The following is a 57,671-nucleotide window of genomic DNA, read 5'->3' on the forward strand; positions in this document are numbered from 1 at the left end:
ATGCATGCGGGCAGGAGCAAGAAGATGAGGCCGACGATGTCGATCCAGATCCTCGCCTTCTCCGAAACCGCGCCATAGATCAGGTCGACACGCACATGTTCGTTGTTGCGCAGCGCATGCGAAGCGCCGAGCATGACGACGAAGGCGAAGAGATACCACTGAATCTCCAGCCAGCCGTTCGAACTGTAGTTGAAGGTGTAGCGGACGATGGCGTTTCCGGCGCTGATCAGACAGCAGAAGAGTACCATGTACTCGGAAAATTTGCCCACGATGCGACTGAGCCAGTCGATCAACCGGCTGACTGCCAGAAGTGCCGACATTCGTTCCCCTTGTCTTTTGTCCTGCCGGTTTCCGGCAGCTTTCCTTCTTTGCAATCGATGTAGACCACGGCCTTAGAAATTGGAAGGATAAATGCCTCGCCTTGGAGTATAGTCTTAGCCGCGATGGCCGGTTTGCGCGACTTCTGGAGATTTGGACAACCCTGACGTGGATAAATTATTTCAATAATCTCGCCGAGAGGATGCATTATCACCTGTAAGATGTGACGTTCATCCTCTGGTTTTAGAAAATTTGACCAAATGTTTGATTCGATTGAAATCAATTTTTAAAGGGTTGGCCTTAGACTCCCCGCGCACAGGGAAAGTGTGGATGAAGCCAGATAACCCGAACAGGGTCCCTTTAGATGTGTATCTGTCGTTTGTGAGTTCCCTTTCCGGGAACCGCATGACGCTTCTTGCTGGCGTGATCGTCCACATCGCGACTTGCCTCGCCGTCGCCGCCAAGACGCAATATTCCATCTACATCGTGTTGTCGCTCGCCTTCCTTCTGGTCTTCAGCGCCCGCATGGCTATCTTCCGGCAGTTCGATCGCGTCGACAAGGAAAGCCTGTCGCGGGCCGACATCGAGCGCTGGGAGCGGATCTTGGTGGCCGGTGCCGCCTGCACCACTGCCCTTCTCGGCTTCGCCAGCGGCTATGCCATCTTCGTCGTGCACGATTCCTTCGCGGAGCTCGCCTGCATTTCGGTCACCATGGCGACCATGGTTTCCGTCGTCGGCCGCAATTACGGTTCGCGCCTTGCTGTCGATCTCCAGACGTTTTCCTGCTGTTTGCCGATGATCGTCTGCAGCCTGCTGGCGATGGATTTCTATCGCGGCGTGCTGTCGATCTTCCTCATTCCTTTCTGGCTGACGACGCGAGCCATGGCGAACGGGGTGCGCGAGTTCCTCTACGAGAATGTCATCGCGCGCCGGGAAATCACCATGATCGCCGACCGTTTCGATACGGCGCTCAACAACATGCCGCACGGCCTCGTCATGGTCGATGCCGAAAACCGCATTCAGGTCGTCAACCGCAAGGCCTGCGAGCTTCTGAAGATCGGCGCGCCTGAGCGGCTGAAAGACCGCGACCTCGGCGCGGTGCTGCGCTATGGCGCGCGCCACAGCTTCATGGATGCCTCGCAGCCGGAGCTTATCCTGCGCCAGCTCACCCAGGTGGCCGAAGGCAACCTGTCGCGCACGCTCATCCATTTCCCCGAAGGCCTGTCGCTCGAATTCTCGGCCAGCCGAAGGGCCGATGGCGGCGCCGTGCTGATCTTCGAGGACGTGTCGAGCCGGGTCAAGGCAGAGCAGAAGATCATGCACATGGTCCGCTTCGACGCGCTGACCGGCCTGCCGAACAGGGAATATTTCGGCCAGCTCGTGCAGGAATATCTCGCCAAACATCCGAGGAAATCAGGCCCGCTCGGCTTCATGGTGCTGGACATCGACGAGTTCAAGCATGTCAACGACATGCGCGGCCATGTCACCGGCGACCATCTGCTTTGCGCCATCGCCGCCCGCATCAAGCAGGCTTCGGGCAACGCCATCCTCGGACGGCTGATGGGGGACCAGTTCATCCTGTTCTTCCCGCATGCGAAGGAGCCGGCTTCGCTCGATCTCGAGATCCGCCGTGTGCATGCCGCGATCCAGGGTCATTACGAGGTTGACGAGATTACTTTCCTGGTTTCGCTCAGCGCCGGCTATGCGATCCTCGAAAGCACTGCCTTTGCGCTCGACGAATGGAGCGTCAAGGCGGATCTTGCGCTCTTCGAAAGCAAGTCGCGCCTCAAGGGCGGCATATCCGGCTTCGAGCGGGAAATGGACGGCCGCTATATCGAGCAGCAGAAGCTGAAGGCGGATCTGCGCGAGGCGGTTTCGGCGCAAGCGCTGCATCTCGTCTTCCAGCCGATGTTCCGGGCCGACGGCACACGGATCGAATGCGCCGAGGCCCTGGCGCGCTGGGTGCATCCGGAGAAGGGATCGATTCCGCCCGATGTCTTCATCCGGCTCGCCGAGGATATGGGCATCATTTCCGACATCACCCGCTTCGTGCTGTTCAAGGCCTGCAGCGAATGCATGAACTGGCCGGACCATATTGCCGTCTCGGTCAATCTTTCGGCGCGGGATCTGCGCGATGCGGACATTCTCGCGGTGGTCGCCGATGCGCTTGCCCATTCCGGCCTGGATGCGGCGCGGCTGCATCTCGAAGTCACCGAAAGCTGCCTGATCGACGAACCGCAGGCCGTGCGCGCCATCCTGGCGGAACTCAGGGCGCGCGGCATCACCATCGCCATCGACGACTTCGGCACCGGCTTCTCCAGCCTCAGCTATCTCGACACGCTGCCGCTCGATATCGTCAAAATCGATCGCTCCTTCGTCCGCAATATCGTCGAGGATACCCGCCGCCTCAAACTCCTGCGCGGCACGGTCCATCTCGCCCGCGAACTGGGGCTGAAGATTGTCATCGAGGGCGTCGAGACCGAAGAGCAGCTCGCCCTGCTCAACAAGCATCGCAGCACCGACCTCGTGCAAGGCTATGTTTTCTCGCAGCCCGTGCCTTCCCAGAATATCCCGCTGTTGCAGCAGGGCATCGGCCGCCGCCCCGTTCAGCGTCGGCGCAGCAAGGTCGCCTGAGCGCTCCGCATCGGCCGCTTTTGCGCTGACAATTCTCCGCACCGTTAACCTTAACACTTTATAAACGGTCCGAATTATCGGATTTTCTTGCCTAAATCTCGCCGGCGTATGATTAATGATCCGTTAACGAGCGGATCGGGAAAATGTCAGAGACACTGTTCAAGCGTAGCGATTTCAGCGCGAAAATTTTGGAAGTTTTGGATCATGTCGAATATCGCCGCGTCGAAAGCAGCGAGGACATGGAGCAGGTGGAACGCCTGCGCTACAAGGCCTACAAGGCCCACGACGTACTCGCGCTCGCTCCGAAGGGGCTGCTTGACGACAGCGATTTCGACAGCCACGCCTATATCTTCGGCCTGTATTATTATGGGGAACTGGTCAGCACCATCCGGGTTCATTATGTGACACCGGAGCATCGCCTCAGCCAGTCCGGCGGCGCCTTTCCCGAGGCGATGGATGAGCTTCTGGATGCGGGGCTGACGCTGATCGATCCGGCGCGTTTTGCGGCCGACCCCGAACTCACCGCCGATCTGCCCTGGGTTCCCTATCTGACACTGCGGCCGACCATCGTCGCGGCGGCGTATTTCCGTGCGGACCGGGTTCTGCAGTTCGTCCGGCCTCCGCATGCCGCTTTCTATAAGCGGGTCTTCTATGCCGATACGGTCGTGCCGGGCCGGCTGGCGAAGAATTACGGGATCGACATGACGCTGATGGCGACGAATGTGGTCGAGGTCGGGCGCAAGCTGCTGACGCGCTATCCGTTCTTCATCTCCAGCGCCAGCGAGCAGCGCATGATGTTTTCGCGCAACCCCAACGACACGCTGCCGCCGCTCACCATCATTCCGACGGCGCGTTTCGTGCCGCCAGGCGAGCTCGGCACCGACCTGCCGCTCTGATTTCTGCTGCTCTCCTGATGGAAAAGGGCAGGCGGCAATGACAAGATCCGCAGCCGGTGGTCAGGCGCGCTTTTTCCCTTGCTGGAGAAGGTGGTTTGGAACCGCGGCTGCGGCATTCTCATGCATTGCGCTTTCGCCTGTCATTGTGTAATTCCTGCAGGCAGGGACTTCCCTCGGCGCAGCCAAGGGAATCAGGCAGCGCAAAGGCATTTCAGGGAGACGATATTTATGGCCGAACATCATACCGGACCGGTCGAGACCGGCGCGCCGATGGATTACAAGGAACATGAGCAGACCTACAACATGTTCATTGCCGGCACGAAATACGGCTCGATGCTTCTCGTCGTTCTCCTGCTCGCGATGACCGCCGGTTTCTTCGGCGGCGCCGGCCTTCTCGGCGGTCTCTTCGTCTTCATCATCCTTCTCGCCATCGGCATCTTCATGGTCCGCTGATCGCGGCCGGCGCATCGGTCCCGAAACCGGGATCGATGTGGAGAGCGCGCGATTCAGCAGATTGGAAGAGCTGGAGCGTTTGTGCGTCGGAGGGACGCTTGACGCTCTAGGGAAGGGGAGGCTTCTCCGAAGCTTTGTGAACTCGGTGCTTGGCCTGCGCAGGCGCGCCTGCGGCGGTCTGGCTGACCCGGAGGAGGGGGCAGTTGGGCAATATTATTTTCGTTGCAAGGGAAGTCACGGACGGGGAGACGCGTGTCGCGGCTTCTGCCGAAACCGTGAAGAAAATGAAGAGTTTCGGTTTCGACGTCGTTGTCGAAACCGATGCCGGTGCGGCGTCGCGCATTCCGGACGGAGAGTTCGAGGCCGCGGGCGCCAGGATCGGCAGTTTTGCGGATGCCGCCACCGCCGACGTGGTGCTGAAGGTGCGCCGCCCGAGCCCATCGGAAATCGCAGGCTATAAGAGCGGCGCGGTCGTCATCGCCATCATGGACCCCTATGGCAACGACGAAGCGATCGCGGCTCTCGCAGGCGCCGGGCTTTCTGCTTTCGCCATGGAGCTGATGCCGCGCATCACCCGCGCCCAGTCCATGGACGTGCTCTCATCCCAGGCCAATCTCGCCGGCTACCAGGCCGTCATCGAGGCGGCTGCGGTCTATGACCGCGCCATGCCGATGATGATGACGGCGGCAGGCACCGTGCCGGCCGCCAAGGTCTTCGTGATGGGCGCCGGTGTCGCCGGGCTTCAGGCGATCGCCACCGCGCGCCGCCTGGGTGCTGCGGTCTCGGCCACCGACGTGCGCCCGGCCGCCAAGGAGCAGGTCGCTTCCCTCGGCGCCAAGTTCATTGCCGTCGAGGACGAGGAGTTCAAGGCGGCGGAAACGGCCGGCGGCTATGCCAAAGAGATGTCGGCCGACTATCAGGCCAAGCAGGCAGCGCTCGTCGCCGAACATATCGCCAAGCAGGATATCGTCATCACCACCGCTCTCATTCCCGGCCGTCCAGCGCCGCGGCTCGTTTCGCGCGCCATGCTCGCCTCGATGAAGCCGGGTGCAGTCGCCGTCGACCTCGCGGTCGAGCGCGGCGGCAATATCGAGGGTGCCGTTGCCGGCGAGGTCGCCGACGTCGAAGGTGTCCAGGTGATCGGCTTCGCCAACATGCCTGGCCGGGTCGCTGCCAGCGCGTCGGCACTCTACGCCAAGAATCTCGTCACTTTCCTCGAGACGATGGTCAACAAGGAAAGCGGGAGCGTGGTCGTCAATCTGGACGACGAACTCGTCAAGGCGACGATGCTGACCTATGCCGGCGATGTCGTTCATCCCGCCTTCGGCGGCGCGAAGAAGGGAGACATGTGATGCCCAGTGAAGCAATGGACAGAGCGCTTCAGCAGCTCGACCAGGCGGTGACCGCCGTCGTCACGGCCGCCGCCCAGGCGCCGGAGGCGGCAAGTGCTGCGACCGGCGGGGCGATCGACCCCTTCGTCTTCCAACTCGCGATCTTCGTATTGTCGATCTTCGTCGGTTATTACGTCGTCTGGTCGGTGACGCCGGCGCTGCATACGCCGCTGATGGCCGTCACCAACGCGATCTCCTCGGTCATCGTCGTCGGCGCGCTTCTGGCGGTCGGCATCTCCACGAGCGGGCTTGCGACCGGCTTCGGTTTCGTCGCCCTCGTGCTCGTCTCGGTGAATATCTTCGGCGGCTTCCTCGTCACGCAGCGAATGCTTGCGATGTACCGCAAGAAGGACAGGTGAGGACCGATGACCAATATCGCAGCTTTCCTCTACCTCGTCTCCGGCGTTCTCTTCATCCTGGCGCTACGCGGCCTGTCGCATCCTGCCACCAGCCGCAAGGGCAATCTCTACGGCATGGTCGGCATGGGGATCGCCATCCTGACGACGCTCGTGCTGGCGACGCCTAATTTCAGCGGTTTCGTACTGATCGTCCTCGGCCTGGCCATCGGCGGCAGCGTCGGCGCCTATGTTGCCCGCACCATCCCCATGACCTCGATGCCGCAGCTCGTCGCCGGCTTCCACTCGCTGGTCGGCCTTGCCGCCGTGCTGGTGGCGGCTTCCGCGCTCTATACGCCCGCTTCCTTCGGCATCGGCGAGATCGGCCACATCCATACCGAAGCGCGCGTCGAGATGGCGCTCGGCGTGGCGATCGGGGCACTGACCTTCACCGGTTCCATCATCGCCTTCCTGAAGCTCGACGGGCGCATGTCCGGCAAGCCGATCCTGCTGCCCTACCGGCATGTGATCAATGCGGCCCTGCTGATGCTGATCGTGCTCTTCATCATCGGGCTTGCCGCCACCGAAAGCCATTTCGACTTCTGGGCCGTGGTGGCGCTGTCGCTGGCGCTCGGGGTTCTACTGATCGTGCCGATCGGCGGCGCCGATATGCCCGTCGTCGTTTCGATGCTGAATTCCTATTCCGGATGGGCCGCGGCCGGCATCGGCTTCACGCTTGGCAACCTGGCGCTGATCATCACCGGCGCGCTTGTCGGCTCCTCCGGTGCCATTCTCTCCTACATCATGTGCAAGGGCATGAACCGCTCCTTCATCTCGGTCATTCTCGGCGGTTTCGGCGGCGAGACGACGTCGGGCGGAGCCGATACGTCGGACAGGACCGTCAAGCTCGGCTCGGCCGAGGATGCGGCCTATCTGATGGCGAATGCGTCGAAGGTCATCATCGTGCCGGGATACGGCATGGCGGTCGCCCAGGCCCAGCATGCGCTGCGCGAACTCGCTGACAATCTGAAGAAGAACGGCGTCGAGGTGAAATATGCGATCCACCCGGTCGCAGGCCGCATGCCCGGCCATATGAACGTGCTGCTTGCCGAAGCCAATGTTCCCTATGACGAGGTCTTCGAGCTCGAGGACATCAATTCGGAATTCGCCCAGGCCGACGTCGCCTATGTCATCGGCGCCAATGACGTCACCAATCCGGCGGCGCGCGACGACAAGACCTCGCCGATCTACGGCATGCCGATCCTCGACGTCGACCGGGCCAAAACCTGCCTCTTCGTCAAGCGCTCGCTCGGTTCGGGCTATGCCGGCATCGACAATACGCTGTTCTACAAGGACGGCACGATGATGCTGCTCGGCGACGCCAAGAAGATGACCGAGGACATCAACAAGGCGATCGCGCATTGACCGACGCAGAAACAGCCGCCTTCGGGCGGCTGTTTAATTCAAGCCGCATGACATGCGCCATGTCGGCTGCGGTCAGCGCCTTCCTCATACCTCGCCCGGCACCAGCGTCATCTTCTCGACGCCGATCGCGAGGTTCAGCCCTTCCTGGGCCTGGACGTTCAGCGGCTGCAGCATGAAGGCTTTGTTGGTGCCGCCGGCGATCACCTTGGCTCCGGCGCCCGCACCGATGCTGGCATCGGCGCCGACGCCGTAATACTCACCGGCAAGCGCGAATTGCGGCATATCCGTGCCGGTCTTCGCCAGCACCTGCCAGATCATCACGCTCTTGCCGGTCTGGCCGATATCGAGGCCGAATTTCTCGATCTTGCCGGCATAGACCGCCTTGGGGCCGCCCGTTGCCGGCGTATAGGTGCAGATGAGGTTCTTCTGTGAGGTGATGATCAGGCCCTGGCCGCCATCCGATCCGCAGACCAGCCGGCCAAGCGTAACATAGTTTTCCGCGCTGGCCGGGCCTGCCCAGACAGCGGCCGCCAATGCAGCGGTTGCGATCATCGTTTGCTTGAACATGGTCTTTCTCCTTTGGAACGACCTGTCCGAAACGGGTGGAGGTGGCGATTGTTCCTGCGCTATTCCCGCTCCAGCGTGCCACGCTGGGCGGTCAAAACCCACAGCAGGCCTTCGGGCCGGAAATCGACCTCGACGGTGCCGCGAAAGGCAGCGGCGGCATGGGCCTTGATGACAGTCGTGCCGAAACCCGAGCGTGAGGGCTGCGTTACCGGCGGGCCTCCGCGCTCGTCCCAGGTGAAGCGGAGCAGGGCCTCCGGCTTGTCTACCTCCGTCACATCCCGCCATTCGAAGCGAACGCGGCCCTGCGGTACGGAAAGCGCACCGTATTTCACCGAATTGGTGGCGAGTTCATGCAGGGCAAGGCCGAGATTCTGCACCGCATCCGGCTTCAGGACGAAATCTTTACCGCTGATTTCGATCTGTTCGCGCGCCTGCGGGAAGGCCTGCAGGTGGATGTCGACGACGCGCCTCAGCGAAACGCCTCCCCACTGCTCGCTCGTCAGCAGTTCGATCGAGCGCACCAGCCCTTCCAGGCGATCTGCGACGGCGGCCTGGAAGGTCTCGACGCTGTCGGCCTGTTTGGCGAGCTGGCGCATCATCGCCTGGGCAAGCGTCAGAAGATTTTTGGTGCGGTGGACGAGCTCATGCATGACGAAGCGCAGCCGGTCTTCGGTCTGGCTGCGATCGAAAGAGGCGTTGGAAAGGGCGATCGCCACCTGGTTCGCCTCGATGACGCTGGTCTCGACCGGTGAGACGATATGGCCTTCGCCCATGCGGTTCGCCATGTCGGCGATTTCGCGGATGGTGGTGCGGACCTGCCTTGCGACGGCATAGGCGGCCAGCACGGCGACGAGCACCAGCGCGACTCCGCCGATGATAAGGAAGCGCCAGGTGCTGAGGATCGACGCCTGGGCGACCGGCCCCCAGATCACCGTCTTCCAGGACCAGCCGGGAATCTGGGCATAGCCGAGAAGCATGTGCGGCAAGACCGCCTCGTCTTCGAAGACGCCCCGGAAAGTGCCGAGCGCCGGCAGAACGCGCGGATCGAAGGGCGTGCCCGGTTCGAGATTGGCCGGCCCGGTGGCGGCGACGACATGGCCGCTCTGGTCGATGATGGCGGCCGACCAGCCGGGGGCGAGGCCTTCCGTGGTTACCAGCCTGCCCAGATCCTTGGCGTCCTGTGTGATGATGAGAGCTGCGACGGGATCGTTCCGCCGTGGCAGGGTGACATTGTAGACCCAGTCGCCGCTGGTCCGGCCGCGGAAGACATCGGAAGCCTCGATGCGGCCGGAGGTCATGGCCGATTCGAGAGACGGCATGTTCGCCACCTTGTCGAGCGGGGTGCCGAACGCCCGGCGCGTGTTCAGGAGTTGCTGGCCGGTGCGGTCGACGGCGATGACGAACAGCGTATTGTTCCGCAACGCTGTTTCCGTGCGTTCGTGGAAGGCGGCGAGATTGCCGTTTTCCAGCTCCGGGGAGCTCGACAGCAACCGCAGCGTCGTGGCCATGTCCTGCAGTTGGCGGTCGATGATGCGCGAAAGGGCGACGGCGTCCTGAGCCGTCTCGCGTTTCAGCGCCGAGCGCTGGTTATCCTCCAGCTGCAGGAGAAGCAGTGCCACGAAGGCAAAGATCGGCAGTGCGATCGCCACCGCCATGGCGACGAGATAGGTGCCGATCGAGGCCTTGGGAAAGAACAGTGCGAGGATCTTCATCTATTGCGCCACATAACCTGCGCGGTGGATGAAGCCATGCAGCGCTTCAAAGCGCTGCAGCGTCCTCTACGCCTCTGAAAAGAGGCGCGGCGCTGCGATGCGCGCAGCCCGCAACAGTTTTCGTTCGCGGTCAGGAAAGCAAAGATCCTCATCTCTCGCAAACCGCCCTCAACGCGTTTCGTATCGCCGATAGCAGGCTATCGAAGCAGGCGCATGTTAGGGGGAGGAGCAGCAGGTTGCAACACAGTATGACATGCCATCGAAGAGGGCGGACGTTTTTTCGGCCTGCTTTTTTGACGCGGGCGGAACTGCCTGTGTGGGCTGGATGGCGCTTATGAACGGCGCCCAATCAAAAATGCGCTCGAAAAGCCGCCGGAGGATTCGCTTGGGTTGCCAGGATCTCCGCCGGTGTTCCGATCGGCGGCAAGAGGCCGTTGCGGGCGGCCGGTGCTCCGGGCCGCCCAATGCGTGTCTTTAGCCGGCTGGGGCGACACCGACGCGGGCCAGGCCGTCGCGGGCCGGCTGGTATTTGGGATCGAGGCCGATTGCGTGGCGATAGGAGCGGGCGGCCTTCGCCTTGTCGCCGCGGCGTTCGTAGACGAGCGCCTGGTTGGCCCAGGATTCGGCGATGTTGCCGTTGAGTTCGATCGCATGATTGAAATCGGCAAAGGCGTTATCGTCGTCGTTCAGCGCGAAGTAGGAGATGCCGCGGCCATTATAAGGCTCGGGAGAATTCGGCGCGAGCGAGATGGCCTTCGAGAAATCGTCGATCGCCTTGTCCTGCTGGTTGCGCTTCTGAAAGATCAGGCCGCGATTGTGATAGGCGCGGCCATCGGTGGTGCCGAGCTGGATCGCCTTGTTGAAGTCGTTGAAGGCCGCATCGTCCTGGCCGGCCATGCGATAGACATTGCCGCGGCCGATATAGGCGACGTCGTAGCTCGGATTGATCTGCAGGGCGGCGTTATAGTCGGCAATCGCCTGCTGCTGCTGGCCCATGTTGCGATAGACAAGGGCGCGGTTGGCATACGCCTGGAAGAAGCGCGGATTGATCTGCAATGCCGTGTTGAAATCGTTCAGCGCCTGGCGGAACTGGCCGCCGCGGCCATAGGCGGAACCGCGGACATTGTAGCCTTCGGGATCCCTCGGATTGGCGTTGATAACCGCCGTCAGCGACGCGATGTTCTCTTCCGAGCCCTGCGCCTTGTCGATGCGGATCACGGCGTCCGTGGTGTTGGTCGTTTCGCAGCCGGCGAGGCCGAGCATGGCGGCCAGCGTCAAGGCGGGCAGGAATGCGGTTTTCTGCAAGCGCCAGGCGCGGGACGGATTGAAGGTGATATCAGCCATTCGGGCTCGCTTTCCCCATGCGGCATATCCGGTACGCGGATATGCGATCTTCAGCGGCAAACTAAAAAGGCGGCGGCGAACCCATCGCCCCCGCCACAATGCATCTGAAAACGTCGAAAAAACGACGGCAACGCTTAGCGTGCGACCAGACCTTCGCGCTGGGCGCGCTTGCGGGCCAGCTTGCGAACGCGGCGAACAGCCTCGGCCTTTTCGCGAGCACGCTTCTGCGACGGCTTCTCGTAGTAGTCGCGCATCTTCATTTCGCGGAAAATGCCTTCGCGCTGCATCTTCTTCTTGAGAGCGCGGAGAGCCTGATCGACATTGTTATCGCGGACAAGTACCTGCACGAGAATCACGTTCCTTTGGTTTGGTTGATGCCTGAGGCGGCGCAGCGCCAGGGGCAAAAATATAACGTTCGCGCGGCCGCAGCCTTGCGATTGGTGATGCGGGATAGCAGATCGGGTAGGGGAAGTCCAGATGGATATGGAGGGCGGGCGGAAAAATCACGCCTCGTCCGACACCCGGCTGCGATCGGCCGCCTCGGGCAAAGTTTCATCCAGCGCGGCAATCGCCTCCTTGAGGGCTGTCCTGACCCGCAGGCGATCGGCCGGCTCCAACCGGCTCATATCCAGATGCAGGTCGAGGCCCGAGAGGTGTTCGCTGAGAACGCGGCTCTTGTGATCGGCGCCGAGCTTCAGCCCGTCAACCGCATAGGGCACGATCTCGCGCTGTATGCCCTTCATCGTGATCGGCGGCAAGGGATGGGCATCGACGATTTCGTTTACCAGCGCATAGGTTTCGTAGCTGATGACGATTTCTCCGCCCTGGGCGATCGATTGCAGACGGGCCGCGAGATTGGCCTCGGCGCCGATGATCGTATAGTCCATGCGGTCATTGCTGCCGAAATTGCCGACGTTGCAGTAACCGCTGTTGATTCCCATGCGGACCACGAACGGCTCCTCGGTCCCGTTCCTCCGCCACCTGTCCTTGAGTTCTCCGAGGCGGCGCTGCATGTCGACCGCCATGCGCAGGCAGGCTTTCGCATCCTCTTCGGAGCCTTTCGTTTCCGGATCGCCGAAAAAGACCAGCATCGCGTCGCCGATGAACTTGTCCACCGTGCCGCCATGCTCGAGCGCAATCTTCGACATTTCGGTCAGATATTCGTTGAGCATCTCCGTCAGGGCTTCCGGCTGCAGGCGCTCGGTGGTCGCGGTAAAATCCTTGATGTCCGAGAAGAAGATGGTCAGGCGCTTGCGCTCAGTATGGACGACGACATCCTTCTGCCCGCTGAAGATGCTCTTGTAGATCTGCGGCGAGAGATAGCGCGAGATCTTCAGGGAAACGCTGGCGAGGAACTCGTTCGCCGCTTCCAGATCCTGGTTGGCGCCGTGGATCGCCCGCGTCTGCTGCCGCTGGAGCAGGATGAAGCTGATGCCGATGACGGCGACGAACAGGAAGTAGCAGAGCAGATATTTGAAGGCGAAGACGTTGCTGACATAAGGCTGTCTGATGATGACTTCCTGAATGCCGCGCACATCACCCACTTTCCAATCGGTCTTGGGGCTTTCGGGATGGCTGTTGTGGCAGGCGACGCAGGCCTGGCCCATGACGACAGGGGTGATGAACCTCAACGTATCGGTCAATCCGACACGGGTAAGGTCGTTCAGCGTCTGCTGCGGATTGGCGCGCAGGGCGGCGAGCGCCTGCTTCTCGAAGTCGTCGAGCTCGTGGGATGCGCGGCTCTTGAAGGGGAGGTCGGAAACGAAACGGTAGGTGATATTGGCCTGCTGTTCCTTGATGACGTCGCCGAGTTCCAGGGAAAGGGTTGCCGGCAGCGGTATGGCGCCCGGGATATTGGCGTAGTTATGGGAGACGACCGTGCCTGCCGTGCCTCCGCTCGCATGCGCGGCCAGAACACGCCCAACGACATTCGTGGAATAATAAGAGCGGATGCTCGATATCAGCGAGCTCATGTCGCGCGCCTGCCGCCGCAGGGTATTTCCCGAGAGATCGCTGATATCGAGCCAGACGGCAAGCGGCAGCCCCGCGAGCATGGCCAGCACCACGACAATCAGCCAGTAGCCGCTCCGGCGCGCGGCGGATTCGGAAATCACGGGCGACCCTCATTCTTTTTGGAAAGCATCCGATTTTCGATCGCTACAAGAACATTTCGCCGCCTGCCCGGCAAGATCGAAGCCCTTGTCATGCCGGCAAAAGGGCGGCCAAAATTGGAGATGTCGCGCGGCAGGCCAAAAAGGGAGGAGCCGGGCTCGATGTGCGAATGGCGTTTGGGCCGAAAGCGGCGTAGCCTGTCTTCCGGCAGCTGCGGGCCTGCTCCGCCGGCCGTGGGAGGGACAGCCGGTGAGATCATGACGCGCGTCCAGCAAATCGGTGTCGTTATCGGTCTGGCGATCGTGGCTCTGCTGACGATGCTGCGCGCAGGCGATCCCGGAATTTTCAAGCTGATCCGCGGCGTGACGTTCGACGAGTATCAGCGGCTCGTTCCGAGAACCTTCGCGCCGATGCCGGTCCGGGTCATCGACATCGACGAAGCTTCGCTGCGCGAATTCGGCCAATGGCCGTGGCCGCGAGACCGGCTGGCTCTGCTGGTGGACCGGCTTTCGGAAATGGGCGCTGCGGCCATCGCCTTCGATGTTCTGTTCTCCGAGCCGGACCGGCTGTCGCCCCGCAATGTCGTGCGCGAGGTTGCCGGGATCGATCCCTCGCTTGCCGAAAAGCTGCCCGACAATGACGAGATCTTCGCCCGTTCGATCGCCGAGAAGCCCGTCGTGCTCGGTTTCGGCCTCTCCAACGAGGGCAATTACCGGCCGCCCGTGAAGGCGGGCTTCGCCTTTACGGGCGAAAGCCCCGTCTCGGCGCCGCCCCATCTCGGCGCCTCGACGCCGCTCAGGCCGCAACTGGAAGCAAACGCGGCCGGGCTCGGCCATATCAGCCTCAATCCCGGCAATCCCTCGCCGGTGGTGCGGGCGGTTCCGCTGTTCCTGACCGATGGCACGCAGCTTTATCCGAATCTCGCGGTCGAAGCGCTACGCGTGGCGCAGGGGGCCTCGACCTATGTGCTGGCAGGCGCGCCCGATCGCGCCGGCATCATGACCACGGCGAAGATCGGGGATTTCATCGTGCCGCTGACGGCGGCGGGCGAACTCTGGCTCTATGTCACTCCCGACCGGGCCGAGCGTTACATATCCGTTCGGCAGGTGCTTGCGCCGGAAGGGGCGTCTCCCGAGACCGCAGCCGCCATCGCCGGCAGCATCGTCTTCGTCGGCACATCGGCGGCCGGCCTGCAGGATATCCGCGTCACTGCGCTCGGCGAGAACGTTCCCGGCGTTTCGCTGCATGCGCAGGCCGTGGAGCAGATCCTCTCCGGCCAGTTCCTGTCCCGGCCCGACTGGGCGGACGGGCTTGAAATCCTCGTCATCGCGGTGCTTGGGTGCCTGCTCGTCGTGGTGACGACCTTCGTCAGCCCCGCCGTTGCACTGGTCTGCGGCCTGCTGATCACGGCAATGGCGCTTGTCGCGTCGTGGCTCTCCTTTCTCTATGCCGGGCTTCTCTTCGATCCGCTGGCGCCGATCATCAGCGGATCGATCACCCATTTTGCCGCGACCTCGTTCAAGATCCTGGTGATCGACCGAGAGCGGCGCGAGGTGCGGCGCGCCTTCGGGCATTATCTCTCTCCGTCTCTGCTCCACCGCATCGAGCATAACCGCGATGCATTGCGTCTCGGCGGAGACGACCGCGAGCTGACGATGATGTTCGTCGATGTCAGGAATTTTACCGAGATGAGCGAGCGGCTGGCGCCGACGGAGGTCGTCGCCTTCCTGAATACGCTGCTCGATGCGCTGAGCCGCCATGTCGTGGCGAATGAGGGCACGCTCGACAAGTTCATCGGCGATTCGATCATGGCGTTCTGGAATGCGCCGGTCGATGTGGCGGATCACGAGACCAAGGCAGTTCGCACCGCGCTTGCCATGCGCGAGACACTTGCCGAATTGAACGCCGGCGACGCTTTCGGTTTCGGGCCCGATCAGCAGGTCAATATCGGCATCGGCATCCATACCGGCCTTGCCTGCGTCGGGAATATGGGCGCCAAGACCCGCTTCAATTATTCGGCCGTCGGAGATGCCGTCAACGTCGCGGCCCGCATCGAGTCATGCTGCAAGGAGGTCGGCTTTGATATCCTCATCTCCGACAGCACCGCGCGGTCCGTGCAGGGAATGGCGCTGATCGAGGCCGGCGCGCTGCCACTCAAGGGAAAGAGCAGCCGGACGCAGATCCTGGCCGTCGTCGGCGATGAACGGGTCGCGGCATCACAGGAATTCGCCGCGCTCGAGGTCGTTCACAGGCAGTTGATGGAGGCCCTGCAATCGCATTCGCGGAACAGCCGAAAGCTGATCAGCGCCGCCAAGCTGAGGGCGGTGCAGGTAACCGGCGCTCTGGCGGAATTCTACCAGCGCATATCCGGCAGGACCGATCATTTTCGCGAGGCGCCGGAGGGGAGCGAAAAGAGCGCCGCCGACTGAGGGACTTTACCGGCCGCGATTGAAATTCCTGCCCCGATCTTTGTCATGATCACGATCGCGGTCTCCACCGTGATCACGATCGCGGTCTCCGCCATGATCACGGTCGTGGTCTCGATGATCCTCGCCGTGATTTCCCGGCTTGCCGTCGGTGTCATGCCGGCCATGGCCATCATGCTTGCTAGGCTTATCCGGCTTGTCGTGATGCGGCCTGTCGTGATGCGGTTTGTCATGATGCGGTTTGTCGGGCTTGTTCGGCCGCTCTTTTTGCGGCTCGGCCTGTTTCTGCGGCGGATCCTGCTTTTGCGGCGCAGGCGCTGCTGCCGGCGGAGGCCGTATCCGATCTTTTCTTTCCGGCGCGACCGAGGCCATGTTGCAGCCGCCGAGCATGCCGATGCCGCCCGCAAGCCGCTGATTGCCGGAGAGGAAGGGCAGGGCGCGTGAATTTCCGAGCGTATCGAGAACGCTGGGATCGACCCGGCGGGCCGGCGACATATCGCCGTTCGGCTTGGCGACGACGCAATCGCAGCGCTGCTGCAACTGGCGGCAACCGCCCGGACCGCAGAAGCTGGCTGCGCCATTCAACAGCACGACGGCAGTGGTGCCGTCGGGGCCGACGTAAAAGTCGAATGCGGTGCCGCGCACGCCGATGGTGCCGGCGGGCGTCAGGATCTGGTAGGCCGAGGATTTCGAATTGCCGCTGACCCAGCGGAAGGTTCCTTTCGCGGCCTTGATGGTGAGTTTCCTGACCGATTGCGAGTCGTCGAAGACATATTTGTCGATGACGACGGACGAGCCCCAGCCGACTGCGAGCTTCGTGCCGTCGCGGAACAGGAATTGGCCGAGCCCGGATTGAGACGTCCGGATGCGCTCGTCGCGGTGAACGCTGGTGTTGACTTCGATCGGCCCGGCCTGTCCCGTCACTTCTGTCCTGATGACAACGGCTTGGCCGACGGGCTCTGCGGCGATCGCTGGCCGCATCGTGGAGAGCGCAATGCAAAGCGCCGCGAGTAATGAACGCCGACCCCACATGATACAGACCCCGGCAAGACGGGGAGAATTAACATTTTAGTAACTGCTTGTCTTCTCGCCCACTTGGGCTAGGGCAGGCCTGGCGGGCGCCGTGCGGGCTTTGCGTCATCTTCCAGAGGGTGTCGCCTTGGGTCCGGGCACGCCTCAAAATTGCACCGTTTCGGAATCATGTCGCACAGTGTCAAAACCAAAGCTCTCGCCTGTCGCAAAAGAGCCGTTGTGCCGCATTTGGATTTGCGATTTGTATGGGCGCGGAGAACAGCTCTTGCCCGAAGGAGAAGAAGGCGGATGCGGAAATATTCGGTTTTTGCCGTGGCGCGAGAGGCCCTGCGTGGCCACAGAGGCTGGGAGAAGCAGTGGACTTCACCGGAGCCTCGCGCCGAATACGATGTCGTCATCATCGGCGCCGGCGGTCATGGCCTGGGAGCTGCCTATTACCTTGCCAAGGAGCACGGCATCACCAATGTCGCGGTGATCGAGAAGGGCTGGCTTGGCGGCGGCAATACCGGCCGCAACACCACCATCATCCGCTCGAACTATCTCTATGAAGAGAGCATGCACATCTATGAGCATTCGATGAAGCTCTGGGAGGGGCTTTCTCAGGAGCTCAACTACAATGTGATGTATTCGCCGCGCGGCGTGATGATGCTCTCGCACAATATTCACGACCAGCAGTCCTTCAAGCGGCACATCCATGCGAACCGGCTCTACGGCATCGACAATGAATGGCTGACGCCGGAACAGGCGAAGGCCTATTGCCCGCCGCTCGATATTTCGGCGAGTGCACGCTACCCGATCAACGGTGCGGCGCTCCAGCGGCGCGGCGGCACGGCGCGCCACGATGCGGTCGCCTGGGGCTATGCGCGCGCAGCATCGGATCGCGGTGTCCACATCATCCAGAATTGCGAAGTGACCGGCATCCGCCGCGCGCCCGACGGACGCGTGACCGGCGTCGAGACCTCGCGCGGTTTCATCGGCGCCAAAAAAGTCGGCGTGTCGGCGGCCGGCCATACCTCGACGATCATGAAGATGGCAGATGTGCGCGTGCCGCTGCAATCGAGCCCGCTGCAGGCGCTGGTTTCCGAGCCGCTGAAACCGATCTTCCCGTGCGTCGTCATGTCGAACACGGTGCATGCCTATATCTCCCAGTCGGACAAGGGAGAGCTCGTCATCGGCGCCGGCACGGACCAGTACAACTCCTATTCCCAGACCGGCGGGCTGCAGATCATCACGCATACACTCGACGCCATCTGCGAACTCTTCCCGATGTTTCGGCGCGTCAAGATGATGCGGCAATGGGGCGGCATCGTCGACAATACGCCGGACCGTTCGGCGATCCAGTCGAAGACGCCGGTTCCCGGGCTCTACGTCAATTGCGGCTGGGGCACCGGCGGCTTCAAGGCGACGCCCGGTTCGGCCAATCTCTTTGCCCACCTGATCGCCCGCGACGAGCCGCACAAGTTCAACGCCGGCCTGACGCTGGAACGCTTCCGCAGCGGCCGGCTGATCGACGAGGCTGCGGCTGCGGCGGTGGCGCACTGATGATGGATGTTTTTGCCCGGATGCTCGCCGCTTTCGTCGCTCACCCCCTCATCCGCTTTGCAAGCACCTTCTCCTCGATGGGGAGAAGGGGAGGAGAAGGAAATCTCACATGCTGCTGATCCATTGCCCTTATTGTCAGGAAGAGCGTTCCGAGCTCGAATTCCGCGGCGCGGGTGACGCCCACATCGTGCGGCCTGCCGATATCGCTTCGATTTCGGACGAGGAATTCGAGACTTATTTCTTTCTGCGCGAGAACCCGAAGGGGCTGATCTTCGAACGCTGGCGCCATATTCATGGCTGCGGACGCTTTTTCAACGCGGCGCGCGATACGGTCAGCGACCAGTTCGTCACGACCTACAAGGCGGGCGAGCCGAAGCCGCGGATCGGTGCCGAAGCCGAGCAGCATGCGCCAGTCGAGACATATGAAGCCGTGGAAGGAGAGGCGCAATGAGCGGTGCACATCGTATCGCCGGGAAGGGGCGCCTGACGCCGGCCAAGACCGCGCGTTTCAGCTTCGACGGCAAGAGCTATATGGCGCTCGAGGGCGATACCGTCGCCTCGGCGCTGATCGCCAACGGCATCCACCTCGTCGGCCGTTCGTTCAAGTATCACCGGGCCCGCGGCATTCTGTCGGCAGGCGCCGAGGAGCCGAACGCGCTGATCGACGTCGCTCGCGACAAGGCGCGCAAGCAGCCGAACGTGCGCGCCACGGTGCAGGAAATCTTCGACGGCATGATCGTCCAGTCGCAGAACCGCTGGCCCTCGCTTGCCTACGATGTCGGTGCGGTCAACAATCTGATGTCGCCGTTCTTCGCCGCCGGCTTCTACTACAAGACCTTCATGTGGCCGCGCGCCGCCTGGAAACACGTCTATGAGCCGTTCATCCGCCGTGCCGCCGGCCTCGGCGTCGCGCCGACGGAGGAGGATCCGGACCATTACGCCAGCCGCTACGCCCATTGCGACGTGCTGGTGGTCGGCGCCGGTGTCGCCGGACTTTCGGCGGCATTGGCCGCGGCCGAGACGGGTGCAAAGGTGATCCTCTGCGACGAGCAGGCGGAAGCGGGCGGAGCGCTGCGCTACGACGCCGGCGTGACGATCGACGGCCAGGATGGTTACGCCTGGGCGCAGAAGACCGTGGCGCGGCTGAAGGCGATGGACAATGTCGAAGTGCTCATCCGCACGACCGCCTTCGGCTATTACAATCACAATTTCGTCGGCCTCGCCGAACGCGTCACCGACCATATCTCCAAGCCTTCCCACGATCTGCCGCGCGAACGGCTGTGGCAGGTCCGGGCCAAGCGGGTGATCCTCGCCAACGGTGCCATCGAACGGCACATGGTATTTCCGAACAACGACCGGCCGGGCATTATGCTGGCCTCGGCGGGGCGGATGTATCTCAATCATTACGGCGTCGCCGTCGGAACCAATGTTGGCGTCTACACGGCGCATGATTCCGCCTATGAAGCGGCTTTCGATCTGAAACGATCCGGTGTTTCGATCGCCGCCATCGTCGATTGCAGGCAGACGCCGGGAGCGGCGGTGCTGGCAGAGGCGCGTGCGCTCGGCATCGATGTCCTCGTGGGTCAATCGGTCGTCAACACGGCCGGGCGGCTGCGCATCTCGTCGATGACGGTGGCGCGCAACGGCGGTGGCTCGCCGCGCAAGATCGCGGTCGATGCGCTTCTGGTTTCGGCCGGCTGGACGCCGTCGGTTCATCTGTTCTCGCAGTCGCGCGGCAAGGTGGCCTTCGATGCCGAAAGCCAGCGCTTCCTGCCGGGCACCTATGCCCAGAACTGCCTCTCGGTCGGCGCCTGCAACGGCACCGACGACCTGCAGCGGACGGTCGAGGAATCGCTCGCCGCCGGTGAACTGATGGCGCAGGCCGCCGGCAAAAAGGGCGGCGGGAAGATCACCATCTCGGCCGAGCAGCCCTATGACTGGACGGGCGGCATGATCGGCGCCGCGGAAGGCGCCGGGCCGAAGACGAATGCCAAGGCCTTCATCGATTTCCAGCACGATGTCTGCGCCAAGGATATCCGTCTGGCCGTGCGCGAGGGCATGCACTCGATCGAGCACATCAAGCGCTTCACCACCAACGGCATGGCCTCGGACCAGGGCAAGCTTTCCAACATGCATGGTCTGGCGATTGCTGCCGAAATGCTTGGCAAGGAAATCCCGCGGGTCGGTCTCACCACCTTCCGCGCGCCCTATACGCCGGTGACCTATGGTACGCTGATCGGCCATTCGCGCGGAAAGCTGTTCGATCCGACGCGCAAGACGCCGCTGCACGACTGGGAAGAAGCCCATGGCGCGGTCTTCGAGGATGTCGGCAACTGGAAGCGTGCGTGGTTTTATCCCAAGGCGGGCGAGACCATGCATCAGGCTGTCGCGCGCGAATGCCGCACGGCCCGCGAGTCGGCAGGCATCTTTGATGCCTCGACGCTCGGTAAGATCGAGGTGGTGGGCCCGGATGCGGCGAAATTCCTCAATCTCATCTACACGAATGCCTGGGACACGCTGAAGCCCGGCAAGGCGCGCTACGGCATCATGACGCGCGAGGACGGCTTCGTTTATGACGACGGCGTCGTCGGGCGCCTGGCGGAGGACCGTTTTCACGTGACAACGACGACAGGCGGCGCGCCGCGTGTTCTCCACCACATGGAAGACTACCTGCAGACGGAATTCCCCGACCTCAAGGTATGGCTGACCTCGGTGACCGAGCAATGGGCCGTCATCGCCGTGCAGGGGCCGAAGGCGCGCGAGATCGTCGAACCGCTGGTCGAGGGACTCGACCTATCGAACGAGGCCTTCCCGCATATGAGCGTTGCCGAGTGCACGGTCTGCGGCGTACCGGCGCGGCTCTTCCGCGTCTCCTTCACCGGTGAAGTCGGCTTCGAAATCAACGTGCCGGCCGATTACGGCCAGTCGGTGCTCGAAGCGGTCTGGGCCAATGCCGAACCGCTTGGGGCCTGCGTCTACGGCACCGAGACGATGCACGTTCTTCGCGCCGAGAAAGGCTACATCATCGTCGGCCAGGATACCGACGGGACCGTGACCCCCGACGACGCGGGCGTCGCCTGGGCCGTTTCGAAGAAGAAGAAAGACTTTGTCGGCATTCGCGGACTGCAGCGGCCGGACCTCGTCAAGGAGGGACGCAAGCAGCTCGTCGGTCTCGTCACCAAGGATCCGAAGCTGGTGCTCGAAGAGGGCGCGCAGATCGTCGCGAGCCCGAACGAGCCGAAGCCGATGACCATGCTCGGCCACGTCACCTCGTCCTACTGGTCGGAAAATTGCGGCCGGTCGATCGCCTTCGCGCTGGTCGCCGGTGGCCGGGCGCGGATGGGTGAAACGCTCTACGTGCCGATGCCGGATCGGACGATCGCCGTCGAAGTGACGGATCTGGTGTTCTTTGACAAGGAAGGAGGCCGCATCCATGGCTGATGTCGCAATTCGCAAGCCGGTGCTGGCCGGCCGCCTCGGCGGCTCCGCAACCGTGCGCCTGACGGTCGCACCGGCAGCGACCCGGGTGGCGCTGCGCGCCCCGGCGGGTTCGCTTGCCGCGATTTCCTCTGCTCTCGGCCTGTCCGTGCCGACCGCCCCGAAAACATCGGGCCGGGCCGGCGCGCGGTCGGTCCTCTGGATCGGGCCTGACGAATGGCTGGTGATCGACGAGGATGGTGCCGATCTGATGGCGGCGCTTTCCGGCGCCGGCGCCGTGCATTCGGCAACCGACGTTTCCCACCGCAATATCGCGATCATCGTTTCGGGACCAGGGGCAGAGACTACGCTTGCCGCCGGCTGCCCGCAGGATCTCTCGCTTGCCTCCTTCCCTGTCGGCGCCGCCTCGCGGACCATTTTCGGCAAGGCGGAAATCGTGCTTCTGCGCACGGCAGAAGATACGTTCCGGGTAGAGTGCTGGCGGTCGTTTTCCGATTTCGTCTTCGGACTGCTGGCCGAGGCAGCGGAAGATGCGGGACATTAACACCGGAGCAATCCGGCATAGACGTCTGTTCAAGGGATAATCGGATGCTGCACCATGCCTCCCTAGGCGTTTCCGATATCGAGCGATCGGCGGCATTCTATGATGCCGCCTTCGCCGCGCTCGGTTATGCCAGGGTCTGGGAGGATATCAGGCCGGGGCAGCTAGGGCAGGCGGTCGGCTACGGCTCTCCCGGCGGAGGAGACAAGCTGGCAATCAAACATCGGCCGGAGGGCCAGCGTCCGCCCGGTCCGGGCTTTCATCTGGCTTTTGCCGCGCCGAGCCGCGAGGCGGTCGATCGGTTTCATGCGGCTGCAATCGCGCATGGCGGCCGTGACAACGGCGGTCCGGGTCTGAGACCCCATTATGGCGCGCATTATTATGCTGCCTTCGTAATTGATCCGGACGGACATGCTCTCGAAGCGGTGATCAATTCACCGGAGTAACAAGAGCCGCGCCTACGCGTCCTCAGGACGATCCTTCGGATCGAACTGGATGATGGTGATCCATCTTGCCGTCAGCGCCGGCTTCTTCTCGTTTTCGATCTCGATCGTCACGTCATAGGTGGTCATCAGCATGCCGCCGCCGCGGAAGCGCGCTTCGGAGAGCAGGAAGCGGCCACGGACGCGGGCGCCGCTCTTGACCGGCGTCATGAAGCGGACGCGATCGAAGCCGTAGTTGATGCCCATGGTCTGCTCGCGCACTTTGGGCAGGCAGTTGTAGTTCATCGCCGACAGCAGGGACAGCGTCAGGAAGCCATGGGCGATGGTGCCGCCGAAGGGGCTCTCAGCCGCCGCGCGTTCGGGGTCGACATGAATGAACTGATGGTCGTCGGTTGCGCCTGCAAAAGCGTCGATCATCGTCTGATCGACGGTGATCCAATCCGAAAGGCCAGTTTCCATGCCGATCAATCCCCGCACGTCGGAGAGTGAAATTTCCTTGACCATGAATTCCTCGTGAGAAAAGCCGCCGGGCCAAGCCTTATCGTGCATTTATGACGATTGCGACAAGGATTTGCGTGCGTGGGAGGAGGCGGTCATTTTTCGATGAAAAAGGCGACCGAGCGTGGCTCCACGGTCACGCGGGCGCCGGCTTTCTTCGCTCCCTCCGGCGTCAATTGACGCCAGCCCGGCTCGCCCTCGCTGGGAAGCGTGAAAAGCTGGCGGTTCTCCGAACGATTGAAGAGCACGGCAAGCCGGGTCTGTTTGCCGCGCGAGGACCGGTCGCCGGTCGCGAGCAGCATGCCGAGGGTCGAAAGCGACGGCGTCTCCCATTCGGCGACGGTCATTGGTTCGCCGGACAGCGAAATCCATTCGACGTCGCCGTTGCCGGACAGGAAGCCCATTTCTGAAAAGACCGTGAAGCGGCGCCGCAGCCCAGAGACGAAGGCGGTGTGGGCGACGAGATCCTCGTTCAGCGCCTTCCAGTCCAGCCAGGTGATCTCGTTGTCCTGGCAATAGGCGTTGTTGTTGCCGCGCTGGCTGCGGCCGCCCTCGTCGCCCGCCGTCAGCATGATGCTGCCGCGGGTGGCAAAGAGCGTTGATATCAGCGCCATGACGTCGTTTATCCGGCGCTTGCGGATCGAGGGATAGAGGGTCTCGCCCTCGACGCCGTTGTTCCAGGAGTGGTTCTCGTTGTGGCCGTCACGATTGTGCTCGCCATTGGCGTCGTTGTGCTTGCCGGCATAGGAGACGAGGTCGATCAGCGTGAAGCCGTCATGGGCGGCGAGGAAGTTGACGCTGCGCGTCTCCTTGCCGTCGTTGCGGGAGAAGATGTCGGAGGAGCCGGCAAGCGCGGTGGCGAGCGAACCGGTCTTCCACTGGTCGCCGCGCCAGTAGCAGCGCAGATCGTCGCGAACCCGGTCGTTCCATTCGAGGAAGGGCGGCGGGAAATTGCCGAGCTGATAGCCGCCAGGCCCGATATCCCAGGGTTCCGCGATCATGATGCGGTCGGCAAGCACGTCGTCGGCGAGGATCGCCGCGAGCGTTCCGCCGTCGCGCTGGAAGCCGGTCGCGGTGCGGCCGATCACCGGGGCGAGATCGAAGCGGAAACCATCGACGCTTGAATTGAGCACGAAATGGCGCAGGCTGTCGATAACGAGGCGCCTTACCTCGGGATGATCGCAGGCGATCGTATTGCCGGTGCCGGTGTCGTTGACGAGTTCGCTGGGGCTGTTCTGGGCATGGCGGTAATAATGCAGGTTGTCGAGGCCGCGCAGCGACAGCGTTGTGCCATAGCGGTCGCTTTCGCCTGTATGGTTGAAGACGAGGTCGAGGATGACCGCGATGCCTTCGGCATGGAGGGCGGCGACGGTCTTGCGCAGCTCCGCCATGCCGCCCGGGACGATCCTCGGATCGAGCGCCATCAGACCGACGGGATTGTAGCCCCAGCCGTTGGTGAGGCCGAGCGGCGGCAGGTGGCGTTCGTCGATCCAGGCCGTGATCGGCATCAGTTCGACGGCATCGACGCCGATCCGCTTCAGGTGGGTGATGACGGAGGGATGGGCAAGGGCTGCGACGGTGCCGCGCTCGGCTTCCGGCACATCGGGATGGAGAATGGTGAAGGGCCGTACTGCCACTTCGTAGATAAAGCCGCCCGGTTTGAAGAGCGGCTTGCCGATTGCAGCGCGCGTATCGGTGGTGACGATCGCCTTCGGCATCAAGTCCTGGCTGTCCTCGCCATAGATACCGAGGCGGGGATTGTAGCGGAACGGCCGATCGATCTCCTTGGCGTAAGGGTCGATCAGCAGCTTGGAAGGATCGAACCAGAGGCCATTGTCGGGCGCATAGATTCCGTCGGCGCGATAGCCGTAGCGGGCGCCTTGCCTGAGGCCATCGACGAAGAGGCGATGGATGTGGTCGCCGTCGCGCACCATCGGCAGGCGCGCGAATTCGCGGTTGCCGTCATCCTCGAAGAGGCAGAGTTCGATCTGTGCGGCATCATGCGACCACACGGCAAATTCGACGCCGGTCTCGAAGACGATCGCGCCCCGCGCCGAATTGCTATCCTGCATGCTCCCCCCGGATCAGGTGATCACGGTTGGCTCGTCGAGTCCCGTGCGCTCACGAATGCTGGCAATGCTTTCGGCGGCCGCGATCAGATCGGCGAGCGCTTCCTGCGTTTCGATGTTGTGGCGAGTCGAATCCGGCTCGTAGCGCTCGATGTAAACACGCAAGGTTGCGCCAGACGTGCCGGTGCCGGAGAGGCGGAAGACGACGCGGGAGCCGCCTTCGAAGAGCACGCGGATGCCCTGATGCTCGCTGACCGATTTGTCGATCGGATCGTGATAGGCGAAATCGTCGGCCTTCTCGACCTTCAAGTTGCCGAAGCTCTTGCCGGGCAGGGTGGGAAGCTGGCTGCGGAGATTGTCTATCAGGCCGTTCGCCGCATCGGTGTCGAGGCCTTCGTAATCGTGGCGCGAATAGTAGTTGCGGCCGTAGGTCTGCCAGTGCTGGGTGACGATATCGGCGACGCTCTCGCCGCGCACGGCAAGAATGTTCAGCCACAGCAGCACGGCCCAGAGGCCGTCTTTCTCGCGGACGTGATTGGAGCCGGTGCCGGCGCTTTCCTCGCCGCAGATCGTCGCCATGCCGGCGTCGAGCAGGTTGCCGAAGAACTTCCAGCCGGTCGGCGTTTCGTACATGCCGATGCCGCGCTTTTCGGCGACGCGGTCGGCCGCGCCCGATGTCGGCATCGACCGGGCGATACCGGCGAGACCGCCGGAGTAGCCGGGAGCGAGATTGGCATTGGCGGCAAGGATCGCCAGGCTGTCGGAGGGTGTTACGAAGATGCCGCGGCCGACAATGAGGTTGCGGTCGCCATCGCCATCGGAGGCGGCGCCGAAATCGGGCGCGTCGTCACCCATCATCTCATCGAACAGTTCTTTGCAGTGAACCGGGTTCGGGTCGGGATGATGGCCGCCGAAATCCGGCAGCGGCATGAAGTTGCGGACCGAGCCGGAGGGAGCGCCGAGGCGGTTTTCGAAGATTTCCTTCGCGTAAGGGCCGGTGACGGCGCTCATGCCGTCGAAGGCGATGCGGAAGCCGAGGCTGATCAGATTGCGGATGGCGCCGAAATCGAACAGCTCTTCCATCAGCGCCGCATAATCCTCGACCGGATCGATGACCGACAGGATCATGCCGCCGGGGAGCTCGTCCTTGCCGATGCGGTCGAGATTGACGTCGGCAAAATCGGCGATCTTGTAGCTGTCGATCGTCTTGGAGCGCGCATAGATCGCGTCGGTGATCTTTTCCGGTGCCGGGCCGCCATTGTTGATGTTGTACTTGATGCCGAAGTCTTCGGTCGGGCCGCCGGGATTGTGGCTGGCGGAGAGAATGATGCCGCCGAAAGCCTTGTACTTGCGGATGATGTGGGATGCGGCCGGCGTCGACAGAATGCCGCCCTTGCCGACCATGACCTTGCCGAAGCCGTTGGCGGCGGCCATCTTCACCGCTTTCTGGATGACTTCGCGATTGTAGTAACGTCCGTCGCCGCCGATGACGAGGCACTTGCCCTGGTAGCCTTCCAGCGAATCGAAGATCGACTGGATGAAGTTCTCCGCATAATTCGGCTGCTGGAAGACCGGGACCTTCTTGCGCAGGCCCGAGGTGCCGGGTTTCTGGTCCAGATAGGGCGTGGTGGGAACGGACTTGATCATTTTAGGTCACATGCCTTTCGAGACGAGGCTTGAATAGAGGGCAGCGTAGCGTTCGGCGCTCTTCTCCCAGGAGACATCCGATTTCATGCCTTGCTTTTGCAATTGGGTCCAGAGTTTTCGGTCCGCGTAAAGATGCATCGCACGGCGGATTGCCTGTAGCATGCCGGTTTCGGTTATGGGGGCAAATTGTATTCCTGTTGCCACTTTCGCCGCAAGTGCGGCGTGGTTGGCGTCGATCACCGTGTCGTTCAACCCGCCGGTGCGGGCAACGATCGGCACGCAGCCGTAACGCAGGCCGTAAAGCTGGGTCAGGCCGCAGGGCTCGAAGCGCGAGGGGATGATGATCGCGTCGCAGCCGGCCTGCATCAGATGCGACATCGGCTCGTTATAGCCGATCGAGACGCCGATGCGGCCTGGATGGCGGCTGGCGGAAGCGAGCAGCGCTCCTTCGAGAGCGGCTTCGCCGGAGCCGAGCACCACGAGCTTGCCGCCCATGGCGACGATTTCGTCGGCGACGTTGGCGACGAGATCCATGCCCTTCTGCCAGGTGAGACGGCTGATGACGCAGAAGATCGGAGCCTCGTCATCGTCGAGGTGGAAGAATTCGGCGATCGAGCGGCGGTTCTCCTCGCGGTTCTTCAGCGTCGTCGGGCCATAATGGGTGTGGACGACAGGATCGGTCGCCGGGTTCCAGATATCGGTGTCGATGCCATTGACGATGCCGGAGAGATTGTCGATGCGGCTGGCGATGACGCCTTCAAGCCCCATGCCGAATTCGGGTGTGAGGATTTCATCGGCGTAGGAGGGGCTGACCGTGGTGATCGCATGAGCGGTCTGCAGGCCGCCTTTGAGATAGCCGGTGGTGCCGTAATATTCGAGGCCGTCGACGGCGAAGGCATGGCCGGGCAGGCGCAGGCCGGGGAAGATCTCGGGGCCGAACTGCCCCTGGAAGGCGATATTGTGGATGGTCAGCACGCTCGGCAGCTCAGGCGTCGGGTAATAACGCATGTAGACCGAGGTCAGCGCCGCCTGCCAGTCATGGGTATGGACGAGATCCGGGCGCCAGCCGGGCAGCAGACCGGCGGCGATCTCGGAGGCTGCAAGTGACAGGGCGGCGAAACGGCGCCAGTTATCGGGATAATCCTTGCCGAGCGGATCGAGATAGGGGCCGCCCGGCCTGTCGTAATAGGCCGGCGCATCGAGGACGAGCAGGTCGAGGCCCTCGTGCTGAACCTCCAGCACGGTTGCCTTTTCTCCGAGCAGATCGGGGAATTCCAGTTTGGCGACGGGATCGCGAATGACCTTCATGACGGCGGGATAGCCGGGCAGAAGGGTCTTGGTTTCGACCCCGAAGGCTTTCAGGGCAATCGGCAGGGCGCCGGACACATCGGCCAGGCCCCCTGTCTTGATCAGAGGGAAGACTTCGGACGAAACCGAAAGAACTTTCATAAGTCAGATATCCAGCTTGTCGATCATCGGTTGCGTGATCAAGCAGATGCCGCTTTCGGTCCGCCGGAAGCGCTTGGTGTCGAGCTCGGGATCCTCGCCGACAACAAGGCCTTCCGGAATGACGACACCATGGTCGATCACCACGTTCTTGAGTTGCGCGCGACGCCCGATCTTGACGTTCGGCAGGATGACCGCTCCTTCCAGTTTGGAAAAGGAGTTGGCCCTGACACCGGTGAAGAGCAGGCTTTTGTTGAGGCTGGCCCCGGAAATGATGCAGTCGCCCGAGACGACGGAAGACGTGGCCGAGCCGCGGCGATCCTCGTCGTCATGGACGAATTTCGCCGGCGGCGTGATCTCCGCATAGGTCCAGATCGGCCAGGACTTGTCGTAGATATCGAGCTCCGGCACGATCGCCGTCAGGTCGATATTGGCCTGCCAATAGGCGTCGATTGTGCCGACGTCGCGCCAGTAGGCCTCGTGCTCGAAATCCGAGCGGACGCAGGATTTGGCGAAGCGGTGGGCGACCGCCTTACCGTGCTGGACGATATAGGGGATGATGTCCTTGCCGAAATCGCGGCTCGAATTCGGGTCGGCGGCGTCGCGGCGAAGCGCGTCGAGTAGGAATTTGGTGTGGAAGACATAGATGCCCATCGAGGCCAGCGCGAAATCCGGCTTGTCGGGAATGCCGGGCGGATCGGCCGGCTTCTCGACGAAGGCCATGATCTCGTCCTTCTCGTTGACATGCATGACGCCGAAGCCGGTCGCTTCCATGCGCGGCACTTCCAGGCAGCCGATGGTGACGTCGGCGCCGGAATCGACGTGCTGCTGCAGCATCCATTCATAGTCCATCTTGTAGACGTGATCGCCCGCGAGAATGACCATGTATTCGACGCCGTAATCCTCGATGATGTCGATGTTCTGATAGACGGCATCGGCGGTGCCTTCGTACCATTGCGTCTCGGAGACGCGCTGGCTGGCGGGCAGGATGTCGAAGCTTTCATTACGTTCCGGACGGAAGAAGTTCCAGCCGCGCTGCATGTGCCGGATCAGCGAATGCGCCTTGTATTGCGTTGCGACGCCGATGCGGCGAATGCCTGAGTTCAGCGCGTTCGACAAAGCGAAATCGATGATGCGGGCCTTGCCGCCGAAATAGACGGCGGGCTTGGCGCGCCGGTCGGTGAGTTCCTTGAGACGGCTCCCCCTGCCGCCTGCCAGAACATAGGCCATTGCATCGCGGGCAAGTGGCTGAATACGCTTTTCTACCATTTTCTCCTCCCACCAGTCTTAATTTTCAGGTTCAAGCATGATTGTTGCCAAAGGCGGCAGCGTTATCGAGCAGGTGATGGCGCCGCCGGCATTGACGGCCTGCACGCGCCCGCCATTGCCCTTGCCGCTGCCGCCGTAGATGTCGGCATCGGTGTTCAGAATTTCCCGCCAGCGCCCCTCGGACGGCAGGCGGATCGAATAGTTCTCGCGGTAAACGGGAGTGAAATTAGTGATGACGGCGACCGGTTTTTCTCCGGGCGCCTTGCGCAGCCAGGCGAAGACGGAATTCTCGCCATCGTCGGCCACCAGCCATTCGAAACCCTCGCCCTCGCAATCGCGTGCATGCAACGCCGGCTTGCTGCGATAGGTGAGATTGAGGTCGCGCACCAGGCGGCGCATGCCCTCGTGCATGCGGTACTGAAGCAGGTTCCAGTCGAGCGACTTATTCTCGCTCCACTCGCTCCACTGGGCGAATTCCTGGCCCATGAACAACAGCTTCTTGCCGGGATAGCCCCACATATAGGCATAGTAGGCGCGCAGATTGGCGAACTTCTGCCAGTCGTCGCCCGGCATCTTGGCGATAAGCGAGCCCTTTCCGTGAACGACTTCGTCATGCGACAGCGGCAGGACGAAATTTTCCGAATAGGCATAGAGCAGGCCGAAAGTCAGTTCGTTGTGGTGGTGTTTGCGATGCACGGGATCGCGGCTCATGTAGCTCAGCGTGTCGTGCATGAAGCCCATGTTCCACTTGAAGCCGAAGCCGAGCCCGCCTTCGTGCACCGGCTGTGAAACCTTCGGCCAGGAGGTCGATTCCTCGGCGATGGTCATGACGTTGGGGTGCTGGCCGTAGATGCGGATGTTGAGATCCTGCAGAAAGCGGACGGCTTCGAGGTTCTCGTTGCCGCCATATTCGTTCGGGATCCATTCGCCGTGCTTGCGGGAATAATCGAGATAGAGCATCGAGGCGACGGCATCGACACGCAGGCCGTCGAGATGGAACTTCTCGGCCCAATAAAGGGCGTTGTTGACGAGATAGGAGACGACCTCGGTGCGGCCGAAGTTATAGATCGCCGTATTCCAGTCGGGATGGAAGCCCTTACGCGGGTCTTCGTGCTCGTAAAGCGCCGTGCCGTCGAACCAGCCGAGGCCATGCTCGTCGGTCGGGAAATGCGCCGGCACCCAGTCGAGGATGACGCCGATGCCGACCTTGTGGCAGCCGTTGACGAAACGGGCGAAGCCCTCCGGCTCGCCGAAACGGGCGGTCGGTGCGTAGAGGCCGGTCGTCTGGTAACCCCAGGACGGGTCGTAGGGATGCTCGGTGATCGGCAGGAATTCGATGTGGGTAAAACCCATGTCGGCGCAATAGGGGATGAGGCTGGAGGCGAGTTCGTCCCAGGAGAGCATCGTGCCGTCCTGCCGGCGCTGCCAGGAGCCGGCATGCACCTCGTAGATCGAGATCGGCTGGCGGCGCTTGTCGGTTTCGCGCCAATGCTTCACATGGGCTTCGTCCTCCCAGAGCTGATCCAGCTCAGCGGCGGCGATGGACGCGGTCTTTGGCCTCAGCTCGCTGCGGCGGGCGAATGGATCGGCCTTCAGCGGCAGCAGCACGCCATCATGGCCGCGGATCTCGAATTTATAGGCAACCCCGAGCGGGATATCGGGCGCGAAGATCTCCCAGATGCCGCTGTCTGTGCGTAAGCGCATGACGTGGCGACGGCCGTCCCAATTGTTGAAATCGCCGACGACCGAGACGCGCTGCGCATTCGGCGCCCAGACGGCAAAGTGGATGCCCTGCGCGCCCTCATGCTTGATGCGGTGCGCGCCCATCTTGTCGAACAGGCGCAGATGCGAGCCTTCGCGAGCGAAATAATCGTCCATCGGCCCGAGCACCGGCCCGAAGCTGTAGGGGTCGGTCACCGCCCATTCGGCATCGCCGCGCCGAGCGCGATAGCGCACCGGCTGGAGCTTGGTTAGCGAAACCGGTCCGGCGAAGAAGCCGTCGCCATGAAGCTGTTTCAATTCGCCGATGACGCTGCCGTCGAGCGTCATCGCGGTCACTTCCTCCGCGCCCGGGATGAAGCAGCGGGCGACGAAAGCGTCGCCGGCCTGGTGCGCACCTAGGACGGCAAAAGGATTGGAGTGCGAGCCTGCAAGGATCGCCGTGATTTCATCTGCCGAAATTTCCCAGGTAAGCTGTACTTCAGGGACTTTTTTCGGCGTTTTCATCCGGCTCTCCAGATTTCGTCTGCATATTGCCTGATCGTGCGGTCGGAGGAGAACCAGCCCATCCGTGCCGTATTGTTGATCGTCTTGGTGTACCAGGCGGACTGGTTGGTCCAGATCTGGTCGACATCGCGCTGAGCCTGGGCATAGGCGTCGAAATCGGCGGCGACCATGAACCAGTCATGCGAATAAATGCCATCGATCAGCGCCGTGTAGCGGTTGCGGTCATCCGGCGAGAAGACGCCCGAGCCGATGGCCGAGAGAGCCTGTGAGAGTTCGCGCGATCCTTCGATGATGGCGCGGGGGTTGTGGCCGTCGCTGCGGACCTTCGAGACCTCGTCGGCTCTCAGCCCGAAGATGACGATATTGTCCTCGCCGACATTGTCACGCATCTCGACATTGGCGCCGTCGAGCGTGCCGATCGTCAACGCGCCGTTGAGGCCGAACTTCATGTTGCCGGTGCCGGATGCTTCCATGCCGGCGGTCGAGATCTGTTCGGAGAGGTCGGCGGCCGGAACCATGACTTCGGCGAGCGAAACATTGTAGTTCGGCACGAAGACGACCTTTAAGAGGCCGCGCACCGATGGGTCGTTGTTGATGGTGCGGGCGACGTCGTTGATGAGTTTGATGATGAGCTTGGCGTTGTAGTAGCTTGGCGCCGCCTTGCCGGCGAAGAGTTTGACGCGCGGAACCCAATCCAGCTCCGGATGCGAGCGGATCTGGTCATAGAGGGCGACGGCTTCGATGATGTTCAGAAGCTGGCGCTTGTATTCGTGGATGCGCTTGATCTGGATGTCGAACATGGCCGAGGGATCGAGCTTCACGCCCATGCGGCTGGCGACGAGATTGGAAAGAGCCACCTTGTTGGCCCGCTTCACCGCTGCGAACTTCTGCTGGAAGGTCGGATCGGAAGCATGGGCCTCGAGCGGGCGCAGCTTCTCGGCGTCATCGAGGAATTCGTCGCCGATCGCCTCGCGGATCAGGTCGGTGAGGCCGGGATTGCACTGTTGCAGCCAGCGGCGCGGCGTGATGCCGTTGGTCTTGTTGTTGATGCGGTCGGGATAGAGCTTGTGCAGGTCGGCAAAGACCGTGACCTTCATCAGATCGGTATGCAGCGCCGAGACGCCGTTGATCGAATGCGAGCCGATGAAGGCGAGGTTGCCCATGCGCACGCGGCGGTCGCCGCTTTCCTCGATCAGCGAGATCGAGCGGATTTCGCTGTCGGAAAAGTTCTTGGTTTTGCGGGCATCGAGCAGGATCTTGGCATTGATCGCATAGACGATCTGCATGTGGCGCGGCAGCAGGCGCTCGAAGAGCGGAACCGGCCAACTTTCCAGCGCCTCGGGCAGAAGCGTGTGGTTGGTGTAGGAGAAGGTGCGGCGGGTGATATCCCAGGCCTGGTCGAAATCCATGCCGTGCACGTCGCAGAGCAGGCGCACGAGTTCGGCGACGGAGACGGCCGGATGGGTGTCGTTCAGCTGGATCGCCACCTTGTCCGGCAGCGACGTGAAATCGTCATATTGCTGCAGGTGGCGGCGCAGGATGTCCTGCAGCGAAGCCGACGAGAAGAAGAATTCCTGACGCAGGCGCAATTCCTGGCCGGCAGGGGTGGCATCGGCGGGATAGAGAACCCTCGTCAGGCTTTCGGCCTTGTTGCTTTCGCGCAGCGCGCCGATGTGATCGCCGGCGTTGAAGGCGTCGAGCAGGATCGGATCGATCGGCTGCGCCGACCAGAGGCGCAGCGTGTTGACGCGTTTGCCGCGCCAGCCGACGGCCGGCGTGTCGAAGGCGGCGGCGATGACGCGCTCGGCCGGCTTCCAGACGTAGCGCGGCTGGTCGTCATGGGTGGTGATGAATTCGACGGCGCCGCCGAAGCCGATTTCGTAAGAGCTCTCGCGGCGCTCGAACTCCCAGGGATTGCCGTGGGCGAGCCAGTTTTCCGGCAGCTCCACCTGCCAGCCGTCGGCCAGCTGCTGGCGGAAGAGGCCGTGGACATAGCGGATACCGTAGCCATAGGCCGGAACGTCGACCGTTGCCATGCTCTCCATGAAACAAGCGGCGAGACGGCCGAGGCCGCCGTTGCCGAGTGCGGCATCGGGCTCCAGGCCGGCAATGACGTTGACGTCGACGCCGAGCGAGGTCAGCGCATCGCGCACCTCTTCCATCAGGCCGAGATTGGAGACGGCGTCGCGCATCAGGCGGCCGATCAGGAATTCGAGCGATAGGTAATAGACGCGCTTGGCGCCGGTCGCATAGACCTCGCGGGTGGAAGCCATCCACTTGTCGATGATGCGGTCACGCACCACCAGGATCGTCGCGGTCAGCCAGTCATGCGGCTTCGCCACCTTGGCGTCCTTGCCGATGCGGTAGGTCAGACGTTCGATGATTTCTTCTGCGAGAATTTCCGGCCTTGAACTGCGGGGAGCGGGAGAGGGGATAACCGGCTTGGAAACGGTGTTCATGGTAGATCTCGCCAATTTTAATTTGGTTTCAGGGTGTTATGCCTGATCTAATCGATTTGTCGCTTGCACTGACCACAGTTTATGCATCGTTAGGAAGCACTTGCAACAAAGGATTTGGGCAAACGAAAAATTTGCGAAACCTCCATATTCACGTCATCGGAGGGGCTTGATTCCAATCGCTTTTCCCGATCTGATGCGCGGGCTAGCGATAACGAAAAGCCGCGCCGGTTTGTTCCGGCGCGGCTTTTCGTTGGGTCTTTTCGCCGTGGTCGCTCAGTTCGTCAGGCGCGTCACCTGTGCGGAGGCCTTCGCTCCGATCGCCTTGAACGCGGCCAGGAGGTCTTCCATCTTTTCCGCCTGGAAATAATGGGCGTCATCGGAGGCGCAATAATGCAGCAGCGCCTGGCCGCCCGCCGGCGCCATGAAGGCGATCGTATAGACTTCGATGCCCTTGGATTTCGCGGTATCGCATGTTGCCTTGGTCAAGGTGTCGTACGAACGGCCGCCACTGCTGTCGTTGTTGTTGTCGCCGTCCGTCATGAAGACGATGTATTTCTTGGGCGCCTGCCCGGTCTTCAGCTTGTGGGCGGCGTCCTCGGCATCGTTTCCGGCGGCGTTCTTGGCCGTCAAAGACGTGTAGGCCGTGTTCATCGCGCCGCTTGAATTGGTGCCGCCATTGGCCTGAAGCGCGTTGACATAGCTCGTGACGCCGGCCGTTCCCCAGGCGAGGCTGCTGGGTGAATATTGAACGATATCGTAGGATACCGCGCCGGTGCGCACATATTCCGCATTGGGATCGGCGCTGTCGAGCTGGCCGAAGAGATTGCCGGCGGCGATCTTCAGCGCCTCTATCTTGGTATAGTAATTCGCCCGGCTGCCGGTGCAGGTGTCGTAAACCCACTTGTTCTTTTTATTGTAGTGGCCGTTGCAGTCGTAGGTGTAGGATTCCGTCGGATCATCCTCGTTGACGGTTGCGGTATCCTCTCCCATCGAGCCCGATTTATCGAGCGCGAGATACATGGAAATCGAGCCCTGGCTCTGCGATTGGCCGCTGGTCGTCGTGCCCGACGTCGCAAGATGCTGCGTGCTGAAGCCGACCGCCTGCATGAGCGGATTGACCGTGAGGTCGTAGCTCGGCGAAACCGTGACCTGGTAGGATGTCGATTTGCCCGAGGTGGTCGTCTTGATGTCGACCGCGGTCGCGCTCTTGATATCGATGCCGCTCTGCAGGTAGTTCGCCATCTGTCCGGCGACGAAATTACGCGCGTAGGCCTGAGCCTCAGAGGTTTGGATCGTGCCGTTCGCCAGGGCGGTGGCCGTTGCGAGCGCGGCGGAATCGGCCGCCTCCTGCAACTGCTGCTTGGAGAGCAGCATGTCTCCGACCTGTATCGCCATGCCGGCAGCGCCGAGCAGGACCGGCGCCATAATCGCCGTCATGATACCAAAATTACCGCCACGGTCGCTGAACATGCGACGCAGGCAGGGACGCAAAAACGAGGTGCTCATCATGTTCACCCAACTGAAAACCCTGTGAGGTGATTTACGCACGCTGCTTCTTTACGCCGCCCTTACGGCATCAATAAAATTTTAACGAATCCGGCAATTTTTCCAGTTTTGGGATTATTTCAGCGGGATCACATCAACTGCCTGAACGGCGCGCTGGCCGCCATAGCTTTTCAACACGCCGATGACGGGCACGACGTCGGAATAGTCCCGGCCATAGGCGACGACGATATGATCGGTGCCGGCGGGGATATTGTTGGTCGGATCGAGCTCGATCCAGCCGATCGTCTCGCCGCACCAGATCCGCACCCAGGCATGCATGGCGTCCGCCCCTTCCAGCCGTTCCTTGCCGGGTGGCGGAATGGTGCGCAGGAAGCCGGAGACGTAGCCGGCGGGAATGCCGAGGCTGCGGAGCGCCAGGATCATGATGTGGGTGAAATCCTGGCAGACGCCGCGCTTCAGTTTGAATGCCTCGATCGGCGTCGTGTCCACTGTCGTGGCATCGGGATCGTAAGTGAAGTCCTTGTTGATGCGGGCGCAGAGCGCATGGGCGATCTGCATGGCAGTCAGCTGGGGAGTGGCGCAGCTTCGCGCATAATCGGCGATCTCGCGCGCCTGCGTCAGGCGCGGGCTGCCGCCGAGAAAGTGATGCGGCGAGTCCGGCGCCAGCGACCACACGCCCGATATCTCCTCCGGCAGATCGGCCAGCAGCGGCGAGAAATCGGCGGCGATCGGCTGACTATCCACCTGCACGCGGGCTTGCATGCGAATGTCGAGCGCCTCGTGCGGCGCCCGCAGCATGAAGGAGGTGGCGGGATGGCTGAAGAAATCGACGAAATGCGACTGCTCGTCCGGCGTCGGCGAAATGGTGATCGAGCCGGCGACCAGGCGCTGCCGGTTGGTGAGCGATAGCGGCATCAGCCGCATGATATGGCGGGCGCCGGAGGCCGGCACGTCGTAGCTGTAACCCATGCGGAGCGAAAGATCGTAGAGCACGGCATCACCCGAGATAGGTCTGGGCGAGCAGATCGGAAAGCTGCTCCAATTCGCGTTCGAGCCGCTGGTAAACGTCGGCTCCCATGCCCTCCGGCGTCATCACCGCCAGGCCCGAATGCAGCCGCATCGCCTCGCGGTAGAAGGGCGACATCTGGCCGTTGATCAGGGCATTCGGCAGTTGCTCGACCTCGTGATGGATCTCGTTGACCTGGAAGAGGACCGAGCGCGGGTTGAGGGGGTCGAGCGCCAGCAGGTCGGTCACCGTCAGCCGCGCCGTGTTGACGTTATAGCGGCGGCGATGGGTCATGACGCTGTCGCCGATCTCCAGCAGCATGTCGAGTGCGCCGTCGGGCGCTTCCGGGCCGGACATGTGGCCGAGCAGACGGGTCATGTGCAGGCCGCGCTCGATATAGCGGCCAAGCGAGAGGAAGCGCCAGCCCATGAAACGGTACATGTTTTCGTGCACGAGGCCGGCAAAACCCGCGAGCTTGCGCAGGAGGATCGTCATCGCATGGCTGGCGTCATCGCCGGCGGAGACGGTGACGTGGAAGCGGCGGGCGGTCTTGGCGAGATCGTTGAGCGCTAGCCAACCATCCGGCGAGAAACGGTCGCGGATGTTGCTGGCGGAATAGACGGCGCTGTCGATGTTGCGCAGCAGCGTTTCGGGCACGGGCTCGGCGGTATCGATATCGACGGCTGCGAGATAGGCGGAAACGTCGGCAAGCAGCGGCTGGCTCGGATCGGCGGCTTCGGCAAAACGCGCATGCCAGGCGCGCAGGATGCGCAGCGCGCCTTCGGCGCGTTCGATGTAGCGGCCGAGCCAGAAAAGGTTGTCGGCCGCCCGGCTCGGCAGGCTGCCCGGCATGTTGCGGGTGAAGCTGCCTTCGGCCGGCAGCAGCGTGTGACGCTCGACCGGTTTGTCGCTGACGATCCAGACGTCGGCGGCCGCTCCGCCCGACTGCATGGCGATCGCCGCGGCGTCGGCGCCGGAGCCGATGCGAGCAAAGCCGCCGGGCATGATCTGCCAGCCGTTCGCCGTGCGGGCGGCGAAGACGCGCAGCGACATCGGCCGCGGCATGAGCTTGCCGTCCACCCAGGCCGGCGTCGTCGAGAGTGTGACGACCTCCTGTCCCACAAGTTTCGGGCCGTCCGAGTTCAGCCAGTCGGCAATGGAATCCTTGGCGGTTGCGCGCAGCGACGAGCCGAGCACGGATTCGCCGTTGTCGTCGAAGAAGGGCGCGCGGGAATAGGCCGGGCCGATCACCATTTTCTCGATATTCTTGGAGACCTGTTCGCGCTCTTCCTTCTGGCCGCACCACCAGGTGGCGATCGAGGGCAGTTTCAGGTCCTGCCCCAAGAGATGCCGGCAGATGGTCGGCATGAACGCCAGAAGCGCCCGGGTCTCGAGAATGCCGGTGCCGAGGGCGTTGACGATTGTGACGCTTTCGGCGCGCAGCGCCTCCACGAGGCCGGGGGTGCCGATATGCGAATTCTGGTTCAGCTCCAGCGGGTCGGCAAAGGCCGAATCGAGACGGCGCCAGAGCACGCCGATCGGCTTCAGGCCGGCGACGGTGCGGACCATGACGCGGCCCTTGACGACGGTGAGATCCTCGCCCTCGAGCAGCATGAAGCCGAGATAGCGGGCGATATAGGCGTGTTCGTAATAGGTCTCGTTGGCCGGGCCCGGCGTCAGCACGGCGATGCGGTCGTCGCCCGAATGTTTCATGCCCTGCAGCGCGTCGCGGAAGGCGCCGAAGAAGGAGGCGAGGCGATGGACCGGGGTTTCGGCGTAGATGTCGGAGAAGGCACGGGTCGTCGCCACGCGGTTTTCCAGCGCGAAGCCAGCGCCGGATGGGGCCTGGGTGCGGTCTGCCAGCACCCACCAGTTGCCGTCAGGCCCGCGGCCGATCTCGAAGGCGCAGAAATGCAGATAATGGCCGGACGCCGGCCGGATGCCGGCGAGCGGGCGCTGGAATTCGGGATTGGCGGCGATCAGCGCCGGCGGCAGGAAACCTTCCTCCACCAGCCGGTTCTCGCCGTAGATATCGGCAATGATCGCCTCAAGGAGGTCGGCCCGCTGGACGAGGCCGGCCGAGAGCGCCTGCCATTCGCGCTCGTCGATGAGCACCGGGATATGCGAGATCGGCCAGGCGCGTTCGCCGGTGCCCTTGCTGCCATAGGCGCGATAGAAAACGCCGGCATCCCTCAGGTAGCGGTCGGCGCGGGCAAAACGCTCGGCGAGATCCGGCATTGCGCCGAGATGCGAGAGGAAACGCTGCCAGACGGGGCGGACCACGCCCTTGTTGTCGACCATTTCGTCGGCGATGCCGGGAAGCGGCGCATAATCGAAGGCCGCATCCTTGCCGATGCTGCCTTCAGTCTCCTCCCTGCGCTCCACTGCCGGTCTCTTACTCATCAAAACCCAAGCCCTGCCCCTCGGCCTCAAATGCCCGCGGGCCGCCTCAGATCCAGCGTCAGCGGGAATTCCGGCGAACCCGTCTCGGCGCGCGGGATATAACCGCCCGCCGTATGCCCCCACGGTTCGAACCGGGCGAGCCGCCTTGCTTCCGCCTCGTTGCCGTTGACCGGGAAGGTGTCATAGGTCCGGCCGCCCGGATGGGCAACATGATAGATGCAGCCGCCGATCGAACGCTTCGACCATGTATCATAAATGTCAAAAGTCAAAGGTGTGTTGATCGGAAGCACCGGATGCAGGCCGGAGGCCGGCTGCCATGCCTTGTAGCGGACGCCGGCGACCGATACGCCCGATGTGCCGGTCGGCGTCAGCGGCAGGGTGCGGCCGTTGCAGGTCACGGTATAGCGGGAGGCGTTGCTGGTTTCGAGGCGAACCTGCAGGCGCTCGACGGACGAATCGACATAGCGCACCGTGCCGCCGATCGCGCCCTGCTCGCCCATGACATGCCACGGTTCCAGCGCTTGCCGAAGCTCCAGCTTCGAGCCTTCATATTCGACCTCGCCGCAGAACGGAAAGCGGAATTCGAGCTGCGCCTTGAACCATTCCGGGCTGAGATCGAAGCCGTTTTCACGCAGGTCCGCCAGCACGTCGAGGAAATCGGCCCAGACGAAATGCGGCAGCATGAAGCGATCGTGCAGGGTCGTGCCCCAGCGGACGAATTTGCCGTCGACTGGGTTGACCCAGAAGCGGGCGATCAGCGCGCGCACCAGCAATTGCTGCGCAAGCGACATGCGTGCGTTCGGCGGCATCTCGAAGCCACGGAACTCGATGAGGCCGAGCCTGCCGGTCGGGCCGTCGGGCGAAAACAGCTTGTCGATGCAGATCTCGGCGCGGTGGGTGTTACCGGTGACATCGGTCAGGAGATTGCGGAACAGGCGATCGACGAGCCATGGCAGCGGCGGCTGACCGCGGCCGGGAGCCGCGATCTGCGCCATGGCGATCTCCAGCTCGTAGAGGCTGTCGTGGCGAGCCTCGTCGATGCGCGGCGCCTGGCTGGTCGGGCCGATGAACATGCCGGAGAAGAGGTAGGAGAGCGAGGGGTGGCGCTGCCAGTGGAGGACGACGCTCTTCAACAGATCCGGACGGCGTAGGAACGGGCTGTTGTTCGGATTGGCGCTGCCGACGACGACATGGTTGCCGCCGCCGGTGCCAGTATGACGGCCGTCGATCATGAATTTGTCGGCGCCGAGCCGGGTGGCGCGCGCCTCCTCGTAGATTGCCGTCGTGATTTCAACGCAATCCTTCCAGTTGGATGCCGGATGGATGTTGACCTCGATGACGCCGGGATCCGGGGCGACGCGGATGACGTTGATGCGCTCGTCCTGCGGCGGCGGATAACCTTCGATATGAACGGGAAGCTTGAGCGCGGCGGCAGCGTTTTCGGCAGCGGCGATCAGCTCAAGATAATCCTCGATCCGCTCGACCGGCGGCATGAAGACGCAGAGCCTGCCGTCACGCGGCTCGACCGACATGGCGGTACGCACGGCGCCGCCGATTTCTCCGAGCGTCTGTTCGATACGACTGCGATTGTTCTCGCCGGCGTGGAAGGAGGCTTCCGGCATGGCGCGGCCGGCCGGTACGAAAACGTCGGGCAGCGGTTCGCGCGGGATCGTCGGATCGGCGGGATGGATATAGGGATAGCGTGCCGGGGGGACATAGGGCAGGGTGCCGAGCGGCAGGCGGTAGCCGATCGGGCTGTCGCCAGGTACAAGGAAGATCCTGCCGCGGCGGGTGCGCCATTTCTCGCTGACCCAGGCCCGGCTTCCAGCGGCCCTGGCGTTCCATGCCTGGACCGGAAGGATGTAACCGGTGGGGACGGTGAGGCCACGATCGAAGACGCGGGCGATGCGGTTGCGCTCCTCGGGATCCTTCAGCTTCGAATTCGCCGGATCGACATTGTCGGGAAGATTGCCTTCCTTGATGATCCAGTCGGCCGGATCCTCAAAGGCCGGCTGCACCATGTCGGGCTTGATCGCCAATTCTCTCGCGATCGCCGTCAGCAGCTTTTCGGCATCCTCGGCCGCAACACCGGTATCCCTGCCTTCGGCGGCGACCAGATCGAGGTTCTGCCAGATCGGCTTGCCGTCGCGGCGCCAGTAGAGCGAGAAGGTCCAGCGCGGCAGGCTTTCGCCCGGATACCATTTTCCCTGGCCGTAGTGCAGGAAGCCGCCGGGGGCGAAGCGCTCCTGCAGCTTGCGGATCAGGCTGTCGGCCTTTTCGCGCTTGGTCGGGCCGACGGCGGCGGTGTTCCACTCCTCGGACTGGAAGTCGTCGATCGAAACGAAGGTCGGCTCGCCGCCCATCGTCAGGTGTACGTCCTCTGCTTCGAGGACACGGTCGACCTTCTCGCCGAGTTCGTTGAGCTCGCTCCAGCTTTCATCGGAGAAGGGTTTGGTGATGCGCGGATGTTCTGCGACGCGCGAAACCGTCATATCGAAGGCGAATTCGGTTTCGGCCTCGCCGAAATAACCGCCGGAGATCGGGGCGGCGTTGCGGTAATGCGGCGTGGCGGCGAGCGGAATATGGCTTTCGCCGGTCAAGAGTCCGGAGGTCGGATCGAGGCCGACCCAGCCCGCGCCTGGCAGATAGACTTCGGCCCAGGCATGCAGGTCGGTGAAATCGACTTCGGTGCCGGAGGGACCGTCGAGCGCCTTCAGGTCAGGCGCCAGCTGGATGAGGTAGCCGGAGACGAAGCGGGCGGCGAGGCCGAGATGGCGCAGGATCTGGACGAGCAGCCAGCTGGTGTCGCGGCAGGAGCCCTTGGCGCTTTCCAGCGTCTCCTCCGGCGTCTGCACGCCGGCTTCCATGCGGATGACATAGCCGATCTGCCGCTGCAGCCGGGCGTTCAAACCGACGACCATATCGATGGTCGGCTGGCCGGGCGACCAATCGAGTGTCGGCAGCAGCGCCTTGAGGCGCGGGCCGGCCGGCTCCGGCGTCATGTAGATCGACAGATCCTCGCGGATCGTTTCGGGATAATCGAAAGGCCACTTGGTCGCCTCCTCCTCGATGAAGAAGTCGAAGGGATTGTAAACCGTCATGTCGGCGACGAGATCGACCTCGATCTTGAACTCGGTGACGGGGTCCGGAAAGACGTAGCGGGCGAGATAGTTGCCGTAAGGGTCCTGCTGCAGATTAACGAAGTGATTGGAGGGCGTGACTTTCAGCGAGTGGCTGAGCACCCCCGTCTTCGAATGCGAGGCCGGTTTCAACCGGATAATCTGTGGGCCGAGGCGGACCGGTTTGTCATAGATATAATGCGTCAGATGATAGATGCTGGCTTTGATCGACATATTTCTCTTTTTGTCCGGCGCGCATCGTTGTGCGGCTTGCTGTTCCCGAAGCCAGTGTGTGCAATGCAGCGAAAGAAAGCAAGGGCGGAAGGGCTGGGATTCGGCGGCTTTTACGCCGCCCTGGCGAAGGTCACTGCCGCCTTCAGGCCGCTGCCGCCGGTGCCCGGTTCGAGCGTCAGGACGGCGTTGAAAAGATTGGCGATTTCTTCGACGATCGGCAGACCGAGCCCGGCGCCGGGCGCGCCGGAATCATTGCCGCGAGAGAAACGCCGGCGCACCGCCTCCAACTTCTCGTGCGGAATGCCGGGGCCATTGTCCTCGACTTCGAGGCGGATCGTCTCGAGGGCGGCAATGATGCGGACGGTGACCTCCGCCCCCTTGCCGGCATAGGCGATGGCGTTGCCGGCGAGGTTTCGCAGCATTTCGCCGATGAGCAGGGGCTCGGCGCGGATCATTGCCGGGCTCTCGCCCTCGAAGCCGAGATCGATGCCGGCACTGGCGGCCGCCGGGATCTGCTCGCCGGTGATTTCCTGGGCGATGGCGGCCAGATCGATGGCGGAGGCGGTCAGCGCCTCCTTGGCGGTGGCGGCGTCGATCTTCGCCATCAGGAGAAGCTGGGCAATGATGCGCTCGGCATGCGCCACGGCCTGATCGCCCTTCAGCGCTGCCGCCTGAGCTTCGCCGAGCGAGCCCGCGCGGGCCGAAAGCGCAAGCTGGGTGCGGATAATCGCCAGCGGCGTGCGCAGCTGGTGGCTGGCATTGCCGGTGAAATTGCGCAGGGCATCGAGCGCCGACTGCAGGCGGACCATGAAGGAATTGACCGTATCGACCAGCGGCTCGACTTCGCTCGGCACGGTCTCTTCGATCGGATGAAGATCGTCGGGACTGCGTTCGCCGATCGCATCGCCGAGCTTGTAGAGCGGGCGGAGCGCCACGGTGACCGAGATCCAGACGATGACGGCCGCGCCGGCGATCATGAAGGCGAGACGCAGCGCCGAGCGCACGAGGATCGCCTGCGTCAATTGCCGTCGGGCGATGGTGGTTTCGGCGACCGTCACCACGAAGGGCACGGAGCGGATGCCGGTCGAGGCGGAACGTTCGAGCGTCGCGATCCGGATCGGCTCGCCGCGGAAGGTGTCGTCGGCGAAGGCGGCGGCATTGCCCGGCGTGTTTTTCAGGACCGGCAGGGATTGGTAGCCGGTGATGAACTCACCCGGCGGGCCGTCGACGCGGTAGAAGACGCGGTCCTGCGCCGCCGATGTCAGCATTTCCAGCGCGACATAGGGAATATCGACCTGCAGCGTGCCGTCTTCGGCGACGACGACGCGCTCGGCGATGGCGAGCGCCGAACCGGCAAGGACGCGGTCGGAGACGATGTTGGAGGTCTGAACCGCCTCGCTATAGGTATCGGCGAGTGCCAGCGTGCCGATGACGGCTGTGGAAACAAGCAGCCAGAAGAGCAGCCGGCGTCTGAGGGAGTAGGCGACTTTCATGAGGCCTCGGGCAGCTTGTCGAGATAATAGCCGATGCCGCGCGCGGTCTTGACCGTCAGCCCGTAGGGCGAGAGGCGCTTCCTCAGGCGGCTGACATATTGCTCGATGGCATTTGAGGATATGTCGTCGTCGAAAGCCGTCAGCGACTGGATGATCGCCTCCTTGGCGACGACCTTGCCGGCCCGCATGAAGAGGATTTCGAGCAGGCCGAGTTCGCGGGCGGGAATATCGAGCGGCGTGGCGCCTGATGAAAAGGTGCGGGAGTTGAGATCGAAGGAAATGCTGCCGAAGCCGACAGTCGCCGAACGCAGCCCGGCCTGGCGGCGCAGAAGCACGCGCACACGGGCCTCGAATTCTGATATGTCGAAGGGTTTGATCAGGTAATCGTCGGCGCCGAGATCGAGCCCCTTCACCCGTTCCTCCGGCGTGCCGCGCGCCGTCAGGATGAGGACGGCCGCCTGGTTCTGCCGGGCGCGCATGGCGCGCAGCACGTCCAGCCCGTCCATCTCGGGCAGGTTGAGATCAAGGATGACAAGGTCGAAATTTTCCGCAGCGATGACGGCATTGGCGGAGGCTCCGTCATGCACGACATCGACGGCATGCCCCGTGCCGCGCAAGATCGCCGACAGGCCGTCGGCCAGCGCGATATTGTCTTCGGTGAGCAGGATGCGCACGGATGTTCCCCCTGTTTTCAAAGGAAGTTACAGGGGGAACGAAGGCTTGTCACAGCCATTTTGAAGGTTGGGTGAACGGCGGCGAAAAAGCCGGTTTCAGCTGCCGGTTCTCTCCATCCGTTCCCGCTCGACCATTGCGGCGGCGAGCAGTTTCTGGAAGCGCGGATCGTCGCGGATGTTGTCGAGATCGGAATCGTTGTCGAACCATTTGATATGATAGACGGAGCTGTTCGGCAGCAGTTTCTCGAGCAGGTCGATCGCCTGGTCGACGTCGCCAAGGACGGAGTGAACGCAGGCGAGATTATACTGCGCGACGATGTCATCCGGATCGATGGCGATTGCGCGCGCGGCCCAGTCGCGCGCTCTCGCGGCATCGCCGAGATGGGCAAGCGCCAGCGCACCGCGATGGGCCGGGCCGGAATTTTCCGGATTGAGGTTCAACGCGCGTTCGGCACGCAGGAGGCCGAGGCGCGCCCAGTTTTCCGTATCCACGAGGCGGCCGAGCGAGCGGTAGGCGGCCATCAGATGGATGGGCGAGACGTAGTCGTCGGGGCGAATTTCAGCGGCGCGGGTGAAATATTGGACCGATTCGGCAAAGTTGCCGCGCATGAAGAAGAACCGGGCATAGTGGAAATTTGCCTCGAAGAGGTTCGGGTCGAGCGTCAAGGCACGTTCGAAGGCCGCCGCCGCCCGATCGTCATAGCTGCTCTGGTGCAGGGCCAGACCGTGCGAGGCATGGGCCTCGGGAAGATCGGGATCGAGTGCGAGCGCGCGGGCGCTCATATCAAGGATGCGCCTCAGCGGCACATCGTCGGGCGCCCAATCGCGGATCGCAGCGTCGCAATCGGCGATGCCGGCATAGGCGCGGGCATAATCCGGATCGAGCTCGACCGCCTTGCAGAACATGCGTCTTGCCAGCTGGAGGTACGACTTCGTCCAGGTGTGGGAGAGCTGGCGGCCCCTGAGATAGTAAGTATAGGCTTCGACATTGGCGGTCGGCTCGTTGGCGATCGCCTTCTTCTCTTCCGGCAGCAGGCGCACTTTCAGCTGGCCGACGATCGCATGGGTGATCTCGTCCTGGATGGCGAAGATATCGGTCAGGTCGCGGTCGTAACGCTCGGCCCAGAGATGGTCGCCATTGGCGGTGTCGATCAGCTGGCCGGAGATGCGCACGCGTTGGCCGAAGATGCGCACGCTGCCTTCGAGCACGTAGCGCACGCCGAGCTCCTGGGCGAGCCGCTTCAGCTTCACCGATATGCCCTTGTAGGTGAAGATCGTGTTGCGCGGCACGACGTGCAGGCTCGAGATCTTCGACAGGTCGGTGATGATGTCTTCGGTAATGCCGTCGGAGAAATAATCCTGATCGGCATCGCCGCTCATATTGGTGAAGGGCAGCACGGCGATGAAGCAGGTATTGCGGTTCTGCGCGACCAGCTTGGCGGAGGAGGGCGGCGCCAAGCTGACGGTGTAGACCTGAACGGGCTGCCTGATGTTCTTCAGCATGTGTTCGCCGATGAAATCAAAGCCGAGATTGAGACGCGACCCGACCTGATCGCGGACCGAGCCTGATACGGCGATGCCGCCCGGCGCTGCGATGCGCTCGAGTCTGGCGGCGAGGTTGACGCCGTCGCCGAATATGTCGCCGTTTTCGACGACGACGTCGCCGAGATTGATGCCGATGCGGAATTCGACGCGCTCGTCCTTGGGGACGTTCTCGTTGCGGGCCGACATGCTGCGCTGGATTTCGGCGGCGCAGGCGACTGCATTCACGACGCTCTGGAACTCGGCCAGGATGCCGTCGCCGGTGAGTTTGACGATCCGGCCCTTGTAGTCCGAAATACGAATGTCGACCAGTTCGCAGCGATGGCGGTTCAATGCCTGCAGCGTGCCTGATTCATCGATGCCCATCAGTCGGCTGTAGCCAACGACATCCGCGGCGAGAATAGCGCTCAGTCGTCGTTCCATGACCCCTCCCATGGATCTTCCCAGTTTAGTCCTAGCTTTTTATAGAGTTTTTGTCGCGTAGAGTCGTCCCCCGAATAAGAAGATTCGGGCGGTTTCGACGTTTTGACGCGGAAGCGCACCCTATATCGTCGCCAATCTTCATCAATACTCTAAACGGGCGAAGGTCGATGTTAAGCCATAATCCTTTATGGTGAGAAGTGACTTGCTGTGAGGCAAGGGGGTGTTTTTTCTTGCGGGATTTGCTTTCGGCGTTTGCCCTGACATTCGCGCCCTACGTGTCTGCGCACGTTCCGATGCAATGACACAGGCGGTTTCGCCTGGTTCCTGCGCCCTTGCTCCTCCCGGCAGGCTCGGGCATTGTTGCGGCATGAGGAGAATATTCATCTTGCTGCTGGCGTTCTGGCCGGGTTTTGCCCTTGCCGATCAGGCCTTCTATCCGTCGAAATCGGGCAAGGCCGATGCGCCGGTGCTGACGGTTTATTCCTCGCTCGACGAGCCCCTGGCGCAGCCGATGATCCGCGGGTTCCAGGAGGCCAATCCCGACGTTGCAGTCAGATATGAGGACATGCTGACCGGCGACATCTACGACCGGATCGTCAAGGAGACGGATGCCGGCAAGAAAACGGCCGATTTTGCCTTCTCTTCGGCCATGGACCTGCAGGTGAAGCTTTCCAACGACGGATATGCGCAGGTGAGCAACCTGCCGATGAGCGCCGCATGGCCGAAATGGGCGAACTGGCGCAATACCGCCTATGCGCTGACCTTCGAGCCGGCGGTCTTCGTCTATCACAAGCCGAGCTTCGCGCATGAGCCGGTGCCGAGTTCGCGGGCCGAACTCGTGGATTATCTCAAGCGCAAGGGCAACGCGGTCTATGGCCGGATCAGCACTTACGACATCGAGCGTTCCGGCGTCGGATTTCTCTTCATGGCGCGCGATCAGGAGCAGTTCGGCGATATCTGGTCGGTGATCGGGGCGATGGGAGCGGCGGGCGTCAAGCTTTATTCGACCAGCTCGGCGATCCTCGAACGCGTCGCCGACGGCCGCTTCGTGCTCGGTTATAATATTCTCGGCTCCTATGCCGCAGACTGGGCCTCGCGGCATCCCGATGTCGGCATCGTGCTGCCGAAGGACTATACCGTGGTGATGTCGCGCATCGGGCTGGTGCCGCAGGCGGCTGCCGAGCCGGAACTCGGCCGCCGCTACCTCGCCTTCTTCATGTCGAAGGAAGGGCAGACAATTATGGCGCGCGAGCTACAGATCCCGGCCGTCAGCCCCGAAGTGGCGGGCGAGAATACAGCCAATACGCTGCAGGAACTGCTCGGTGCCCAACTTCGGCCGGTGCCGGTCAGCCCCGGGCTGATGGTCTATCTCGACCAGGTGAAGCGGGCGCGGCTGATCGCGCACTGGAACGAGGTTCTCAGGGCGCAATGAAGCGTGTCAGCTTTCGGCGGCTTCGTCTTTTCCGCAAGGTTTGGCGTAGAGCCAATATTCGTAGAACATAGGCTTCTCCAGGCTGAATGGGTTTTCGCCCTGCCAGGCGCCGACGGTATAGTCCGGACCGGCGACGCTCTGCTTTCGACCGTCGGGGAGCTTCATCTGGAAGGGCACTGCCGGAACCTCCGCCGTCAGCTTCAGCCCTTCGGGCAGGCCGAAGCCGGTTGAGCTGAAAGGGACCGGTCCGGAATGGGCGTGCGCGCCGATGGGATATCCCGCCTGGCGCAGCAGGTCAGGGAAATACAGGTGATCGATCAGGTCGCCGTCGAAGCGGATGTCCAGTTCCTGCCAAAGCCTGGTGAAATGCCCGCCTTCGAGTGCGCTTTCATCCTGCCCATCTTTCGGCACGCTCTGCCATGCCGCGCCAAAGGGGGCGGAATTCTGCAGCATCGACAGATCCGCCGCGCCGAAATAGCCGATCACATTGTTCAGATGGTGAAACTGGCTGAAGCGATTGCGCTTGCTGATCGGCCCTCTCAGCATCCATGAATTGTTGAAGACATAGTGCGGGCCGACCGCTTCGTGTTTTTTGGGAAATTTGAAAAGCTGGCCGAAATTGCGATCGTCGTCATCGGGGCCGGGACGGTGTCGGTTCCAGCCGAGATTGCCGTAAATATAGAAATAGCCGGATCGCCGCATCTCCAGCGAAAAAGGCATGTAGCAGTCGACGAACCTGTTGCCGCTCAGCGTCCAATTCCAGGCATAATCCTCCGCCTCGACGGCGTTGTCACGGATGCGGACGAACCAGTTGTTTTCGATGATGATGTTGCGGCAGAAATCCTCCACCGTGGAATCGGATGCGTCGTTGAAGAAATGAATGCCGTTGAAGGCGTCGAGAATGACGTTGTTGCGCAGAACGACATAGCCGGCGATGGTCCAGGCACGAAAGAAATCGCCGTCGAAACCGCGTTCGTCCTTCTCGACGTTCACATAGCTGTTGGTATCCTCGATATTGCCGTGGACCTGGCCCCATGAGGTTTTTCGCCAGAGCCTGCAATCATCGAGATCGAGCGCGGCCTCGACCGCGCCGGTGTTCCTGATGGCGGCAAGATCCGCTTCGCCGCGGGACTGCAAATCCTGTATCCAGTCACAATCCTCGATCAGAAGATGGCGCGTGTATGGCCCGGCCGCGCCGATGGCGATCGTGCTGCCGCGGATATGCAGGCGGCTGAGCGTGATATGCTGGCAATTGTCGAGGTAGATTGCCGTCGGCCAGCAGCCCTCGAACGAGAGGTCCTCAATGACGACCCACTGACAATTCCGCAGTACCAGCGCTGCATCGTCGGCAAGGTAATAAATCCCGGGGAAGCGGCCATTGGCCTCCTGTATCGCCGAAAGGCGGTTGGCTGCGCCGCGGTAGTCTTCATAGGTTCTGCCGCCGTCGATGACGGCGCCCTTGCCGCGGATCACCACCGGCTGCTGCTGCGAGCCGCTGACCGAGGAAAGTACGAGCGGCGTCACGTACCGTCCGCTTTCCAGCGTCAGGGTCGTGTCGGGCCGCAATGATCGTATGTCGTCGTAGATCCGATCGGGATTCGTGTGCGCGCAGCGTGACATGGCGTTCTCACGGCTATCGATGAAATAAAGGCCTGCAACAACAGAGATAAAGGGAAAGCAAAACCCTGGATTGATCAAGATCTACTTGATCGAGAAGGGCGAGTGCGAGCGATAAATCGAGCGGGAAGGAGATCCACTCGTCTGGTGATGGGATCAGGTTTTAGAGTCCAGCGCCTGCCAATTACGGCAAAAAAGTGGCCTCTGCTTCTGGATATCTCGCCGATGTCAGCTAGATGACAGGTTGTTGTGGTGGCTTTGGCTACTTCTTCTCCGTGGAGGCGGAGAGCTGAAGCCTTGGGAGGAATTTCGCTCGTCACTCAGGACAATCGTGTCCATTGGCCGGCCATCCCTTCCGATTCCCAGAGAACAACAGGCGGTTACTCAGCCGCCCACGGAGGACATCGTGAAGCATACGTTCATTGCAACCCTTTTCGCAGCCGCCATCGCGCTGCCGGCCTATGCGGCCGACTACACCATCATAGCCCCGGCCGCTCCCGGCGGCGGCTGGGACCAGACGGCCCGTTCGCTCCAGGCTGCGCTGCAGCAGGAGAAGATCTCCGGCAACGTTCAGGTCCAGAACGTTCCCGGCGCCGGCGGCACCATCGGGCTGGCGCAGTTCAGCAGCCAGGCTGCCGGCAATCCGAATTCGCTGATCGTCGGCGGCTATGTCATGGTCGGCGCCATCCTCACCAACAAGTCGCCGGTGACGCTCAAGGATGTCACGCCGATCGCCCGTCTGACCGGCGAATATGAAGCCATCGTCGTTCCCGCCTCGTCCGATATCAAGACCATGGCCGATCTGGTCGCCATGCTGAAGAAGGATCCGGGTTCGGTTTCCTGGGCTGGCGGCTCGGCTGGCGGCACCGATCACATCGCCGCCGGCCTGATCGCCAAGGCTTCCGGCGTCGACCCGACGAAGATCAACTATGTCGCCTTCTCCGGCGGCGGTGAAGCGCTCGCCGCCATTCTCGGCAACCAGGTTACAGCAGGTGTTTCGAGCTACAGCGAGTTCGAATCGCAGGTGAAGGCAGGTATGCTCCGTCTTCTTGCCGTTTCAAGCGACAAGCGCATCGACGGCGTCGATGCCCCGACCCTGAAGGAAGCCGGCACCGATGTCAGCATCCAGAACTGGCGCATGGTCGCCGCGGCCCCAGGCCTGTCGGACGACGAGGTTGCCGCGATCACTGCCGATTTCGAGAAGCTGCACAGCTCGGCAACCTGGCAGGAAACGCTGAAGACCAAGGGCTGGGCCGACACTTACCTTTCCGGCGACGCCTTCAAGGCGCAGCTCGAGAAGGACGTCTCCGCCACCGAAGGCATTCTCAAAGAGATCGGACTTGTTCAATGAGCGAGGATAAGACCTCCTCGGCAAGCGAGCGCCGCCCTGATCGGGCGGCGTTCATCATTGCCGTTTTCCTCTTCGTCATCGCGGGCGTGATGGCCTGGGATGCATCGCATCTGAAGACGATCGCGCAATATGCCCGCGTCGGTCCGGCAACGGTGCCCGAGGTGGTGGCGTTCGGGCTCTTCTGTCTTGGCATCTGGACCGTCGCCGAAGCCTGGCGCGGGGAGTTTCCGGAACGTGAGACGCAAGAAGTGGCACCCGTCATCTGGATCGTCGCCGGTCTCGCCTGTCAGATGCTGCTCCTGCGCGTTGCCGGCTTCTCGATCGCGACAGGCGTGCTGTTTGCGCTGACGGCACGCGGCTTCGGCAAACGCAAGCTGTGGATCTCGCTGCCGATCGGCATCGCTTTCAGCTTCGTCGTCTGGGCGATCTTCTCGCAGCTGCTGCAGCTGACGCTGCCGGCCGGCCCGCTCGAACGCTTGTTCTTCTGACCGCGCGGGACGCGCTGTCAGCTCTTTTGATTTTTCGCGGCGCCCGATTGCGAACGCACGGCCGGGAACGCCGCCTGGGACACCAAGATGAGCACATTCGAATTCCTATGGCAGGGAATCCTGGTTGCGATGCAGCCGATGAACCTGGTTTACGCGCTGATCGGCGTGACGCTCGGTACCGCCGTCGGCGTTTTGCCCGGCATCGGTCCGGCACTCACCGTGGCGCTGCTGCTGCCGGCCACCTACAAGCTCGATCCGGGCGGCTCGCTGATCATGTTCGCCGGCATCTATTACGGCGGCATGTATGGCGGTTCGACGACGTCGATCCTGCTCAATACGCCGGGGGAAAGCGCCTCGATCGTCACCGCGCTCGAAGGCAACAAGATGGCGCGCGCCGGACGCGGCGGACCGGCGCTCGCGACGGCGGCAATCGGCTCCTTCGTCGCCGGTCTCATCGCCACGCTCGGGCTCGCCTTCATCGCCCCCTATATCGTCAAGCTGGCCCTGGTCTTCGGGCCGCGCGAATATTTCGCGCTGATGGTGCTCGCCTTCGTTACCGTTTCCTCTGCCTTCGGCGACTCGGCGCTGCGGGGCCTGACCGCGCTCTTCATCGGTTTCGCGCTTGCCATGGTCGGCATCGACCAGCAGACGGGGCAGGCCAGGCTTTCCTTCGGTATCCCCGACTTGCTCGACGGCATCGAGGTGACGACGCTGGCGGTGGCGATGTTCGCGATCGGCGAGACGCTCTATATCGCCGCGCAGGGCAAGCGCGTCGCCGACCAGGTGGAGGCGGTCAAGGGTTCGCTCTGGATGAACGCGCAGGACTGGGCGCGCTCCTGGAAACCTTGGCTGCGCGGCACCCTGATCGGCTTCCCGATCGGCGCGATGCCGGCAGGCGGCGCCGAAATCGGCACCTTCCTGTCCTACTCGACCGAAAAGCGGCTGGCGAAGAACCCGGAAGAGTTCGGCCATGGCGCGATCGAAGGCGTGGCCGGCCCCGAGGCGGCGAACAACGCGTCCGCCGCCGGCACGCTGGTGCCGCTTCTGACGCTTGGCCTGCCGACGACCGCGACGGCGGCGATCATGCTCGCCGGCTTCCAGCAATACGGACTGCAGCCGGGGCCGCTGCTGTTTGCCACCAATCCGCAGCTCGTCTGGGGCCTGATCGCCAGCCTGCTCATCGCCAATGCGATGCTGCTCGTCCTGAACCTGCCGATGATCGGGCTCTGGGTGCGGCTGCTGACCATCCCGAAGCCGTGGCTCTATGCGGGCATCCTGCTGTTTGCGACGCTCGGAACGATCGGCGCCAACCCCTCGGTGTTCGAGCTCGGCATGCTGCTCGCCTTCGGCCTGCTCGGCTATGTGATGCGGCTCTTCGGCTATCCGATCGCGCCAGCCGTCGTCGGCCTGATCCTCGGGCCGCTTGCCGAACAGCAGCTGCGCCGCGCGCTGGCGATCAGCCAGGGTGACGTCACGACGCTGGTGATGTCTCCGATCGCGGCAGGCCTTCTCATCGTTGCGGCGGCCGCCTTCCTCATTCCGCTGATCCTGCGCATTCGCGGCAGGGGCCAGGTGCTGTCGCAGCTGGCGGCGAACGAAGACTAGCGTATAGGCCGGCAATCGTACCGGTTGTCGGAAAGGATTATGCGCCCGTTAAAATGATGGGGCGTCCCTAGCGCGTCCTGCCGGACACGCGGGCGCTTTATAAAAGACGACCTTACCCCTGCCTCGAGGCTGGCCATGGAAACATGCGCCGGCCTCTTCTTTTTGCATGGCTGAGGTGAATTTCCGTGCATTGTGAATCCGCATGCGCACTGCCATCTATGAGTGGTCGATCAAAGAGCAAGAGGAAAAAGGACAATGTCCACCATCCGCAATTCAATCCATGCAGGCTTCCTGGGCCGCGCGTTTGCCGCCATCAGCGCCGCAAATTCCGTGAGCGCCGCTGTCGAGGCTGGCCGCCGTCCGCGCGCCCGCGACCTCAAGGAACTTGGCATCGACCCGGCCTCCTTCGGTCAGGTCATCCGCTAAACCTTTCCAGGCATGCATGAATGAAACAGCCCGCAACCGGTTGGTCGCGGGCTTTATTTTTGTCCGGATGACAGCCGCAGCGCTAAAGCCTGTGGCGATCGCAAAACCGTTGAATGGTTTTGCGCGACGCGCTCCGGCCGTTCCTCGTCAGGCGTGCAGTTCTTCCCGCCCGCCGGTATGATCTTCCGCCCGTTCCCGCTTGTTGTAGCGGATGGAGGACCAGAGGGAGAGGCCGATCAGGATCGCGCCGCCGAGGCCGGTGATCACCTCGGGAATGTGCACCAGGGTCTGTGCATACATGATCACCGAGAGGATCAGGATGGCATAGAAGGCGCCATGTTCGAGGTAGCGGTATTCGGCGAGCGTTCCCTTCTCCACCAGCATGATCGTCATCGAGCGTACATACATGGCGCCGATACCGAGGCCGATGGCGATGACGAACAGGTTCTGGGTGAGCGCGAAGGCGCCGATGACGCCGTCGAAGGAGAAGCTGGCGTCCAGCACCTCCAGATAGATGAAGGCGCCGAGACCGCCCTTGGCGGCAGCGCTCATCGTCTGCTGCGAAGCATCGAGCAGTTCACCGACGACCTCGACCGCGAGGAAGGTGAGCAGGCCATAAATGGCGCAATGGACGAAGATGCTGGCTTCCTCGCCGCCGATCAGCCAGGAGAAAACAAGCATCAGCGCCAGCACGAAGGCGATTTCGATGCCCCTGATGGTCGCCGAGCGCGCCATCACCTTTTCCAGGCCGCGAAGCCAATGGATTTTCTTCTCGTGGTCGAAGAAGTAGCTGAGGCCGACCATCATCAGGAAGGTGCCGCCGAAGGCCGCGATGGGCAGATGCGCATCGTTCATGATGCGGGCATATTCCTCGGGTTCGCGAGCGGCCAGAACCAGAGCGTCCCAGGGGCCGATCCGTGCCGCGATCGCGACGATCGCCAGCGGAAAGACGATGCGCATGCCGAAGACGGCAATGATGATGCCCCAGGTGAGGAACCGTTTCTGCCAGACCGGCGTCATTTCCTTAAGCTTGTTGGCATTGACGATGGCGTTGTCGAAGGAGAGCGAGATCTCCAGCACCGCAAGCACGGTGCAGATGAAGAAGACGGTCGCCATGCCGCCGATCGTGCCGGTGGTCTGCCAACCGAGCACAGCGCCGAGAATGAGCCCGAGGGCCGTGACGATGAAAGCCCAGCGGAAATAGCCGAGCGAGGACTTATCGGTCTGAGACTGCTTCATGGCCGCACCTCGCGGCCGCAAAGTTTGTTGGAAGAGGTAGAGATAGTGGAAAAACGCAACATACCACAAAGGGCATGCTGACGAGGCATGGTGAGCTTTTTCATCGATGAAAAATCCGCCGGCTGAGCTGCAGGCGGTACCGACATCACGAGAGCGCCGTAAAAACTCTCGCCAGAGGGGCCCGGCACCAATGTTCCCCATAGCCGATGTCTGGAGGCTGCGGGATAGGCCCTAGGTAATGAACTTCCCAAACCAGTCAAGGCCAATCGCGACATACAGATCGGCAATTTTTTGGGAACCATCCGGCCCGCCGCCCGTTAGGCCCTGGTTGAGCTTAAAGGAGGCCGATGATGCACACTTCGACCCATATCCCCGACAAACGCACGGAAGCGTCCGACCGCATGAAGCGGGCAAGGCCGAACCGCATGCAGAAGGCGCAGGTGCTGCCGCCGCATCATGTCGACCTGACCCTGACGCCGGGCGTCATCCACGACATTCATGTCCCGGCCCATGTCACCGGCGCGGACCTCTCCAAGGGCGGTCCTGATATCAAAAGCAAGAAATGAATGGTTTTCCGGAATCTCTTCGGCACTTCGGCGGTAATTTGGAACAGGATGAGAAGCCTATGAGTGTGAACTTTGTGCCCCGCGATATTTTCATCAGGCACGAGAATGAATGGAAGGCCGTCCGCGAGGCGGCCGACGAGCGCATCGATATCGGCAAGCGCCAGAAGCCGCTGACGGCGCCCATCATTCGTTCGGCATCGGGCGGGAAAAACGATCCTTCAACCGTACGGTCCGAATGACGAGCAGATCAGTCTAACCGCATGATCGCCCGGCATGATGCCGGGCGTTTGCTTTTCTAAAGCACGTCGCGATCTTTCAGATTCGCTCCCCGTGCTTTAGGCCTTTATTTTCTCGCGTGCCGTTATCGCAAAACCGCGCACACTTTTGCGCGACACGCTCTATTGTCGCCCGTCCCGATCGACGCGCTGCCCGGAATTATAGCCGAGCCACTGTTCGAGCTTACCGAAGGCGAAGAGGACGCAAATGGCGGCAAGCGTCGTGAAGAAGGCGACCGGCCAGTAGCCGAAGCCCATGGCAAGGCCGATCGCGCCGGAGAGCCACATGCCGGCACCCGTCGTCAGCCCGTGGATCCGGCCCCTTGCAAAGACGATCATGCCGGCAGCCAGGAAAGCGACGCCAGCCGTCACGGCTTCGATGACGCGCAGTGGATCGATGCGAACCTGCTGGACATCGGCAAATCCCGGCATATGCACGGCCTCGATCGAGATGATGGCGAAGAGGGCGGCGGCAAGGCTGATCAGAATATGCGTGCGGAAGCCGGCAGGGCGGTCGCGCGCTTCGCGTTCGAAGCCGATGAGGCCGCCGAAGACGACGGCGCCGAGCAGACGGGCAAAGATGACAGGATAGTGGATGCGCGATGCCGGTATCATGTCGGCGATAATGAGATCCATGGAAATTTCCTCGGGGCATATCGGATTTTCGCTGGCTAACGTCTGAACGCGGGATTTGTTCGGCTTTTCCCCGCCAGCGTTTCCACTTCTGCGCCGACGTCTGCGATCCAGCCCGGCTGTTCGAGGCAGCGATCGGTGGAGGAGGCGTCATCCTTTCGCCGCGCCAACCTTTCGGAAAGGATTGGGCGGCGATAATCCCGGCCTCACGGGATTCGGACAGATGGCCAAGACAGCAACACGCGGCCGCCGCAAGGCGCCGGCGAGAGGAAAGAGCAAGGCACGCAGCGGCGGTGGCGGGCTGTTGCCCTGGACGGTGATCGGCATTGCCGCGATTGCCGGCATTGCCGCCTATGACAATTGGAAGAGCATCAAGCCGATGCTCGCCAAAGAGCCGGCTGCTGCGATACGCGAAATCACGGACGCGAAGCCCGCCGTCAGGAAGGATGTGCCGCCGAAGCAGGTGGCGCTCGCCGCGCCGGCACCGAAAGCGGCACCTCCGCCCGCTCAGCCGTTGCCGCCGGCAGCCATTCCTACGCCGACCGCCCAGCCGGTAAAGGCGACGCCGTCCACTCCTTCTCTCGGGGCCTCGGAAACCGGGACGGCCGCCTTCGGCTATTGCGGACAGGGCGCGCACATCAACTGCGTCGGCGACGGCGGCGTCTTCTGGTATAAGGGCGAAAAGATCGTGATCGCAGACATGGCAAGTCCGATCGTCGACCGGGCGCGCTGCGATGACGAGCGAAGGGTGGCCTTTGCTGCCAAGGCGCGTCTGCTGGCGCTTTTGAACGCCGGACCCTTCAGCATGAATGCGGCGGGTAAGACCGATTCATCAGGGGCGCCGCGCGTCATCTCGCGCGACGGGCGCTCCTTCGGGGCGCAGCTGATCAACGAGGGCTTGGCGCGCAAGCCCGGAACCGCCGGCGGCGCATGGTGCGCCTGACGGCGACTACTTGCCTTTTTTGACCAGCTTGCCGCCGGTGCGGAAGCTGCCGGCGAAAGAGGAATCCTTGCTTTCGGCGGTGCATTCGATCGCGATCGGCTTGCCGGCATAGGGATTGCCAAAGGTGCAGAAGCCGGCGACCTTGACCTGGCCCGTCATCTTGTTGCCGACACCTGTCGTGACGAGGCTGAGCGGCAGGCGGGCATTGCCGTTGGAGGCGGGCTTGATGCCGCTGCCATCGCCCTGGAAGCCGAGCGCCTTGCCGTCCGAGGTGAAGATGAATGTCACCGAGCCGTTGACCAGGGTGACGCTGGCAAGTTCGTTCTTGCAGCCCTTGGTCGCGTCGAACTTGGCGACGACAAGCTTGGCGCATTTGCCGGAAAGCGTGATGACGCCGGGCGCACCCGGAAAGGTCTCGGCAGGAGAAGCTGGTGCTGCAAAGGCCGGTACGGCGAAGGCGGAAAATATTGCGG

General features: G+C 62.5%; 45 protein-coding genes (2 of these 45 only partly in view). 20 read left to right on the forward strand and 25 right to left on the reverse strand.

What is annotated here, in order from left to right; translation table 11 throughout:
• Positions 1-320 carry the 5' portion of a TRAP transporter small permease subunit gene (locus ATY77_RS04805; protein WP_088686350.1) on the reverse strand. The gene continues 220 nt to the left of window position 1, outside the view, so only the first 320 of its 540 coding nucleotides appear in the window; the start codon lies at positions 318-320; its stop codon lies beyond the left edge, outside the window.
• A gap of 328 nt (positions 321-648) precedes the next feature.
• Here ATY77_RS04805 and ATY77_RS04810 point away from each other — a divergent pair, with 328 nt between their 5' ends.
• The 6 genes from ATY77_RS04810 to ATY77_RS04835 all read left to right on the forward strand — a co-directional run bounded on the left by ATY77_RS04810 (position 649) and on the right by ATY77_RS04835 (position 7,452).
• The gene (locus tag ATY77_RS04810) at positions 649-2,952 is read left to right on the forward strand and encodes an EAL domain-containing protein (RefSeq protein ID WP_088686351.1); all 2,304 of its coding nucleotides are present in this window, start codon (positions 649-651) and stop codon (positions 2,950-2,952) included.
• A 143-nt stretch (positions 2,953-3,095) separates the two neighbouring features.
• The gene (locus tag ATY77_RS04815) at positions 3,096-3,848 is read left to right on the forward strand and encodes a hypothetical protein (protein WP_088686352.1); all 753 of its coding nucleotides are present in this window, start codon (positions 3,096-3,098) and stop codon (positions 3,846-3,848) included.
• A 228-nt stretch (positions 3,849-4,076) separates the two neighbouring features.
• The gene (locus ATY77_RS04820; protein WP_088677828.1) at positions 4,077-4,301 is read left to right on the forward strand and encodes an aa3-type cytochrome c oxidase subunit IV; all 225 of its coding nucleotides are present in this window, start codon (positions 4,077-4,079) and stop codon (positions 4,299-4,301) included.
• Between the two features lie 203 nt (positions 4,302-4,504).
• The gene (locus ATY77_RS04825; protein ID WP_088686353.1) at positions 4,505-5,653 is read left to right on the forward strand and encodes a Re/Si-specific NAD(P)(+) transhydrogenase subunit alpha; all 1,149 of its coding nucleotides are present in this window, start codon (positions 4,505-4,507) and stop codon (positions 5,651-5,653) included.
• Positions 5,653-6,051: a proton-translocating transhydrogenase family protein gene (locus tag ATY77_RS04830; protein WP_088686354.1), complete on the forward strand. Its 399-nt coding sequence runs from the start codon at positions 5,653-5,655 to the stop codon at positions 6,049-6,051. Before ATY77_RS04825 ends, ATY77_RS04830 begins: the two co-directional genes overlap by 1 nt.
• 6 nt (positions 6,052-6,057) lie before the next feature.
• Complete coding sequence (locus ATY77_RS04835; protein WP_088686355.1) at positions 6,058-7,452, forward strand: NAD(P)(+) transhydrogenase (Re/Si-specific) subunit beta; 1,395 nt, start codon at positions 6,058-6,060, stop codon at positions 7,450-7,452.
• 84 nt (positions 7,453-7,536) lie between these two features.
• Here ATY77_RS04835 and ATY77_RS04840 read toward each other — a convergent pair whose 3' ends face one another.
• From ATY77_RS04840 to ATY77_RS04860, 5 genes are all read right to left on the reverse strand, one after another.
• A complete protein-coding gene (locus tag ATY77_RS04840) occupies positions 7,537-8,019 on the reverse strand; it encodes a DUF992 domain-containing protein (RefSeq protein WP_088686356.1) in 483 nt (160 codons plus the stop codon).
• 59 nt (positions 8,020-8,078) lie between these two features.
• Positions 8,079-9,731 carry a sensor histidine kinase gene (locus ATY77_RS04845; RefSeq protein WP_088686357.1) on the reverse strand — a complete coding sequence of 551 codons (1,653 nt, stop codon included), beginning with the start codon at positions 9,729-9,731 and terminating at the stop codon, positions 8,079-8,081.
• Positions 9,732-10,205: 474 nt separating this feature from the next.
• Positions 10,206-11,075, reverse strand: coding sequence for a tetratricopeptide repeat protein (locus tag ATY77_RS04850; protein ID WP_088686358.1), 870 nt, complete (start codon positions 11,073-11,075; stop codon positions 10,206-10,208).
• A gap of 134 nt (positions 11,076-11,209) precedes the next feature.
• Positions 11,210-11,422, reverse strand: coding sequence for a 30S ribosomal protein S21 (rpsU, locus tag ATY77_RS04855; protein ID WP_003585885.1), 213 nt, complete (start codon positions 11,420-11,422; stop codon positions 11,210-11,212).
• A 156-nt stretch (positions 11,423-11,578) separates the two neighbouring features.
• Positions 11,579-13,129, reverse strand: coding sequence for an adenylate/guanylate cyclase domain-containing protein (locus tag ATY77_RS04860; protein WP_245314298.1), 1,551 nt, complete (start codon positions 13,127-13,129; stop codon positions 11,579-11,581).
• 315 nt (positions 13,130-13,444) lie between these two features.
• On the opposite strand from ATY77_RS04860, the gene ATY77_RS04870 reads away from it, so the two are divergent.
• On the forward strand, positions 13,445-15,616 hold the full coding sequence (locus tag ATY77_RS04870) for an adenylate/guanylate cyclase domain-containing protein (RefSeq protein WP_088686361.1): 2,172 nt from the start codon (positions 13,445-13,447) through the stop codon (positions 15,614-15,616).
• A 6-nt stretch (positions 15,617-15,622) separates the two neighbouring features.
• Here ATY77_RS04870 and ATY77_RS04875 read toward each other — a convergent pair whose 3' ends face one another.
• Complete coding sequence (locus ATY77_RS04875; protein WP_088686362.1) at positions 15,623-16,645, reverse strand: FecR domain-containing protein; 1,023 nt, start codon at positions 16,643-16,645, stop codon at positions 15,623-15,625.
• A 288-nt stretch (positions 16,646-16,933) separates the two neighbouring features.
• Here ATY77_RS04875 and ATY77_RS04880 point away from each other — a divergent pair, with 288 nt between their 5' ends.
• The 5 genes from ATY77_RS04880 (at position 16,934) to ATY77_RS04900 (ending at position 22,612) form a co-directional block, all read left to right on the forward strand.
• Positions 16,934-18,187, forward strand: a complete 1,254-nt coding sequence (locus tag ATY77_RS04880; RefSeq protein WP_088677838.1) for a sarcosine oxidase subunit beta family protein — start codon at positions 16,934-16,936, stop codon at positions 18,185-18,187.
• 109 nt (positions 18,188-18,296) lie between these two features.
• On the forward strand, positions 18,297-18,638 hold the full coding sequence (locus tag ATY77_RS04885) for a sarcosine oxidase subunit delta (protein ID WP_088686363.1): 342 nt from the start codon (positions 18,297-18,299) through the stop codon (positions 18,636-18,638).
• Positions 18,635-21,628 carry a sarcosine oxidase subunit alpha gene (locus ATY77_RS04890; RefSeq protein WP_088686364.1) on the forward strand — a complete coding sequence of 998 codons (2,994 nt, stop codon included), beginning with the start codon at positions 18,635-18,637 and terminating at the stop codon, positions 21,626-21,628. The genes ATY77_RS04885 and ATY77_RS04890 overlap by 4 nt, the downstream gene beginning before the upstream one ends.
• The gene (locus ATY77_RS04895) at positions 21,621-22,169 is read left to right on the forward strand and encodes a sarcosine oxidase subunit gamma (protein ID WP_088686365.1); all 549 of its coding nucleotides are present in this window, start codon (positions 21,621-21,623) and stop codon (positions 22,167-22,169) included. Before ATY77_RS04890 ends, ATY77_RS04895 begins: the two co-directional genes overlap by 8 nt.
• Before the next feature lie 44 nt (positions 22,170-22,213).
• Positions 22,214-22,612 carry a VOC family protein gene (locus ATY77_RS04900; RefSeq protein ID WP_088686366.1) on the forward strand — a complete coding sequence of 133 codons (399 nt, stop codon included), beginning with the start codon at positions 22,214-22,216 and terminating at the stop codon, positions 22,610-22,612.
• Positions 22,613-22,624: 12 nt separating this feature from the next.
• Here ATY77_RS04900 and ATY77_RS04905 read toward each other — a convergent pair whose 3' ends face one another.
• From ATY77_RS04905 to ATY77_RS04970, 14 genes are all read right to left on the reverse strand, one after another.
• Positions 22,625-23,113 (reverse strand): MaoC family dehydratase, encoded by a 489-nt coding sequence (locus ATY77_RS04905; protein WP_088678046.1) that lies wholly within the window; start codon positions 23,111-23,113, stop codon positions 22,625-22,627.
• 89 nt (positions 23,114-23,202) lie between these two features.
• Positions 23,203-25,179 (reverse strand): glycogen debranching protein GlgX, encoded by a 1,977-nt coding sequence (glgX, locus tag ATY77_RS04910; RefSeq protein WP_088686367.1) that lies wholly within the window; start codon positions 25,177-25,179, stop codon positions 23,203-23,205.
• 12 nt (positions 25,180-25,191) lie between these two features.
• Complete coding sequence (locus ATY77_RS04915) at positions 25,192-26,823, reverse strand: alpha-D-glucose phosphate-specific phosphoglucomutase (protein WP_088686368.1); 1,632 nt, start codon at positions 26,821-26,823, stop codon at positions 25,192-25,194.
• Between the two features lie 6 nt (positions 26,824-26,829).
• On the reverse strand, positions 26,830-28,272 hold the full coding sequence (gene glgA, locus ATY77_RS04920) for a glycogen synthase GlgA (RefSeq protein ID WP_088686369.1): 1,443 nt from the start codon (positions 28,270-28,272) through the stop codon (positions 26,830-26,832).
• Between the two features lie 3 nt (positions 28,273-28,275).
• The gene (glgC, locus tag ATY77_RS04925) at positions 28,276-29,538 is read right to left on the reverse strand and encodes a glucose-1-phosphate adenylyltransferase (protein ID WP_088686370.1); all 1,263 of its coding nucleotides are present in this window, start codon (positions 29,536-29,538) and stop codon (positions 28,276-28,278) included.
• 18 nt (positions 29,539-29,556) lie between these two features.
• Complete coding sequence (glgB, locus tag ATY77_RS04930; protein WP_088686371.1) at positions 29,557-31,764, reverse strand: 1,4-alpha-glucan branching protein GlgB; 2,208 nt, start codon at positions 31,762-31,764, stop codon at positions 29,557-29,559.
• Entirely contained in the window at positions 31,761-34,223 is a 2,463-nt protein-coding gene (locus ATY77_RS04935) for a glycogen/starch/alpha-glucan phosphorylase (RefSeq protein WP_088686372.1), read from the reverse strand. Before ATY77_RS04935 ends, glgB begins: the two co-directional genes overlap by 4 nt.
• 273 nt (positions 34,224-34,496) lie before the next feature.
• Positions 34,497-35,729 (reverse strand): pilus assembly protein, encoded by a 1,233-nt coding sequence (locus tag ATY77_RS04940; protein ID WP_088686373.1) that lies wholly within the window; start codon positions 35,727-35,729, stop codon positions 34,497-34,499.
• Positions 35,730-35,843: 114 nt separating this feature from the next.
• Positions 35,844-36,722: a transglutaminase family protein gene (locus tag ATY77_RS04945; protein ID WP_088686374.1), complete on the reverse strand. Its 879-nt coding sequence runs from the start codon at positions 36,720-36,722 to the stop codon at positions 35,844-35,846.
• Between the two features lie 4 nt (positions 36,723-36,726).
• Positions 36,727-39,138, reverse strand: a complete 2,412-nt coding sequence (locus ATY77_RS04950) for a circularly permuted type 2 ATP-grasp protein (protein ID WP_088686375.1) — start codon at positions 39,136-39,138, stop codon at positions 36,727-36,729.
• Positions 39,139-39,164: 26 nt separating this feature from the next.
• Positions 39,165-42,491 carry a transglutaminase family protein gene (locus tag ATY77_RS04955; protein ID WP_088686376.1) on the reverse strand — a complete coding sequence of 1,109 codons (3,327 nt, stop codon included), beginning with the start codon at positions 42,489-42,491 and terminating at the stop codon, positions 39,165-39,167.
• 110 nt (positions 42,492-42,601) lie between these two features.
• Complete coding sequence (locus ATY77_RS04960; RefSeq protein WP_088686377.1) at positions 42,602-43,984, reverse strand: sensor histidine kinase; 1,383 nt, start codon at positions 43,982-43,984, stop codon at positions 42,602-42,604.
• Positions 43,981-44,658 carry a response regulator transcription factor gene (locus ATY77_RS04965; RefSeq protein WP_088686378.1) on the reverse strand — a complete coding sequence of 226 codons (678 nt, stop codon included), beginning with the start codon at positions 44,656-44,658 and terminating at the stop codon, positions 43,981-43,983. The genes ATY77_RS04960 and ATY77_RS04965 overlap by 4 nt, the downstream gene beginning before the upstream one ends.
• 96 nt (positions 44,659-44,754) lie before the next feature.
• Positions 44,755-46,623 carry an adenylate/guanylate cyclase domain-containing protein gene (locus ATY77_RS04970; RefSeq protein ID WP_088686379.1) on the reverse strand — a complete coding sequence of 623 codons (1,869 nt, stop codon included), beginning with the start codon at positions 46,621-46,623 and terminating at the stop codon, positions 44,755-44,757.
• A gap of 385 nt (positions 46,624-47,008) precedes the next feature.
• On the opposite strand from ATY77_RS04970, the gene ATY77_RS04975 reads away from it, so the two are divergent.
• Positions 47,009-48,055, forward strand: a complete 1,047-nt coding sequence (locus tag ATY77_RS04975; protein ID WP_088677856.1) for an ABC transporter substrate-binding protein — start codon at positions 47,009-47,011, stop codon at positions 48,053-48,055.
• 6 nt (positions 48,056-48,061) lie between these two features.
• On the opposite strand, the gene ATY77_RS04980 is transcribed toward ATY77_RS04975, so the two are convergent.
• On the reverse strand, positions 48,062-49,675 hold the full coding sequence (locus ATY77_RS04980; RefSeq protein ID WP_088686380.1) for a right-handed parallel beta-helix repeat-containing protein: 1,614 nt from the start codon (positions 49,673-49,675) through the stop codon (positions 48,062-48,064).
• A 403-nt stretch (positions 49,676-50,078) separates the two neighbouring features.
• Here ATY77_RS04980 and ATY77_RS04985 point away from each other — a divergent pair, with 403 nt between their 5' ends.
• From ATY77_RS04985 to ATY77_RS32755, 4 genes are all read left to right on the forward strand, one after another.
• Entirely contained in the window at positions 50,079-51,023 is a 945-nt protein-coding gene (locus tag ATY77_RS04985) for a tripartite tricarboxylate transporter substrate binding protein (RefSeq protein ID WP_088677857.1), read from the forward strand.
• Complete coding sequence (locus ATY77_RS04990; RefSeq protein ID WP_088686381.1) at positions 51,020-51,511, forward strand: tripartite tricarboxylate transporter TctB family protein; 492 nt, start codon at positions 51,020-51,022, stop codon at positions 51,509-51,511. The genes ATY77_RS04985 and ATY77_RS04990 overlap by 4 nt, the downstream gene beginning before the upstream one ends.
• A gap of 87 nt (positions 51,512-51,598) precedes the next feature.
• Positions 51,599-53,116, forward strand: coding sequence for a tripartite tricarboxylate transporter permease (locus tag ATY77_RS04995; protein WP_088677859.1), 1,518 nt, complete (start codon positions 51,599-51,601; stop codon positions 53,114-53,116).
• Positions 53,117-53,371: 255 nt separating this feature from the next.
• The gene (locus ATY77_RS32755; protein ID WP_088686382.1) at positions 53,372-53,542 is read left to right on the forward strand and encodes a hypothetical protein; all 171 of its coding nucleotides are present in this window, start codon (positions 53,372-53,374) and stop codon (positions 53,540-53,542) included.
• Positions 53,543-53,689: 147 nt separating this feature from the next.
• Here ATY77_RS32755 and ATY77_RS05005 read toward each other — a convergent pair whose 3' ends face one another.
• Positions 53,690-54,781: a DUF475 domain-containing protein gene (locus ATY77_RS05005; RefSeq protein WP_088677861.1), complete on the reverse strand. Its 1,092-nt coding sequence runs from the start codon at positions 54,779-54,781 to the stop codon at positions 53,690-53,692.
• 347 nt (positions 54,782-55,128) lie between these two features.
• Here ATY77_RS05005 and ATY77_RS05010 point away from each other — a divergent pair, with 347 nt between their 5' ends.
• Together ATY77_RS05010 and ATY77_RS05015 are read left to right on the forward strand one after the other, a co-directional pair.
• Positions 55,129-55,347 (forward strand): hypothetical protein, encoded by a 219-nt coding sequence (locus tag ATY77_RS05010; protein WP_171049242.1) that lies wholly within the window; start codon positions 55,129-55,131, stop codon positions 55,345-55,347.
• Between the two features lie 59 nt (positions 55,348-55,406).
• Complete coding sequence (locus ATY77_RS05015; RefSeq protein ID WP_088686383.1) at positions 55,407-55,586, forward strand: hypothetical protein; 180 nt, start codon at positions 55,407-55,409, stop codon at positions 55,584-55,586.
• Between the two features lie 159 nt (positions 55,587-55,745).
• On the opposite strand, the gene ATY77_RS05020 is transcribed toward ATY77_RS05015, so the two are convergent.
• The gene (locus ATY77_RS05020) at positions 55,746-56,258 is read right to left on the reverse strand and encodes an MgtC/SapB family protein (RefSeq protein WP_088686384.1); all 513 of its coding nucleotides are present in this window, start codon (positions 56,256-56,258) and stop codon (positions 55,746-55,748) included.
• 220 nt (positions 56,259-56,478) lie between these two features.
• On the opposite strand from ATY77_RS05020, the gene ATY77_RS05025 reads away from it, so the two are divergent.
• Complete coding sequence (locus ATY77_RS05025) at positions 56,479-57,198, forward strand: hypothetical protein (protein WP_088686481.1); 720 nt, start codon at positions 56,479-56,481, stop codon at positions 57,196-57,198.
• 6 nt (positions 57,199-57,204) lie between these two features.
• On the opposite strand, the gene ATY77_RS05030 is transcribed toward ATY77_RS05025, so the two are convergent.
• A protein-coding gene (locus tag ATY77_RS05030) for a hypothetical protein (RefSeq protein ID WP_245310099.1) crosses the window boundary here: on the reverse strand, positions 57,205-57,671 show its 3' portion. 25 nt of this gene lie beyond the right edge of the window; the window shows 467 of its 492 coding nt (coding positions 26-492); the start codon falls outside the window, past its right edge; the stop codon is at positions 57,205-57,207.

Source organism: Rhizobium sp. R634 (assembly GCF_002211305.1).
Classification (GTDB): Bacteria; Pseudomonadota; Alphaproteobacteria; order Rhizobiales; family Rhizobiaceae; genus Rhizobium.

Excerpts from the sequence above, each read along its gene's own strand:
- ATY77_RS05020 (WP_088686384.1), bottom strand. The coding sequence starts at position 56,258 with ATGGATCTCATTATCGCCGACATGATACCGGCATCGCGCATCCACTAT.
- glgB (WP_088686371.1), bottom strand. The coding sequence starts at position 31,764 with ATGAAAACGCCGAAAAAAGTCCCTGAAGTACAGCTTACCTGGGAAATT.
- ATY77_RS05010 (WP_171049242.1), top strand. The coding sequence starts at position 55,129 with ATGATGCACACTTCGACCCATATCCCCGACAAACGCACGGAAGCGTCC.
- ATY77_RS04990 (WP_088686381.1), top strand. The coding sequence starts at position 51,020 with ATGAGCGAGGATAAGACCTCCTCGGCAAGCGAGCGCCGCCCTGATCGG.
- ATY77_RS04860 (WP_245314298.1), bottom strand. The coding sequence starts at position 13,129 with ATGCTCGCGGGGCTGCCGCTTGCCGTCTGGCTCGATATCAGCGATCTC.
- ATY77_RS04815 (WP_088686352.1), top strand. The coding sequence starts at position 3,096 with ATGTCAGAGACACTGTTCAAGCGTAGCGATTTCAGCGCGAAAATTTTG.
- ATY77_RS04895 (WP_088686365.1), top strand. The coding sequence starts at position 21,621 with ATGGCTGATGTCGCAATTCGCAAGCCGGTGCTGGCCGGCCGCCTCGGC.
- ATY77_RS05005 (WP_088677861.1), bottom strand. The coding sequence starts at position 54,781 with ATGAAGCAGTCTCAGACCGATAAGTCCTCGCTCGGCTATTTCCGCTGG.
- ATY77_RS04850 (WP_088686358.1), bottom strand. The coding sequence starts at position 11,075 with ATGGCTGATATCACCTTCAATCCGTCCCGCGCCTGGCGCTTGCAGAAA.
- ATY77_RS04880 (WP_088677838.1), top strand. The coding sequence starts at position 16,934 with ATGCGGAAATATTCGGTTTTTGCCGTGGCGCGAGAGGCCCTGCGTGGC.
- ATY77_RS04915 (WP_088686368.1), bottom strand. The coding sequence starts at position 26,823 with ATGATCAAGTCCGTTCCCACCACGCCCTATCTGGACCAGAAACCCGGC.
- ATY77_RS04870 (WP_088686361.1), top strand. The coding sequence starts at position 13,445 with ATGACGCGCGTCCAGCAAATCGGTGTCGTTATCGGTCTGGCGATCGTG.
- ATY77_RS04830 (WP_088686354.1), top strand. The coding sequence starts at position 5,653 with ATGCCCAGTGAAGCAATGGACAGAGCGCTTCAGCAGCTCGACCAGGCG.
- glgC (WP_088686370.1), bottom strand. The coding sequence starts at position 29,538 with ATGGTAGAAAAGCGTATTCAGCCACTTGCCCGCGATGCAATGGCCTAT.
- ATY77_RS05015 (WP_088686383.1), top strand. The coding sequence starts at position 55,407 with ATGAGTGTGAACTTTGTGCCCCGCGATATTTTCATCAGGCACGAGAAT.
- ATY77_RS04950 (WP_088686375.1), bottom strand. The coding sequence starts at position 39,138 with ATGAGTAAGAGACCGGCAGTGGAGCGCAGGGAGGAGACTGAAGGCAGC.
- ATY77_RS32755 (WP_088686382.1), top strand. The coding sequence starts at position 53,372 with ATGTCCACCATCCGCAATTCAATCCATGCAGGCTTCCTGGGCCGCGCG.
- ATY77_RS04980 (WP_088686380.1), bottom strand. The coding sequence starts at position 49,675 with ATGTCACGCTGCGCGCACACGAATCCCGATCGGATCTACGACGACATA.
- ATY77_RS04960 (WP_088686377.1), bottom strand. The coding sequence starts at position 43,984 with ATGAAAGTCGCCTACTCCCTCAGACGCCGGCTGCTCTTCTGGCTGCTT.
- glgX (WP_088686367.1), bottom strand. The coding sequence starts at position 25,179 with ATGCAGGATAGCAATTCGGCGCGGGGCGCGATCGTCTTCGAGACCGGC.
- ATY77_RS04875 (WP_088686362.1), bottom strand. The coding sequence starts at position 16,645 with ATGTGGGGTCGGCGTTCATTACTCGCGGCGCTTTGCATTGCGCTCTCC.
- ATY77_RS04810 (WP_088686351.1), top strand. The coding sequence starts at position 649 with ATGAAGCCAGATAACCCGAACAGGGTCCCTTTAGATGTGTATCTGTCG.
- ATY77_RS04890 (WP_088686364.1), top strand. The coding sequence starts at position 18,635 with ATGAGCGGTGCACATCGTATCGCCGGGAAGGGGCGCCTGACGCCGGCC.
- ATY77_RS04840 (WP_088686356.1), bottom strand. The coding sequence starts at position 8,019 with ATGTTCAAGCAAACGATGATCGCAACCGCTGCATTGGCGGCCGCTGTC.
- ATY77_RS04845 (WP_088686357.1), bottom strand. The coding sequence starts at position 9,731 with ATGAAGATCCTCGCACTGTTCTTTCCCAAGGCCTCGATCGGCACCTAT.
- ATY77_RS04970 (WP_088686379.1), bottom strand. The coding sequence starts at position 46,623 with ATGGAACGACGACTGAGCGCTATTCTCGCCGCGGATGTCGTTGGCTAC.
- ATY77_RS04995 (WP_088677859.1), top strand. The coding sequence starts at position 51,599 with ATGAGCACATTCGAATTCCTATGGCAGGGAATCCTGGTTGCGATGCAG.
- ATY77_RS04935 (WP_088686372.1), bottom strand. The coding sequence starts at position 34,223 with ATGAACACCGTTTCCAAGCCGGTTATCCCCTCTCCCGCTCCCCGCAGT.
- ATY77_RS04820 (WP_088677828.1), top strand. The coding sequence starts at position 4,077 with ATGGCCGAACATCATACCGGACCGGTCGAGACCGGCGCGCCGATGGAT.
- ATY77_RS05025 (WP_088686481.1), top strand. The coding sequence starts at position 56,479 with ATGGCCAAGACAGCAACACGCGGCCGCCGCAAGGCGCCGGCGAGAGGA.
- ATY77_RS04885 (WP_088686363.1), top strand. The coding sequence starts at position 18,297 with ATGCTGCTGATCCATTGCCCTTATTGTCAGGAAGAGCGTTCCGAGCTC.
- ATY77_RS04955 (WP_088686376.1), bottom strand. The coding sequence starts at position 42,491 with ATGTCGATCAAAGCCAGCATCTATCATCTGACGCATTATATCTATGAC.
- glgA (WP_088686369.1), bottom strand. The coding sequence starts at position 28,272 with ATGAAAGTTCTTTCGGTTTCGTCCGAAGTCTTCCCTCTGATCAAGACA.
- ATY77_RS04940 (WP_088686373.1), bottom strand. The coding sequence starts at position 35,729 with ATGAGCACCTCGTTTTTGCGTCCCTGCCTGCGTCGCATGTTCAGCGAC.
- ATY77_RS04900 (WP_088686366.1), top strand. The coding sequence starts at position 22,214 with ATGCTGCACCATGCCTCCCTAGGCGTTTCCGATATCGAGCGATCGGCG.
- ATY77_RS04905 (WP_088678046.1), bottom strand. The coding sequence starts at position 23,113 with ATGGTCAAGGAAATTTCACTCTCCGACGTGCGGGGATTGATCGGCATG.
- ATY77_RS04835 (WP_088686355.1), top strand. The coding sequence starts at position 6,058 with ATGACCAATATCGCAGCTTTCCTCTACCTCGTCTCCGGCGTTCTCTTC.